Source organism: Bradyrhizobium sp. Kon37, assembly GCF_055807535.1.
In genome coordinates, this window is the sequence record NZ_JBVVOY010000003.1 from 228,778 (window position 1) to 285,417 (window position 56,640).

At 64.5% G+C, this 56,640-nt stretch carries 54 protein-coding genes (1 of these 54 only partly in view); 20 read left to right on the plus strand and 34 right to left on the minus strand.

The window, feature by feature from the left end; genetic code table 11:
• The first annotated feature begins 52 nt into the window (after positions 1–52).
• The gene (locus AC0L3J_RS09015) at positions 53–1,570 is read left to right on the plus strand and encodes an acetyl-CoA acetyltransferase (RefSeq protein WP_456765274.1); all 1,518 of its coding nucleotides are present in this window, start codon (positions 53–55) and stop codon (positions 1,568–1,570) included.
• 102 nt (positions 1,571–1,672) lie between these two features.
• On the opposite strand, the gene AC0L3J_RS09020 is transcribed toward AC0L3J_RS09015, so the two are convergent.
• The 6 genes from AC0L3J_RS09020 to ltnD form a co-directional block, all read right to left on the minus strand.
• Complete coding sequence (locus AC0L3J_RS09020) at positions 1,673–2,875, minus strand: efflux RND transporter periplasmic adaptor subunit (RefSeq protein WP_456765275.1); 1,203 nt, start codon at positions 2,873–2,875, stop codon at positions 1,673–1,675.
• On the minus strand, positions 2,862–6,041 hold the full coding sequence (locus AC0L3J_RS09025) for an efflux RND transporter permease subunit (protein WP_473346797.1): 3,180 nt from the start codon (positions 6,039–6,041) through the stop codon (positions 2,862–2,864). The genes AC0L3J_RS09020 and AC0L3J_RS09025 overlap by 14 nt, the downstream gene beginning before the upstream one ends.
• 245 nt (positions 6,042–6,286) lie before the next feature.
• Positions 6,287–7,978, minus strand: a complete 1,692-nt coding sequence (locus AC0L3J_RS09030) for a methyl-accepting chemotaxis protein (RefSeq protein WP_456765276.1) — start codon at positions 7,976–7,978, stop codon at positions 6,287–6,289.
• Positions 7,979–8,146: 168 nt separating this feature from the next.
• Positions 8,147–9,436: a 3-oxo-tetronate kinase gene (otnK, locus tag AC0L3J_RS09035; RefSeq protein WP_456765277.1), complete on the minus strand. Its 1,290-nt coding sequence runs from the start codon at positions 9,434–9,436 to the stop codon at positions 8,147–8,149.
• Positions 9,433–10,215 carry a 2-oxo-tetronate isomerase gene (gene otnI / locus AC0L3J_RS09040; protein WP_456765278.1) on the minus strand — a complete coding sequence of 261 codons (783 nt, stop codon included), beginning with the start codon at positions 10,213–10,215 and terminating at the stop codon, positions 9,433–9,435. Before otnI ends, otnK begins: the two co-directional genes overlap by 4 nt.
• 14 nt (positions 10,216–10,229) lie before the next feature.
• Complete coding sequence (gene ltnD / locus AC0L3J_RS09045) at positions 10,230–11,147, minus strand: L-threonate dehydrogenase (protein WP_456765279.1); 918 nt, start codon at positions 11,145–11,147, stop codon at positions 10,230–10,232.
• A 103-nt stretch (positions 11,148–11,250) separates the two neighbouring features.
• On the opposite strand from ltnD, the gene otnC reads away from it, so the two are divergent.
• Positions 11,251–11,925 (plus strand): 3-oxo-tetronate 4-phosphate decarboxylase, encoded by a 675-nt coding sequence (otnC, locus tag AC0L3J_RS09050; RefSeq protein ID WP_456765280.1) that lies wholly within the window; start codon positions 11,251–11,253, stop codon positions 11,923–11,925.
• Between the two features lie 128 nt (positions 11,926–12,053).
• Here the strand turns inward: otnC and AC0L3J_RS09055 are convergent, their stop codons facing one another.
• From AC0L3J_RS09055 to AC0L3J_RS09080, 6 genes are all read right to left on the minus strand, one after another.
• Positions 12,054–12,758, minus strand: a complete 705-nt coding sequence (locus tag AC0L3J_RS09055; protein ID WP_456765281.1) for an ABC transporter ATP-binding protein — start codon at positions 12,756–12,758, stop codon at positions 12,054–12,056.
• The gene (locus AC0L3J_RS09060; protein ID WP_007593737.1) at positions 12,742–13,473 is read right to left on the minus strand and encodes an ABC transporter ATP-binding protein; all 732 of its coding nucleotides are present in this window, start codon (positions 13,471–13,473) and stop codon (positions 12,742–12,744) included. Before AC0L3J_RS09060 ends, AC0L3J_RS09055 begins: the two co-directional genes overlap by 17 nt.
• Entirely contained in the window at positions 13,470–14,453 is a 984-nt protein-coding gene (locus tag AC0L3J_RS09065; protein ID WP_456765282.1) for a branched-chain amino acid ABC transporter permease, read from the minus strand. Before AC0L3J_RS09065 ends, AC0L3J_RS09060 begins: the two co-directional genes overlap by 4 nt.
• Positions 14,453–15,331: a branched-chain amino acid ABC transporter permease gene (locus AC0L3J_RS09070; RefSeq protein WP_473346801.1), complete on the minus strand. Its 879-nt coding sequence runs from the start codon at positions 15,329–15,331 to the stop codon at positions 14,453–14,455. The genes AC0L3J_RS09065 and AC0L3J_RS09070 overlap by 1 nt, the downstream gene beginning before the upstream one ends.
• A gap of 166 nt (positions 15,332–15,497) precedes the next feature.
• On the minus strand, positions 15,498–16,742 hold the full coding sequence (locus AC0L3J_RS09075; protein ID WP_456765283.1) for an ABC transporter substrate-binding protein: 1,245 nt from the start codon (positions 16,740–16,742) through the stop codon (positions 15,498–15,500).
• Positions 16,743–16,831: 89 nt separating this feature from the next.
• The gene (locus AC0L3J_RS09080) at positions 16,832–17,647 is read right to left on the minus strand and encodes a putative hydro-lyase (protein ID WP_456765284.1); all 816 of its coding nucleotides are present in this window, start codon (positions 17,645–17,647) and stop codon (positions 16,832–16,834) included.
• 120 nt (positions 17,648–17,767) lie between these two features.
• Here AC0L3J_RS09080 and AC0L3J_RS09085 point away from each other — a divergent pair, with 120 nt between their 5' ends.
• The 4 genes from AC0L3J_RS09085 to AC0L3J_RS09100 are packed head-to-tail and all read left to right on the plus strand — an operon-like array spanning position 17,768 to position 21,979.
• Entirely contained in the window at positions 17,768–18,685 is a 918-nt protein-coding gene (locus tag AC0L3J_RS09085; RefSeq protein ID WP_247288607.1) for a LysR family transcriptional regulator, read from the plus strand.
• Positions 18,686–18,717: 32 nt separating this feature from the next.
• The gene (locus AC0L3J_RS09090; protein WP_456765285.1) at positions 18,718–19,968 is read left to right on the plus strand and encodes a Zn-dependent hydrolase; all 1,251 of its coding nucleotides are present in this window, start codon (positions 18,718–18,720) and stop codon (positions 19,966–19,968) included.
• 14 nt (positions 19,969–19,982) lie between these two features.
• Positions 19,983–20,894, plus strand: a complete 912-nt coding sequence (locus AC0L3J_RS09095) for an NAD(P)-dependent oxidoreductase (protein ID WP_456765286.1) — start codon at positions 19,983–19,985, stop codon at positions 20,892–20,894.
• Between the two features lie 11 nt (positions 20,895–20,905).
• A complete protein-coding gene (locus tag AC0L3J_RS09100; protein ID WP_456765287.1) occupies positions 20,906–21,979 on the plus strand; it encodes a malate/lactate/ureidoglycolate dehydrogenase in 1,074 nt (357 codons plus the stop codon).
• 192 nt (positions 21,980–22,171) lie between these two features.
• On the opposite strand, the gene AC0L3J_RS09105 is transcribed toward AC0L3J_RS09100, so the two are convergent.
• A complete protein-coding gene (locus AC0L3J_RS09105; protein ID WP_456765288.1) occupies positions 22,172–23,245 on the minus strand; it encodes a tartrate dehydrogenase in 1,074 nt (357 codons plus the stop codon).
• Between the two features lie 157 nt (positions 23,246–23,402).
• Here AC0L3J_RS09105 and AC0L3J_RS09110 point away from each other — a divergent pair, with 157 nt between their 5' ends.
• Together AC0L3J_RS09110 and AC0L3J_RS09115 are read left to right on the plus strand one after the other, a co-directional pair.
• A complete protein-coding gene (locus AC0L3J_RS09110) occupies positions 23,403–24,179 on the plus strand; it encodes an SDR family oxidoreductase (RefSeq protein ID WP_456765289.1) in 777 nt (258 codons plus the stop codon).
• A 126-nt stretch (positions 24,180–24,305) separates the two neighbouring features.
• Positions 24,306–25,724 (plus strand): amidase, encoded by a 1,419-nt coding sequence (locus AC0L3J_RS09115; RefSeq protein WP_456765290.1) that lies wholly within the window; start codon positions 24,306–24,308, stop codon positions 25,722–25,724.
• A gap of 175 nt (positions 25,725–25,899) precedes the next feature.
• On the opposite strand, the gene AC0L3J_RS09120 is transcribed toward AC0L3J_RS09115, so the two are convergent.
• Together AC0L3J_RS09120 and AC0L3J_RS09125 are read right to left on the minus strand one after the other, a co-directional pair.
• On the minus strand, positions 25,900–27,006 hold the full coding sequence (locus AC0L3J_RS09120) for an amino acid ABC transporter permease (protein WP_456765291.1): 1,107 nt from the start codon (positions 27,004–27,006) through the stop codon (positions 25,900–25,902).
• A gap of 2 nt (positions 27,007–27,008) precedes the next feature.
• Positions 27,009–28,196 (minus strand): amino acid ABC transporter permease, encoded by a 1,188-nt coding sequence (locus tag AC0L3J_RS09125; RefSeq protein WP_456765292.1) that lies wholly within the window; start codon positions 28,194–28,196, stop codon positions 27,009–27,011.
• Positions 28,197–28,282: 86 nt separating this feature from the next.
• Here AC0L3J_RS09125 and AC0L3J_RS09130 point away from each other — a divergent pair, with 86 nt between their 5' ends.
• The 4 genes from AC0L3J_RS09130 (at position 28,283) to AC0L3J_RS09145 (ending at position 32,340) form a co-directional block, all read left to right on the plus strand.
• Positions 28,283–29,155, plus strand: coding sequence for a MurR/RpiR family transcriptional regulator (locus AC0L3J_RS09130; protein WP_473346802.1), 873 nt, complete (start codon positions 28,283–28,285; stop codon positions 29,153–29,155).
• Between the two features lie 3 nt (positions 29,156–29,158).
• Positions 29,159–30,508 carry an aspartate aminotransferase family protein gene (locus tag AC0L3J_RS09135; RefSeq protein ID WP_456765294.1) on the plus strand — a complete coding sequence of 450 codons (1,350 nt, stop codon included), beginning with the start codon at positions 29,159–29,161 and terminating at the stop codon, positions 30,506–30,508.
• Between the two features lie 12 nt (positions 30,509–30,520).
• Complete coding sequence (locus AC0L3J_RS09140) at positions 30,521–31,534, plus strand: amino acid ABC transporter substrate-binding protein (protein WP_247467233.1); 1,014 nt, start codon at positions 30,521–30,523, stop codon at positions 31,532–31,534.
• 167 nt (positions 31,535–31,701) lie between these two features.
• Positions 31,702–32,340 carry an aspartate/glutamate racemase family protein gene (locus AC0L3J_RS09145; RefSeq protein WP_456765295.1) on the plus strand — a complete coding sequence of 213 codons (639 nt, stop codon included), beginning with the start codon at positions 31,702–31,704 and terminating at the stop codon, positions 32,338–32,340.
• On the opposite strand, the gene AC0L3J_RS09150 is transcribed toward AC0L3J_RS09145, so the two are convergent.
• Complete coding sequence (locus AC0L3J_RS09150) at positions 32,337–32,984, minus strand: TetR/AcrR family transcriptional regulator (RefSeq protein ID WP_456765296.1); 648 nt, start codon at positions 32,982–32,984, stop codon at positions 32,337–32,339. The two genes, AC0L3J_RS09145 and AC0L3J_RS09150, sit on opposite strands and share 4 nt — an antisense overlap.
• A gap of 135 nt (positions 32,985–33,119) precedes the next feature.
• Here AC0L3J_RS09150 and AC0L3J_RS09155 point away from each other — a divergent pair, with 135 nt between their 5' ends.
• The 5 genes from AC0L3J_RS09155 to AC0L3J_RS09175 are packed head-to-tail and all read left to right on the plus strand — an operon-like array spanning position 33,120 to position 37,875.
• Entirely contained in the window at positions 33,120–33,329 is a 210-nt protein-coding gene (locus AC0L3J_RS09155; RefSeq protein ID WP_027516766.1) for a ferredoxin, read from the plus strand.
• A 54-nt stretch (positions 33,330–33,383) separates the two neighbouring features.
• A complete protein-coding gene (locus AC0L3J_RS09160) occupies positions 33,384–34,607 on the plus strand; it encodes a cytochrome P450 (protein WP_456765297.1) in 1,224 nt (407 codons plus the stop codon).
• A gap of 29 nt (positions 34,608–34,636) precedes the next feature.
• Positions 34,637–35,959 (plus strand): MFS transporter, encoded by a 1,323-nt coding sequence (locus AC0L3J_RS09165; RefSeq protein ID WP_456765298.1) that lies wholly within the window; start codon positions 34,637–34,639, stop codon positions 35,957–35,959.
• A gap of 3 nt (positions 35,960–35,962) precedes the next feature.
• Positions 35,963–36,625: a sulfite oxidase-like oxidoreductase gene (locus AC0L3J_RS09170; protein ID WP_456765299.1), complete on the plus strand. Its 663-nt coding sequence runs from the start codon at positions 35,963–35,965 to the stop codon at positions 36,623–36,625.
• A 26-nt stretch (positions 36,626–36,651) separates the two neighbouring features.
• Positions 36,652–37,875: a bifunctional alpha/beta hydrolase/OsmC family protein gene (locus AC0L3J_RS09175; RefSeq protein WP_456769674.1), complete on the plus strand. Its 1,224-nt coding sequence runs from the start codon at positions 36,652–36,654 to the stop codon at positions 37,873–37,875.
• Between the two features lie 10 nt (positions 37,876–37,885).
• Here AC0L3J_RS09175 and pdxR read toward each other — a convergent pair whose 3' ends face one another.
• The gene (gene pdxR / locus AC0L3J_RS09180; RefSeq protein ID WP_473346857.1) at positions 37,886–39,316 is read right to left on the minus strand and encodes a MocR-like pyridoxine biosynthesis transcription factor PdxR; all 1,431 of its coding nucleotides are present in this window, start codon (positions 39,314–39,316) and stop codon (positions 37,886–37,888) included.
• Between the two features lie 100 nt (positions 39,317–39,416).
• Here pdxR and AC0L3J_RS09185 point away from each other — a divergent pair, with 100 nt between their 5' ends.
• On the plus strand, positions 39,417–40,331 hold the full coding sequence (locus tag AC0L3J_RS09185) for a DMT family transporter (RefSeq protein WP_456765300.1): 915 nt from the start codon (positions 39,417–39,419) through the stop codon (positions 40,329–40,331).
• On the opposite strand, the gene AC0L3J_RS09190 is transcribed toward AC0L3J_RS09185, so the two are convergent.
• From AC0L3J_RS09190 to AC0L3J_RS09265, 16 genes are all read right to left on the minus strand, one after another.
• Positions 40,310–41,368: a YeeE/YedE family protein gene (locus AC0L3J_RS09190; protein ID WP_456765301.1), complete on the minus strand. Its 1,059-nt coding sequence runs from the start codon at positions 41,366–41,368 to the stop codon at positions 40,310–40,312. The two genes, AC0L3J_RS09185 and AC0L3J_RS09190, sit on opposite strands and share 22 nt — an antisense overlap.
• A 2-nt stretch (positions 41,369–41,370) precedes the next feature.
• The gene (locus AC0L3J_RS09195) at positions 41,371–42,375 is read right to left on the minus strand and encodes a quinone oxidoreductase family protein (RefSeq protein WP_456765302.1); all 1,005 of its coding nucleotides are present in this window, start codon (positions 42,373–42,375) and stop codon (positions 41,371–41,373) included.
• A gap of 177 nt (positions 42,376–42,552) precedes the next feature.
• Positions 42,553–43,884 carry a phenylacetate--CoA ligase PaaK gene (gene paaK, locus AC0L3J_RS09200; protein WP_456765303.1) on the minus strand — a complete coding sequence of 444 codons (1,332 nt, stop codon included), beginning with the start codon at positions 43,882–43,884 and terminating at the stop codon, positions 42,553–42,555.
• Positions 43,885–43,912: 28 nt separating this feature from the next.
• Positions 43,913–44,362, minus strand: a complete 450-nt coding sequence (paaI, locus tag AC0L3J_RS09205) for a hydroxyphenylacetyl-CoA thioesterase PaaI (RefSeq protein ID WP_456765304.1) — start codon at positions 44,360–44,362, stop codon at positions 43,913–43,915.
• A gap of 55 nt (positions 44,363–44,417) precedes the next feature.
• Complete coding sequence (paaE, locus tag AC0L3J_RS09210; protein WP_473346803.1) at positions 44,418–45,500, minus strand: 1,2-phenylacetyl-CoA epoxidase subunit PaaE; 1,083 nt, start codon at positions 45,498–45,500, stop codon at positions 44,418–44,420.
• Between the two features lie 2 nt (positions 45,501–45,502).
• Entirely contained in the window at positions 45,503–46,006 is a 504-nt protein-coding gene (paaD, locus tag AC0L3J_RS09215; protein WP_456765305.1) for a 1,2-phenylacetyl-CoA epoxidase subunit PaaD, read from the minus strand.
• Positions 46,000–46,776 carry a 1,2-phenylacetyl-CoA epoxidase subunit PaaC gene (paaC, locus tag AC0L3J_RS09220; RefSeq protein WP_456765306.1) on the minus strand — a complete coding sequence of 259 codons (777 nt, stop codon included), beginning with the start codon at positions 46,774–46,776 and terminating at the stop codon, positions 46,000–46,002. Before paaC ends, paaD begins: the two co-directional genes overlap by 7 nt.
• Positions 46,776–47,063 (minus strand): 1,2-phenylacetyl-CoA epoxidase subunit PaaB, encoded by a 288-nt coding sequence (gene paaB / locus AC0L3J_RS09225; RefSeq protein WP_008136594.1) that lies wholly within the window; start codon positions 47,061–47,063, stop codon positions 46,776–46,778. The genes paaC and paaB overlap by 1 nt, the downstream gene beginning before the upstream one ends.
• Before the next feature lie 10 nt (positions 47,064–47,073).
• Positions 47,074–48,066 carry a 1,2-phenylacetyl-CoA epoxidase subunit PaaA gene (gene paaA, locus AC0L3J_RS09230; RefSeq protein WP_456765307.1) on the minus strand — a complete coding sequence of 331 codons (993 nt, stop codon included), beginning with the start codon at positions 48,064–48,066 and terminating at the stop codon, positions 47,074–47,076.
• A gap of 76 nt (positions 48,067–48,142) precedes the next feature.
• Positions 48,143–49,009, minus strand: a complete 867-nt coding sequence (paaX, locus tag AC0L3J_RS09235) for a phenylacetic acid degradation operon negative regulatory protein PaaX (protein WP_456765308.1) — start codon at positions 49,007–49,009, stop codon at positions 48,143–48,145.
• A gap of 216 nt (positions 49,010–49,225) precedes the next feature.
• Positions 49,226–49,996, minus strand: coding sequence for an esterase/lipase family protein (locus tag AC0L3J_RS09240; protein WP_456765309.1), 771 nt, complete (start codon positions 49,994–49,996; stop codon positions 49,226–49,228).
• A gap of 201 nt (positions 49,997–50,197) precedes the next feature.
• On the minus strand, positions 50,198–51,484 hold the full coding sequence (locus AC0L3J_RS09245; protein WP_456765310.1) for a DUF445 domain-containing protein: 1,287 nt from the start codon (positions 51,482–51,484) through the stop codon (positions 50,198–50,200).
• Between the two features lie 199 nt (positions 51,485–51,683).
• Positions 51,684–52,139, minus strand: coding sequence for a phasin (locus tag AC0L3J_RS09250; RefSeq protein ID WP_007607904.1), 456 nt, complete (start codon positions 52,137–52,139; stop codon positions 51,684–51,686).
• Between the two features lie 202 nt (positions 52,140–52,341).
• Positions 52,342–52,935 (minus strand): GNAT family N-acetyltransferase, encoded by a 594-nt coding sequence (locus tag AC0L3J_RS09255; RefSeq protein ID WP_456765311.1) that lies wholly within the window; start codon positions 52,933–52,935, stop codon positions 52,342–52,344.
• Positions 52,932–54,014, minus strand: coding sequence for a PHA/PHB synthase family protein (locus AC0L3J_RS09260; protein WP_456765312.1), 1,083 nt, complete (start codon positions 54,012–54,014; stop codon positions 52,932–52,934). Before AC0L3J_RS09260 ends, AC0L3J_RS09255 begins: the two co-directional genes overlap by 4 nt.
• Complete coding sequence (locus tag AC0L3J_RS09265; protein ID WP_247425902.1) at positions 54,011–54,394, minus strand: hypothetical protein; 384 nt, start codon at positions 54,392–54,394, stop codon at positions 54,011–54,013. The genes AC0L3J_RS09260 and AC0L3J_RS09265 overlap by 4 nt, the downstream gene beginning before the upstream one ends.
• A 170-nt stretch (positions 54,395–54,564) precedes the next feature.
• On the opposite strand from AC0L3J_RS09265, the gene AC0L3J_RS09270 reads away from it, so the two are divergent.
• Positions 54,565–55,479, plus strand: a complete 915-nt coding sequence (locus AC0L3J_RS09270; RefSeq protein WP_473346806.1) for an alpha/beta fold hydrolase — start codon at positions 54,565–54,567, stop codon at positions 55,477–55,479.
• A gap of 142 nt (positions 55,480–55,621) precedes the next feature.
• Positions 55,622–56,086, plus strand: a complete 465-nt coding sequence (locus tag AC0L3J_RS09275) for a nuclear transport factor 2 family protein (protein WP_456765314.1) — start codon at positions 55,622–55,624, stop codon at positions 56,084–56,086.
• A gap of 100 nt (positions 56,087–56,186) precedes the next feature.
• Here AC0L3J_RS09275 and AC0L3J_RS09280 read toward each other — a convergent pair whose 3' ends face one another.
• Positions 56,187–56,640, minus strand: partial view of a spermidine synthase gene (locus AC0L3J_RS09280; protein ID WP_473346807.1) — the 3' portion only. 221 nt of this gene lie beyond the right edge of the window; the window shows 454 of its 675 coding nt (coding positions 222–675); its start codon lies off the right edge, out of view; the stop codon is at positions 56,187–56,189.

The window sequence follows — 56,640 nt, forward strand, 5'->3', positions numbered from 1 at the left end:
TTGCTTCGCTGTGCTCGCAATGACGAAACAACTGACATTGTGAATTGAGGCCATGACCGACAAGAGCAGCATCCCCCCAGACCGAATCCCCGTCATCGTCGGCATCGGCGAGATCGTCGACCGTCCAAAGGAGATTACCGACGGCCTCGAGCCGCTCGATCTGCTCGAACAGGCCTTGCTGCGCGCGGAAGCTGATGCCGGCGCAAAGCTGCTCGGCGAGGTGCAGTCGCTCGACGTCGTCAACTTCCTGAGCTGGCGATATCGCGATCCGGAGCAGCTGCTGGCGCAACGGCTCGGCATCTCGCCGTCGCATTGCTATTACGGCCCGGTCGGCGGCGAGAGCCCGATCCGCTACATCCACGAAGCCGCAAAGCGCATCGCGCGCGGTGAATGCAGTGTTGCCGCAGTTTGCGGCGCGGAGGCACAGTCGACGGCGACCAAGGCGGAGCGCGCCGGCACGAAGCTGCCATGGACGCCGTTCGCCCATGACGTCGAGGAGCCGAAGCGCGGCGCAGCGTTCCAGAAACCCTTGGCCGTGAAGCTCGGCGTGTTCCGGCCGGTCACGGTGTATCCGTTCTATGAAGCGGCATCATCCGCCCATTGGGGCCAGACGCCGCGCGAGGCGATGGCGGAGTCAGGCGTGCTGTGGTCGCGCTATTCGGAAGCCGCCGCGCAAAATCCAAATGCCTGGCTGAAGCGGCGCTATGCGCCCGACGAAATCACGACGCCGACCGCGGACAACCGCCTGATCGCCTGGCCCTACAACAAGCTCATGGTCGCAAACCCCGGCGTCAACATGGGCGGCGCGCTGCTGCTCACCAGCCTCGCCAGGGCGCGTGCGGCCGGCATCGCCGAGGACAAGCTCGTCTACCCGCTCGGCGGCGCCTCGGCCGAGGAGCCGCGCGACTATCTCTTGCGCGACCAGTTTTACGAGAGCCATTCGCAGAATGCCGTCTTGAAGGCCGTGATGGATCTCGCCGGCGGCGACGGCAAGACGTTCGATGCGATCGAGCTCTATAGCTGCTTCCCGTGCGTGCCCAAGATGGCGCGGCGGACGCTGGGCCTGGGTGCCGACGTGCAGCCGACCGTGACAGGCGGCCTCACCTTCTTCGGTGCGCCGCTCAACACCTACATGACCCATGCCGCCTGCGCGATGGTGCGGCGGGTGCGCGACGGCGCAACGCTCGGCCTGCTCTACGGCCAGGGCGGCTTCGTCACCAAGCATCATGCGCTGGTGGTGTCGAAAGTGCCGCCGCGTGAAGCATTGGCACAGGAGACGAGCGTGCAGGCGGCGGCGGACGGCAACAGGCGCGCGGTGCCGGAGTTCGTCACGGATGTCTCGGGCAAAGGCAAGGTCGAGAGCTTTACGGTGCTCTACGGCCGGGCCGGCGATGTCGAGCACGGCGTGGCGATGCTGCGGACGGAAGATGACAGGCGCACACTGGCGCGGATTCCCGCGAGCGATACCGCGACGTTGGCGCATCTGCTGAACATGGACCGCACGCCGGTGGGCTCGCTCGGCGAGATCGCGATGGCTGCGGATGGCGTGCCGGAGTGGCGGGTGGCGTAGTCTCGTAGGGTGGGTTAGCCGAAGGCGTAACCCACCTCTTTTGCTTGCGCGAAGACGAACAGTGGTGGGTTACGCTTCGCTAACCCACCCTACAAACTCGCCCTACCCCTTCGGCGCCTGCTTCTCCGACGCGGTCGCCGGCTTGCCCTTGGCGCCGGTGCCGGTGACGCGGACCTGGTCGCCGTCGGAAAGGCCGTCCGGTGGTGCGGTGATGACGCGATCATCCGCTGCAATTCCCGAGGCAAGCTCGATCTCGCGGCCGAGGTCGCGGGCGATGGTCACGGGCTTGAACAGCACCTTGTCGTCCGGACCGACGGTTGCGACGCGCAGGCCGCTGCCGTTGAAGATCAGCGCGCTGGCGGGAATGCTGAGCGGCGCGGAGTCGCGCTGCAGGCTGAGCTTCACGCTGGCGTAGCCGCCGGGCATCAGCTCGCCTGAGGAATTGTCGAGACCGAGTTGCATGCGCGTCGTGCCGGAGGCGACGTCAACCGCCTGCGAGGAGGCCTCCACCGTCGCCTGGAAGGTCCGGTTCGGATACTCCGGCAGCACGATGGCGGCCTTGGCCCCCATCTTGATCGCGGGCACGTAGTTCTGGGGCACGTTGATGTAGACGCGCAGCTTGGTGATGTCGGAGACCACGAACATCGCCGGGCCCGAGCCGCCGCCTGAATTGATCAGCGCACCGACGTCGGTGTCGCGCGCCGTGACCACGCCGTCAAACGGAGCGGTGATCTTCTTGTAACCGGCCAGCGCCTCGAGCCGCTCGACATTGGCCTGGCCCGAGCGAACCGCCGCGTTCTTGTTGGAGAGATCGGCGGTACGCTCGTCGATCTCCTGCGCGGAGACGAAGTTGGAGGCGACCAGCGTCTTGCGGCGGTTGAGGGTGGCTTCCGACAGCCTGGCGCTGGACTGCTGGCTGGCGAGGTCGGCGCGGGCCTGAAGCAGTTGCTGGTCGAGGTCGGGCGCCTCGATCTCGGCGATCACCTGACCGGCTTTCACCCGCGCACCGATGTCGGCGCTCCAGCTTTTGAGATAGCCGGGAACGCGGGCAAAGATCGGCGCGCGATAATAGGCTTCGAGACGGCCCGGCAAGTCGATGGTCGCATTGAGAGCCTTGGCATTGGGCAGCGTCACCGCGACGCTGGGAATGGCCTGGTCATCGGTCCAGGCCTTCAGCTTGGAGCCCTGCTCCTCGCGGGCACGGATGCCGGTGCCCACGACCAGGCCCGCCGCGATCAGCGCCACCACGCCGAAGATGCCCAGTTTCCGGTGCGACACCGGGGAGCGGGATTCAGTGGGCGACATGCGGGGTCTCCAGGGAGGCGGCGGCTTTGGCGCCTTGCTTCTTGTGTACCATGCTGAACACCACGGGAACAAACATCAGCGTGGCGAAGGTTGCAAAGATCAGGCCGCCGATCACGGCGCGGCCGAGCGGCGCATTCTGCTCGCCGCCCTCGCCGAGCCCAAGGGCCATGGGCGCCATGCCAATGATCATGGCGAGCGCGGTCATCAGCACCGGGCGGAACCGGACGAAGCCGGCTTCCAGCGCCGCGGCGATGGGATCGCCGAGCTCTTCGTAGCGCTCGCGCGCGAACGAGATCACGAGCACGCTGTTGGCGGTGGCAACGCCCATGCACATGATGGCGCCGGTCAGCGCCGGCACCGACAGCGTCGTCTCGGTGGCGAACAGCATCCAGACGATGCCGGCGAGTGCTGCGGGCAGCGCGGTGATGATCACGAACGGATCGGACCAGGACTGGAAGTTCACGACGATCAGGAAATAGATCAGGACGACCGCGCCGAGCAGGCCGAACAGCAGGCCGGTGAAGGCGCTGTTCATGGTCTGCACCTGGCCGAGCAGGACCACGGAAGAGCCCTTCGGCACGTCCTTGGCGGTGTCGGCGATCACCTGGCGGATGTCGGTCGCGACCGCGCCGAGATCCCGGCCCGAGGTCGTGGCGAAGATCTGCACCATCGACTGGATGTCGTATTGCGAGACCACTGCGCTCGAGGTCGAGCGCCTGATGTCGGCGATGCCGCCGAGGATCGGCGACTGCGAATTGCCGGCCGCCGTGATCGGCAGCGTCTGAAGCGCGCTGAGCGAATCCATCTGGTATTGCGGCGTCTGCATCACGATCGAATAGGACACGCCGTTATCCGGATTGAGGTAGTAGGTCGGCGCCACCTGTGAGGAGCCAGCAAGGTTGACCACGAGACTGTTGGTGACGTCGCGCTCGGTCAGGCCGACATATTGCGCGCGGGTGCGGTCGACGTCGATGTTGAAGGTCGGATTGTTCGGCGATTGCTGGATGCGCGCATCGGCGACGCCGGGAATCCTGCGGACCTTGGCCAGCAGATTGTTGGCATAAGCGAAGTTGGCGCTGAGATTGCCACCACGGATCTGCAGGTCGATCGGCGCCGGCGCGCCGAAATTCAGGATCTGGCTGACGATGTCGGCCGGCAGGAAGGCGAAGCTGACGCCGGGAAACAGCCGCGGCAGTTGCTCTCGCAGCACGCGCACATGCTCCTCGGTCGGCTTGTGGCCTTCCTTCAGCTTGATCTGGATGTCGCCATCCTGCGGGCCGATCACGCCGGTGTTGTTGTAGGTCATGTTGATACCGGAGATCGGCATTCCGATGTTGTCGGTCAGCGTTTCGATCTCGCCCGGGATCAGCTTGCGGATCGCCTTCTGCACGTCGGCGAGCTGGTTCGCGGTCTCCTCGACGCGGGTGCCGACCTGAGTGCGGACGTGCATCAGGATGTTGCCGGCATCGACCGCGGGGAAGAAGTTGCGCCCGAGGAACGGCACCAGCGCGAAGGACGCGCCGACCACGCAGAGGAAGCCGATCACGAACACCGGACGGTGCGCGAGCGCGAGTCCGAGGAAATTGTGGTAGCCGCCGCGAATACGCTCGAAGCGAGCCTCGAAACCGCGCTGGAACCAGACCAGGGGATTGCGCGACTTCGGCGGACCGTCCACGTGATGGACATGTGCCTGCAACAGATAGTTGGCCATGGTCGGCACCAGCGTGCGCGACAGCAGAAACGACCAGATCATCGCGAACATCACCGCTTCCGCCATCGGCACGAACAGGAAGCGCGCCACGCCGGTGAGGAAGAACATCGGCACGAACACGATGCAGATGCAGAGCAGCGAGACGAAGGCTGGCGTCACGATCTGGTTGGCGCCGTCGAGGATCGACTGCTCGACCGGCTTGCCCTGCTCCAGATGGTAGTTGATGTTCTCGATCGTGACGGTGGCGTCGTCGACGAGAATGCCGACGGCGAGCGCCAGGCCGCCGAGCGTCATGATGTTCAGCGTCTCGCCGATCGCCGACAGCATGATGATGGCGCCGAGCACGGAGAGCGGGATCGAGACCGCGATGATCACGGTCGAGCGCCAGCTGCCGAGGAACAGCAGGATCATGACGCTGGTGAGCAGCGCCGCGATCACGCCCTCGAACGCGACGCCTTCGATGGCGCCGCGGACGAATACCGACTGATCGCCGATGAAGCCGATCTTGAGCGCGTCCGGCAGCTGGTCCTTGACGTCGATCACCTTCTGCTTGATGCCTGCGATGATGTCGAGCGTCGAGGTCGCGCCCGCCTTCAGCACCATCATCAGCACCGAGCGGTTGCCGTCGACATGGACAATGTTGGTCTGCGGCGGGTTGCCGTCGCGCACAGTCGCGACATCGCGCACATAGACCATCGCGCCGTTGACGGTCTTGATCGGCAGATTGCCGAGCTCCTCGATCTTCAGCGGCGAATTGTTGAGCTGGATGTTGTATTCGAACTGCCCGATCTTCTGGGTGCCGACCGGCGTGATCAGGTTCTGGGCCGCGAGCGCGTTGGCGACGTCCTGGCCGGACAGGCCGCGGGCCTGGAGCGCGGTCGGGTCGAGGTCGATCTGGATCTGGCGCTGCTTGCCGCCGAACGGATACGGGATCGCAGCACCCGGCACGGTGACCAGCGGAGTACGGAGCTGGTTGATGCCGATATCGGCGAGGTTCTGCTCGGTCAGGCCGTCACCCGACAGCGCCACCTGGACGATCGGCACGGTGGAGGCGGAGTAGTTCAGGATCAGAGGCGGCGTCGCGCCCGGCGGCATCTGCTTGATCAGCGTCTGCGAGATCGCGGTGACCTGCGCATTGGCGGTGCGGATGTCGACGTTCGGCTGGAAGAAGATCTTGATGATGCCAAAGCCGTTATAGGAATTGGCGGTGATGTGCTCGATATCGTTGACCGTCGTCGTCAGCGCGCGCTGAAACGGCGTGGTGATGCGACCCGACATCTGGTCGGGCGGCAGGCCGGTGTATTGCCAGACCACCCCGATCACGGGGATGCGGATGTCCGGGAAGATGTCGGTCGGCGTCCGCAGCGCCGCCAGCGGTCCGATGATCAGAAGCAGGAGCGCGAGCACGACAAACGTGTAGGGCCGGCTCAGGGCAATACGGACCAGAGCAATCATTCGTTGGGCAATTCCAGATCAGGGACCGGAAACACCGCCCCCGCGGGTTCCTCGGCTGATTTACCTGAAGACCGCACAAATGGCCAACGACGCTGCGGCACCTGCGGTAACTTCCCTGCTATCGCACTGCGAAATCGCATTCCAGATATGCAGCTCAGGCCCGAAAGATGACAGAAGCCGCTGTTCCCCGCGTAAAAAAAGCGGCGCCCGCGGACGCCGCTTTCAGGAATTCCGTGCCTGCCAGCCTAGGCCGCGCGGACGTTGGTCAGGAACTTGCTGACTTCGGTCTTGAGCCGGTTCGAGTCGTTCGACAGCATCTGCGCCGCCGACAGCACCTGCGAGGAGGCCGTGCCGGTCTCGGTCGCGCCGCGCTGCACGTCGGTGATGTTGGAGGAGACCTGCTGGGTGCCCTGCGCCGCCTGCTGTACGTTGCGGGCGATCTCCTGGGTCGCCGCGCCCTGCTCTTCCACGGCCGCCGCGATCGCCGATGAGATCTCCGACAGACGCTCGATGGTCGACGAGATCTCCTTGATGGCGCCGACCGAGTCGTTGGTCGCCGCCTGGATGCCGGAAATCTGCTGGCCGATCTCACCGGTCGCCTTCGCGGTCTGCTCGGCGAGCGCCTTCACCTCGGAGGCGACGACCGCAAAGCCGCGGCCGGCTTCGCCGGCGCGTGCGGCTTCGATGGTCGCGTTCAGCGCCAGAAGGTTGGTCTGGCCGGCGATGGTGTTGATGAGCTCGACGACGTCGCCGATGCGCGAGGCTGCCTTGGAGAGCTCGCTGACGCGTTCGGTGGTGGTGCGCGCCTGGCCGACGGCGTCGCCCGCCATCCGCGCAGATTCCTGCACCTGACGGCTGATCTCGCCGACCGATGAGGCCATCTCCTCGGTGGCCGAGGCCACCGACTGCACGTTGGTCGAGGCCTCCTCCGACGCTCCGGCAACCGTGGTCGCCAGCCGCTGGGAGCGGTCGGCGGTCGAGGTCAGCGTCGAGGCGGAGGCCTCCAACTGGGTCGAGGCCGACGACACGGTCTGGACGATCTCGCCGATCATCGTTTCGAATTCGCGGGTGATGTTGTCGACGCGGCGGCCGCGCTCGATCTTGGCTTCGGCATCGGCGGCGGCAGCCTCGTCGGCGGCCTTCTTGGCGATCAGCGCGTCCTTGAAGATCTGGAGCACGTCGGCCATGGCGCCGATCTCGGTCTTCTCACCACGGTGCGGAACCTCGGCGGAAAGGTCGCCCTTGCCGAGTGCCTGCATCGGCTGGGTAATCGAGTTGATGCCGTTCGAGACGTCCTGCACCAGGTAGAAGCCAACGCCGGAGCCGACAAGGACGGCGGCGCCGAGAATGATCGCGACCAGCATGAAGGCATAATAGTAGCTGTTGGCGGCATCCTGCGCGGCCTGGTCGCCACCCTTGGTGTTGAGCTCGATGTCCTTGCGCAGAACCTCGTCGGCCTGAAGCCCGATCTTGTTGACCGTCTTGGTGTTCAGCTCATGCGCCTCGTGCGGGACCTTGCCGGCCTCCTTGCGCGACAGCGCCATGACCTCCTGGGTGCCCTTCTTGTAATCGTCCCAGAACCTGGACCATTCACCGTAGAGTGCCCGTTCTTCAGGCGAGGTAATCATGTCCTCGTAAGTTTTGCGGAATTTGGTGTTGGCCTCGATCACGGTCGCAAGCGTCTTCTCTGCCGCGAGCTTCTCGTCCAGCGTTTCCGACAGCATGTGCTCTCGGATGACGTTGCGGTAAGTGATGACGCCGGCACGCAGGTCGCCGAGCACGCGCACGCTGGGCATCCAGCTCGTGGTGATGTCGACGGTGTTGGCATTCATCGACCGCATCTTCACGACGGCGAGCAGGCCCATGCCGGCCATCGCGACCAGCAGGAACGCCACGACACTGATGATCTTGGCGCGGATGGAAATGGTGGCGAGCATATGGAGTCTCTTTGTGCTGGCGCGGCGGCGCGTCCGGAAATCTACGAATCAACCTAAGGGAGCAGCACCGACATCCAACACCAGAGCACCTGAGCAGACGTTAACGACGACTCCGTACGAGTACGGAAGCCTGAAATAAGTGAACACGACGCTAAAAATGCCCTGCGCTCAGCGCATGAGCCTAAGCGCATCGGAGAAAAACTCGGGCCCGCCGAAATTTCCGGACTTCAAGGCAAGCAACATGTCGCTTTTCTCAGCACCGACCGCGCGCAGCACCGGGACGCCCGCCGCAATCTCTACTCCGACGAGAAATCCGGGGATCTTCAGGCGGTCGACCACGGCACCGGATGTCTCCCCGCCGGCAATGACCAGGCGCTTGACGCCGGCCCGCACCAGACCCTCGGCGATGTCGGCCATCGCCTGCTCGATGGCGTGACCGGCCGCGTCGCGACCATGGCGCGCCTGGAGCTCGGCGACCTGATCGGGCGTCGAGCTCGATGCGATCAGGACCGGACCGTCCGCCAGTCGCGGCTTCGCCCAGGCCAGTGCGCGCTGCGCCTCGTCCTCGCCCGTAGTAACACGGTCCGGATCGAGATGCAGCACCGGCATGACACGCTCGGCATTGGCAATCTGCTGAAGCGTCGCATGCGAGCAGCTTCCGGCCAGGCACGCCGCCGGTCCGCCGACCGCTGCCCCCGCCTCGCTGCTTGCCGCGCTCGATGTGACCTTGCCTGTCGAGACCAGCGCCCGCGCTAGCCCAAGGCCCATGCCGGAGGCGCCGACCGACAACCGATGCTGGGCAGCGACGAGGCCGATGGTCTCGAGGTTGCGGTCGAACACGGCGTCGATGATCGCCGCGCCAATGCCCTTGCCCGCGAGTTCGGCCAGCCGCGCCCGCACGGCATCCGCGCCGCGCGTGACGGTGGCAAGGTCGACGAGGCCGATTTGCGTCTTGCTCTGGCGCGCCAGCACCCGCACCAGGTTGGAATCGTGCATCGGGTTGAGCGGATGGTCCTTCAGCGGGCTCTCGTTCAGCGGCACGGCACCGACGAACAGATTGCCCTGGTAGACGGTGCGGCCGGTCTCCGGAAACGCCGGCGTCACCAGCACGGCCGCCTCGCCACAATCGGCGCGAAGCGCGTCCATCACCGGGCCGATATTGCCGGCATCGGTGGAATCGAAGGTGGAGCAGATCTTGAACAGCACGTGGCTAGCGCCGCGGCCGCGCAGCCATGTCTCGGCCGCGCGCGAGCGCGACACGGCGAGGCCGGACTCGATCGAGCGGCTCTTCAAGGACACCACGACCGCATCAACCTCGGGCAGCGCGAGATCGTCCGCGGGCACGCCGATGGTCTGCACGGTGCGCAGGCCCGCGCGCGTCAGCGTATTGGCGAGGTCGGAGGCGCCGGTATAGTCGTCGGCGATGCAGCCAAGAGATATTTTCGCTGCAAGTGTCACGGCTTCACTCCCGCATAAGGCTTGAACCAGGCAAGGCCGTCGGTGGTCTTGCCGCGCGGATTATATTCGCAGCCGACGAAACCGGCATAACCGAGCCGGTCGAGTTCGTCGAACAGGAACGGATAGTTCAGCTCCTCGCCGTCGGGCTCGTTGCGCGAGGGAATGCTGGCGATCTGGATGTGGCCGATCACCGGCATCATATCGCGCAGCCGCATCGTGACGTCGCCATGGATGATCTGGCAGTGATAGATGTCGAACTGGAGTTTCAGGTTCGGAAGCCGCAGCTCCTGGATCAGGTCGCGCGCGAAGCCGAAATCGTTGAGGAAATAGCCGGGCACGTTGCGCGCATTGATCGGCTCGAGCACGATGTCGATGCCGTGCGGCGCAAAGAACTCGGCGGCCCACGCCACCGATTTGTAGAACGCCTCGATGGCAACCCGCTCGCCGCGGTTGGCGATGCCCGCCATCAAATGCAGCCGCTTGACGCCGGTCGCCTTGGCGTAGGGCAGCGCGGTCTCCAGGCTCGCCTTGAGCTCGGGGAATCGCGACGGGAGTGCCGCAAAGCCCTTCTCGCCGGCATTCCAGTCGCCCGGCGGCAGGTTGAACAGCGCCTGAGTCAAGCCGTTGCGCTTGAGCCGCTCGCCGACCGCCTCGGCCGAATGCTCGTAGGGAAAGAGAAACTCGACTGCGGTGAAGCCGGCTGCGGCAGCGGCGTCGAAGCGGTCGAGGAACGGCACCTCGGTGAACATCATCGAGAGATTGGCGGCAAAACGGGGCATCGGAATCCTCTTGTCTATTTGTCGCCGGGCAGCTTGACGCCGGTGACCTGCGCATACATCCGCGCCACCGACGCATCGTCGTCGCGGCCCATGCCGGCGGCTGACGTCATCAAGAACATCTGGAGCGCCGCGGCGGAGACCGGAACCGGGAATCTGGCACTGCGTGCCATGTCCTGGATGATGCCGAGGTCCTTGACGAAGATCTCGACCGCACTGCGCGGCGTGTAATCGCCGTCAAGCACATGCGGCATGCGGTTCTCGAACATCCAGGAGTTGCCGGCGGACGCCGTGATCACCTCGTAGACCTTGCGGATGTCGAGACCCTGCTTGGCCGCGAACGCGATTGCCTCGCTGGCGGCGGCGATATGCACGCCGGCGAGCAACTGATTGATCATCTTGAAGGCGGCGCCCTGGCCTGCGGCATCGCCAAGCTCGTACAGCTTTGCGGCCATAGCATCGAGCGCGGGCCGCGCTTTCTCGAACGCAACTGGACTGCCGGACGCGAGGATCGTCAGCTCGCCCTGCGCTGCGCGCTGCGCCCCGCCGGAGATCGGCGCATCCAGATAGTGCCGGCCGGTCGCCTCCAACTGCTTGGCGAGACGCCGCGCCACGTCGGGATCCATGGTCGCCGACGACAGGAAGACGCTGTCCTTGGCCATGGTTTCGGCGACGCCATCCTTGCCGAACAGGATCGTCTCGGTCTGCGCGGCATTGACGACGACGCTGACGACGATGTCGGCGCCCTTGGCAGCTTCAGCCGGCGTCTTGGCGCCCGCGCCGCCCTCGGTCACGAACCGCGCGACCGCATCAGCCGAGACGTCGCAGCCGGTGACGACATGACCGGCGCGCTTCAGCGAGGTCGCCATGCCAAACCCCATCGAGCCGAGCCCGATGACGGCGATGCGCTGATTCTGTGACGTGGAGGCGGACATGCAACTGATCCTTGCGACGTTTCCCGGAGGGCCACCCTTTGCGGCAGCTTGGCAACCGAATAACACGGCTTGGCCGCGCTGCCAAAGCGTGAGACAAACGGACATGACGGCCATGAGCAACGAGACATTGCTGCGCGAAGACATTTGCCGCTTCGGACGGTCGCTGTTCGAGCGTGGGCTGACGCCCGGCTCCTCCGGCAATATCAGCGTCAGGCTGGACGGTGGCGGCTGGCTGGTGACGCCGACCAATGCCTCGCTCGGCTTTCTCGATCCCGCAAAACTGTCGCGGCTGGACGATCAGGGCCGACTGGTTTCGGGCGATGCGCCGACCAAGGAAGTTCCGCTGCACAATGCGCTCTACGCCACGCGCGGGAGCGCAAGGGCGATCGTGCATCTGCATTCCACCCATTCGGTTGCGCTGTCGATGCTGCCGGAGATCGACCCGCGCGCCGCGCTGCCGCCGATGACGGCCTATTATCTGATGAAATGCGGCGCCACCGCGCTCGTGCCTTATTACCGCCCTGGCGATCCCGCGGTCGCCGATGCGATCAGGGGACTGGCGGGAAAATACTCATCCGTGCTGCTCGCCAATCACGGCCCGGTCGTCGCGGGCGACACGCTGCAAGCAGCGGTGTTCGCGACCGAGGAGTTGGAGGAGACGGCGAAGCTGTATCTCCTGCTGCGCGGGATGAACCCGCGGTATTTGTCGCCGGAGCAGGTGACGGATCTGGTGAAGGTGTTTGGGGTATCGGTGCCGGAGCACGGGCACGAGCATTGAGTCTGGCTCCAACCTCGTCATTGCCGCTACAGCCCCCGCGATCGTAGCCCGCATGAGCGAAGCGACATGCGGGACCACTTGCCCCGGATATTGCTTCGCTCATCCGGGCTACGGTAGTGTGCTTGCAGCTACAGCCCCAGATAGGCCTTGCGCACGTCCGGATTGCCCTTGATCTCGCTTGCCGCGCCCTGCATCAGCACGCGGCCGGTTTGCAGGATGTAGGCGCGGTCTGCGATTTCCAGGCACTCCGCCATGCGCTGCTCGACGATCAAGACGGTCATGCCGGCGTCGCGGATGCGCTTCACAGCCTGGAAGATCTCGTCGACCAGCTTCGGCATGATGCCCTGCGAGGGCTCGTCCAGCATCAACAGCCGCGGGCGCGTCATCAGCGCGCGGCCGATCGCGAGCATCTGCTGCTCGCCGCCGCTTAGCGTCTCGGCGCGCTGCTCCAGGCGCTCGGAGAGACGCGGAAACAGCTTGAACACAAGATCGAGCGGACTCTCGCGATCGGCCTCGCCGCGGTAGAGATAGCTGCCGAGGCGCAGATTGTCGCGCACGGAGAGGCGCGGAAACAAGCGACGGTTCTCCGGCACATAGGCGATGCCGGTGGCTGTGATGTGGTGCTGCGCCATGCCGTCGAGGCGCTTGCCATCGAACGTCACCGTGCCCGAACGCGGGCGCTCGGCGCCGGCGATGGATTTCAGCAGCGTTGACTTGCCCGCGCCGTTGGCACCGGCGACGCAGACGATCTCACCCTTCTGGACCTCGATCGAGACCGCGGAGATCGCGACCAGGCCCTGATAGGCGGTCGTGACTTCACGCACCGACAGCATGACGATCTCCCAGATATGCGCTGATCACCTTGGGATCGCGGACGATTTCAGTGGGCTTGCCCTCGACCAGCACCTTGCCGAGGTCGAGCACGATGGCACGATCGACCAGCGGCATCACGATCTCCATGACGTGCTCGACCATCAGGACGGTAATGCCGGCGTCACGCACCTTGCGCACCAGCGCCACACCTGTCTGCGCTTCGGTCGGCGTAAGACCAGTGAGGACTTCGTCGAGCAGCAGCAATTTCGGTTCTGTTGCAAGCGCGCGCGCGACTTCGAGGCGGCGCTTTTCGGCCGGCACGAGGTCGCTCGCGAGCACGTTGGCGCGCGCGGCAAGGCCGGTGAACTCCAGCACCTCATGCGCCTTGCGGCGTGCTTCGCGCATCACGGTGTTGCGCACGAGAGCCCCGACGATGACGTTGTCGATAACGGTCATGGTCTCGAAGCTCTTGACGACCTGGAAGGTGCGCCCGACGCCGCGCTGGCAGCGCTCGGCGGCCGGCATGCTGGTGACATCCTCGCCATCGAACCAGATCGAGCCTTGCGTCGGCGGCAGCACCCCGGCGATGAGATTGAACAGCGTCGACTTGCCGGCCCCGTTCGGCCCGATCAGGCCGACGATCTCGCCGCGGCCGACCGAGATCGAGACGTCGCTGTTGGCGACGAGGCCGCCGAAGCGCTGCCAGACGCCGCGGGTTTCAAGCAGCGGGGTCATCGCGTGGCTCCCTTCCGCTTCGCACGAGAGAACAGGCTCACCAGACCCTGCGGCAGGGCGAGCGAAATCAGCACGATCAGCGTGCCGTAGACGATCAGGTCGACGCCGCGGCCGGAGCCGCCGATATAGGAGCGCGTCAGCTCCGTCATCGGGATCAGGATGGCCGCTCCTAACACGGGCCCCCAGAGGGTGCCGATGCCGCCGAGCACGGCCGGCAACGCCATCAACAGCGAGAACTGGAAGCCCATGACGCTTTCAGGATCGATATAGGCCAGAAACTGCGCATAGAAGGCGCCGCCAATGGCAACAAGGAAGGCGGAGACGGCGGCCGCGCCCATCTTGGAGTTGAACACGACGACGCCGAGGCTCTCGGCCGCTTCCGGATTGTCCTTCACCGCGCGCCACCAGAAGCCCCATTTGGAGTCCTCCAGCCACCAGGTGACGAACCAGGCGAGGCTGCATAGCACCAGTGCGAAGTAGAAGTACGGCAGCTTGCTGCGCATGAACTGGAATTTCATCCAGCTGTCGCCGCGCACCGGAATGGTGATTCCCATCGCGGCCCCCGCCCATTCCCAGTTCTGGAACAGCAGCAGCCCGATCTCGGCGATCACGATGGTCGCGATCACGAAGTAATGGCCGCGCAGACGGAAGAAGGGATAGCCGAGCCCCATCGCGATCGCGGCCGCGACTGCACCGCCGGCGAGCATGCCGAACCATGGCAGCACGCCGAATTTGGTGAACAGCAACTCGGTGGTGTAGGCGCCGATGCCGAAATAGAGCGCATGTCCGAGCGAGATCTGCCCGCAATAGCCGGAGAGAATATTCCAGCTCTGCGACAGCGCCGCATACATTAAGGTCAGGATCAGGATGTTCTGGACGTAGACGTCCTTGATGAACAGCGGCGCGAGCGCCGCCAGAGCGGTCAGCACCGCGGCGATGACGAGGTCGCGGCGGCGCCGCGCGGCAAAATCCTTGTCCATCACATCGATCCGAACAGGCCGCGCGGCCGGATGAAGACGACCAGCAGGTAGACGGCGTAAATGCCGACCGATTTCAGCGACGGCGGCAGCACCAGCGCGGTGGTGGCCTCAACGAGGCCGACGATGATCCCGCCGGCGAAAGCGCCGAACACGCTGCCAAAGCCGCCGAGCGCGACCGTGACATAGGCGATCAACGCAAAGGACGCGCCGACGTCGGGATAGATATAGAAGAAGCTCGCCATGATCGCTCCGGCGAGGCCGACCAGCGCGGCACCAAGCCCCCAGCCGAGCGCGAACACGCGGTTCTTGTCGATGCCGACGAGGGCCACCGCGCCGGGATCCTCACGGGTGGCCTCCAGCGCGCGACCGAAATCGGTGCGGTGGATGAAGAAGTAAAGGCCGGCAAAGGCCAGGATCGAAACCAGCGCACCCATGAGCTGCGGCTCGGGCAGGAAGACGCCGGCGATCGAGATCGTCTTGCCGCCGAGCCAGGACTGCGGAACGCTGCGATAGTCAGGCGTGAAGAAGAATTGCGCGAGGCCGCGCATCACGATGGCGAGGCCAAAGGTGGAGAAGATCTGCACCATGCCGGCATTGGCCTTGGCCCGCATGGCGAAGCGCACGATCAACAAATAGACGACCGCTCCGAATACGAACAGCGCGGCGGCCACCAGCGGCGCCGACAGCAAGGGGTCGATGGCGAAGAACGTGAACAGGAAGAAGCTCACATACATCGCGATCATCAGGAACTCGCCATGGGCGAAGTTCACGACGTCCATCAAGCCGAAGATCAGCGCGAGGCCGACGGCGACCAGTCCGTAGAGCAGGCCCATGAGAAGGCCGCTCGCGAGACTTTGGATAATGGTTTGGGCTGTCACCGGTGGTCCCCCGCTCGAAATATCATCGTTTGCTCCGTCATTGCGAGCGAAGCGAAGCAATCCAGAATCTCGTCGCGGAGACAGTCTGGATTGCTTCGTCGCTTCGCTCCTCGCAATGACGAGGCTCTTGCGACGATCTCGATTTGCTTCCCTGCTCCCGCAGCGCTTACTTCATCGGCCAGATCGCCTCGGCGATGGCGGCCTGTGGCGGGAAGATGGTGACGAACTTGCCGCCGACATATTGCAGCAGCACAGGGTCAGCATCGTTGTTCTGGCCCATCTCGTCGAACTTGACGCGCTTCCAGGGCATGATGGTCTGCTCGCCCGGGATGTCGGTAGCGGCGAGCGCGTCGCGGATCTTCTCGCCGTCGGTCGACTTGGCGCGGCTGATGGCGTCTGCGAGGATGATCAGACCCATGAACTGACGCGAGGTGAGATCGTTGAAATCCTTGCCCGAACGCGTCTTGAACATCTCGTTGATCTTGCCGACCATCGGGCGCTTCTGCGCGAGATCGAGCGAGAAGGTGCCGCGCGAGATCACGCCTTCGAGCTTGTCGCCGACGGCGTCATAGAGTGCCTTCTCGGAGAAGCCGGCGTCCTGCGCCACGATCGCGTTCGGCTTGTAACCGAGCTCGCCCATGGTCTTCACCAGCAGGATGCCATCGGTGGTGTAGCTCGAGGGCATCAGCACGTCGGCGTTCGCGCTCTTGAGCTGCTGCACCTCGGCCGAGAGCGAGGGCGAGTTGGCGCGATACTTGATGTCCGCGACGATCTTGTAGCCGCGCTCGCCGGCGATCTTGGCCTGGGCATTGGCGGAATCGGTGCCGAAGATGGTGTCTTCGTGGAACAGCGACAGCGTCTCGATCTTGGTGCCCTTCTTCTTCAAGGCATCGAAGAAGTCGAACATCGCGGCCGAGTACATCTCGTCGTGCGGGGAGGCGCGGAAGTAATATTTGAGGCCGCGGCGGTGCAGGCTGGGTGAGGAATTGTCGGCGGAGACGAACGGGATCTGGTAGCGCTCGCAGATCTGGCTGACGGTGACGGCGACCGCGCTCTGATAGGTGCCGATGATGGCGCAGACCTTCTCCTGCGTGATCAGGCGCTCGGCCTCGGCGCGGCCCTTCTGCGGATCGGCCTGGTGGTCGGCGAAGACGAGGCGCACTTTTGCCCCGCCGAGACCCGGCAGGCCTTCGCCCTTGGCCAGCGGCAGGTCGAAATCCGTGGCCTTGTTGATGACCTCGAGCGCGGTCTCATAGGCCTTCTGCGCATCGACGCCCTGCTGCGCGCTGCCGCCGGAGAACGGATAGATCACGCCGATCACGACTTCCGAAGTCTGTGCGCGGGCGGCCAGCGGTACCAGCGCGGCCGTAGCGGTGGCTCCCAACAATACGTCGCGGCGAGTGATCGTCATGGCAAAGTCCCCTGTTACTGAATTTCGGCTGATCGAATGAAGCGATTGATGGATGCGGTAAAGCTCGAAGAAGCAGCAAACGCTGCCCACTAAATCACGGCCATGGTCCTGTTCTTGAGATCCGTCACCAGCATCAGACCCGGCGAATGCGTGATCGCGAACGGCAGCTTTGCAGCATTGATGACCGATTGCGGCGTCACGCCGCAGGCCCAGAACACCGGGATCTCGTCGTCGGCGACCGGCACCGGATCGCCGTAGTCGGGCTTGGCGATGTCCTTGATACCGATCAGGTGCGGATGGCCGAGATGCACGGGTGCGCCGTGCACGGCCGGATAGCGCGAGGTGATCTGCACCGCGCGGATCGCATCCGCCGGCTTGAACGGACGCATCGACACCACCATGGGGCCGGCGAAAGGACCGGACGCGCCGCAGGCGATGTTGGTGCGATACATCGGCACGCGCACATTGTGTTCGATGTGGCGGATCGGCATGCCCTCGTCGAGCAGCGCCTCCTCGAACGAGAACGAGCAGCCGAGCACGAAGGTCACGAGATCGTCGCGCCAATGCTTTGTCACATCGGTCGGCTCGTCCACGACCTCGCCGTCGCGCCAGACGCGGTAGCGCGGCACGTCGGTGCGGATGTCGAGATCGGCGCCCAACGCCGGGATGTGCGGACTGCCGACATCGGACATGCCGATGATCGGGCACGGCTTGGGATTGAGTTGGCAGAAGCGGTGGAAGGCGCCGGCATATTCGGCCGGCAGGATCGCCAGATTGCCCTGGACGAAGCCCGGGGCGACGCCGGCAGTGGAGGCGACCAGCCCTTCGCGGTAGGCGAGCCGCGCCTTGCGGCTCGGGAGCGTGTCGGGTGTTTCAGTTTGCTGCACTGCCACCAAAACAGTCATGGGATCGACCTGCCTATAAACTCGACAAAGACAAGCCAACACCACGCGTGCTATAAAGTCTAATCTTCCTTTCTAATCAATATCGATAAATTTCATTTATCGGACAGGAAAATCCTTCCAATGCTGGACTTCAGATCGATCGAGACGTTTCTGTGGGTTGTGAAGCTCGGCAGCTTTCGCGGCGCCGCAGCACGCCTCAACACGACCCAGCCGGCGATCTCCCAGCGCATCGCCCAGCTCGAGCGCGAGATGGGGGTGAAGCTCCTGAACCGCGACCACCGCGTGGCCTCGCCGACGCCGAGCGGCCGGCAGATGATGGTCTACGCGGAGAAGCTGATCGGCCTGCGCGCTGCGATGATCGCCGAGATCGGCGATCGCTCCGCAATGCGCGGCGTGATGCGGCTCGGCGTCGCCGAGACCATCGTGCACACCTGGCTGCCGCGGCTGGTGAAGAGCATGAACCAAGTCTACCCGAACCTGTCGCTGGAGATCGAGGTCGACATCACGCCGAACCTGACCGCGCGCCTGCTCGCACAGGAGATCGAGCTTGCTTTCGTCGTCGGTCCGCTCTCGGCCTCCGGGGTGCACAATCGCGTTCTCGCCGACTATCCGATCGGCTTTCTCGCCAGCCCCTCGCTGGGCCTCGGCCATGGACCGGTCACGCGGGCCGAGCTCGCGCGGTTTCCGATCATTACATTTCCGCGGAAGACGCGGCCCTACGAGGTCGTGCGCGAAGTGTTCGACCGGCCGGAGCTGCCGCCGATCCGGCTGCATGCCTCCGCCTCGCTTGCGACCGTGATTCACATGGCGGTCGAGGGCCTCGGCATCGCCGTGATCCCCGACGCCATCGTCGAGAGCGAGCTCGCAGACGGGCGGCTGCAACTGCTCGACACCGATCTCAAAATCGCGCCGCTGACATTCACCGCCAGCTGGCTCGCCTCGCCCGACGTCGTGGCGGTGGAGCGGGTCGCAGAGCTTGCATGTCAGATTGCGCAGGGCAGCCTTACAGTTGACGCGCCCGCGCCGGCGCGTCATTGAAACAGGCGCCGGACAATTGAGAGACTGACCGCATGAGCCGAGCCGCCACCAATTTGCAAATCGATTCCGCCCGCCTCTGGGGCTCCATCCACGAGACCGCGCAGTTCGGCGCGACGGCCAAGGGCGGCGTGCGGCGGCTGACGCTGAGCGCGGAGGACAAGCAGGTGCGCGACTGGTTCCGCAAGGCCTGCGAGGACGCCGGCTTGGAGGTGCACACCGATGCGCTCGGTTCGCAGTTCGGCCTGCGCAAGGGACGCGACATGTCGAAGCCGCCTGTCGGCATCGGCTCGCATCTCGACACGCAACCCACCGGCGGCAAGTATGACGGCATTCTGGGAACGCTCGGCGCACTGGAAGTGATCCGCACGTTGAACGACGCCGGCATTGAGACCGAGGCGCCGATCTGCGTCGTCAACTGGACCAACGAAGAGGGCTCGCGCTTCGCTCCCGCGATGATGGCCTCCGCCGCCTATGTCGGCGACTTCACCACGGACGACATCCTGTCGCGCAAGGACGCCGATGGCGCCACCGTCGGCCAGGCGCTCGATAGCATCGGGTATCGCGGCGACAAGCCGGTCGGCTTCCAGAAGCTCGGCTGCTTCGTCGAATTGCACATCGAGCAGGGCCCGATCCTGGAAGCCGAAGGCAAGACCATCGGCGTGGTCGATTCCGGCCAGGGCGTGCTCTGGTACGACGGCAAGATTTCCGGCTTCGAGAGCCATGCCGGGTCGACGCCAATGCCGCTGCGGCGCGATGCGCTGGCGACGCTGTCCGAGATCGTGCTGGCGATGGAAGCCATCGCGAGCAAGCACGGGCCGAAGGCAGTCGGCACCATCGGCGAGGCCGTGATCGCAAACCCCTCGCGCAACGTCATTCCCGGCGAGATCGCCTTCACGATGGATTGCCGCAGCGCCGATGGCGCGATCATGGATGCGCTCGATCGCGACCTGCGCACCGCGATTGCCGAGATCGCCGCACGCCGCAAGGTCGAGGTGAAGATCGACCTGGTCTGGCGCAAGCCGCCGACGCATTTCGATCCCAAGTTGATTGCGGCGGTCGAGAACGCGGCGAAGACGCTCGGCTACTCCTCTCGCCGCATCACCTCCGGCGCCGGCCACGACGCCTGCAATCTCAATACGATCATGCCCGCCGCAATGGTGTTCGTGCCCTGCAAGGACGGCATCAGCCACAACGAGCTGGAAGACGCCACGCAGCCCGATTGTGCCGCGGGCACCAATGTCCTCATGCACACGGTGCTGGCGATCGCCGGCGTCGCATCCTGACCGGAGAGAGAGTCATGCGCGGAGTTTTCGTCGACGCCAACGAAGCCCTGGCCGTGATCATGGAGCGGCTGGAGCTATCAGGCGATCCCAAGGTGCGGATCCACAGGGATCCCGACATCAAGCCCGAGCAATATCCTGAAATCCTCGACGGCGCCGAGATCGCGATCGTCGACCACACAGCGCTGCCGACCGAAGTCGCGAGGAAGTGCACAGGCCTGAAGCATGTCGTGTTCCTCGGCACCGGTGCACGCAGTTACATGAACCCGGAGGAGCTCGCTGAGCTCGGCATCTCGGTGCACCTGATCAAGGGCTATGGCGACACGGCGGTCGCGGAATGCGCGATCGCGCTGATGTGGGCTTCGAGCCGCGTCATCGCGATGATGGACCGCGAGATGCGCGGCGGAAACTGGCTGCGCGAGGACGGCATGCAGCTCACCGGCAAGACGCTCGGCCTGATCGGCTTCGGCGGTATTGCCGCGGAGGTCGCGCGCATTGCATCGGGCAGCGGCATGAAGGTGATCGCCTGGAACCGCTCGCCGAAGAGCTATCCGGGCGTGGAATTCGTCGATCTCGATTCGGTGTTGGCGAGAGCAGACGTCGTATCGCTGCATCTGCTGCTCAACGACGAGACGCGCGGCATGATCACCCGCGAGATGATCGCGAAGATGAAGCCGGGCGTCATCCTCATCAACACCGCCCGCGCCGCCGTGGTCGATGAGGCCGCCATGATCGATGCGCTGAAGTCAGGCCACATCCGCCATGCCGGCCTCGACGTCTTCAACATCGAGCCCCTGCCCGGCGATCATCCGCTGACAAAACTGCCGAACGTGACGTTGTCGGCGCATTCGGCATTCCGGACCCCGGAGGCGAGCGAGAACCTCATTCATGCGGCGTGGGAGCACTGCCGCAGAATCGTAAAGGGATAAGAGCACCAACAATGGCCGACTATCGCACCATCAAGGCACAGCCGCTCATCGAAGCCATCAGTGCCATCGTCAAGGCCGGCGGCTCCACGGACCGCGAGGCCGAGCTCGTATCCACCAATCTGGTCGAGGCCAATCTCAAGGGACACGACTCCCACGGCGTCGGCATGATCCCGCGCTATGTCCAGAGCGTCACCACGGGCGGCCTCGCCGTGAACCAGCACGTCAAGATCGTGCTCGACACCGGTCCGCTGCTCACCCTCGACGGCCTCACCGGCTACGGCCAGGTGATCGGCCATGAAGCGATGGAACTGGCGGCAGAGCGCGCCAAGCGCAATGGCGTGTGTCTCGTCGGCCTCTCCAACTCGCACCATATCGGACGGATCGGCCACTGGGCCGAGCAATGCATCGACCACGGGCTGGTGTCGATCCACTTCGTCAACGTGATCTCGCGTCCGATTGTTGCGCCCTGGGGCGGCAGCGATGGGCGCCATGGCACCAACCCGTTCTGCGTCGGCATCCCGCGCGCGGGTAAGGACCCCATCGTGCTCGACTTCGCCACCAGCAGGATCGCGCAGGGCAAGACCCGCGTCGCCCACAACAAGGGCGTCGAGCTCGAGCCCGGCACGATCATCGACAACGAGGGCAAGCCGACCACCAACCCGCGCTACACCGTGATTCCGCCGCACGGCGCCATCCTGCCGTTCGGCGAGCACAAGGGTTCAGGGCTCGCGCTGGTGTGCGAAATCCTCGGCGGCGCGCTCTCCGGCGGGCAGGTGGTCAAGGGCCCGTCCGATGGCAAGTACAACGTCCTCAACGGCATGCTCTCGATCATCATCGATCCGACCAAGCTCGGCACCGCGGAGAATCTCGCGCGCGAAGTCGAGAGCTTCGTCGCCTGGCACACCGGCTCACCTCCGGCCGCCGGCGTCGATAAGGTGAAGATCGCCGGCGAGCCCGAGCGCGAGACGAAGCAGAAGCGCCTGGCTGAAGGCATTCCGGTCGATCCGACCACCTGGCACGAGATCTTGGAGGCCGGGAAGAAATTCGGGCTGGATCAGGCGGCGATCGAGAAGATCGCGGGGTAGTGAGGCGGAGCACGGTGCTCTTCCCTTCTCCCCTTGTGGGAGAAGGTGGCGCGAGCGCCGGATGAGGGGTTCTGTCCGCGAAGAGAAATGCACAATTGAGAGGTCTGTCTCCGCGGAGACAACCCCTCACCCGTCTTCGATGCTTCGCATCGAAACCACCCTCCCCCACAAGGGGGGAGGGAAAGCAGTGCTCTAATCCACCATATCCGCAACCGCCTTGCCGCAAGCCGTGGTGTCAGCGTTGCCGCCGAGATCCTTGGTGCGGAGCGTGCGCTCCGCCAGCGTGCGCTCGATCGCATCGACGATCGACTTGCCGGCTTCCTTTTCGCCGAGATGTTCGAGCATCATCGCGCCGGACCAGATTGCGCCGATCGGATTGGCGATGCCCTGCCCCGCGATGTCGGGCGCCGAGCCGTGCACCGGCTCGAACACCGACGGGAAATTGCCCTCGGGGTTGATGTTGCCCGACGGCGCGATGCCGATGGTGCCGGTGCAGGCCGGGCCGAGGTCGGACAGGATGTCGCCGAACAAGTTGGAGCCGACCACGACGTCGAACCAGTCCGGATGCAGCACGAAGTTCGCGGTCAGGATGTCGATGTGGTACTTGTCCCACTTCACACTTGGATACTTCTTCGCCATCGCCTCCACGCGCTCGTCCCAATAGGGCATGGTGATGGAGATGCCGTTCGACTTGGTGGCCGAGGTCAGGTGCTTCTTCGGCCGCGACTGCGCGAGTTCGAACGCGAACTTCAGGATGCGATCGACGCCGATGCGGGTCATCACCGTCTGCTGCGTCACGAACTCACGGTCGGTGTCCGGGAACATGCGGCCGCCGACGGAGGAATATTCGCCTTCGGTGTTCTCGCGCACCACCCAGAAATCGATGTCGCCGGGCTTGCGGTTTGCCAGCGGGGACGGAACGCCCGGCATCAGCCGTACCGGGCGCAGATTCACATACTGATCGAACTCGCGGCGGAACTTGATCAACGAGCCCCAGAGCGAGACGTGATCCGGAATCTTGGCCGGCCAGCCGACCGCGCCGAAATAGATCGCATCGTGCTTGCCGATCTTTTCCTTCCAATCGTCCGGCATCATCTGCCCGTGCTTCTCGTAATAGTCCCAGGACGAGAAGTCGAAATGATCGAAATGAAGGGACACCCCGTGCTTCTTCGCCGCGGTCTCCAGAACGCGCAGACCCTCCGGCATCACTTCCTTGCCGATGCCGTCGCCAGGAATGACCGCGATCCGGTATTGTTTCTTGCTCATCGAGAACGTCCTTGATTGCTCCGGCAGCCGCCGCCTTTTTGACCGCACTGCAATGGACCAAACGCGGCGGCAGTGCAACGCTGCACTGCAATGTTGACCATGGCGCGGCCGACCGCCTACTGATTTTATTCCCGTTCCTCTCCTGCGAGTAACTCCCATGGATCTGCATCTGCGTGGCAAGCGCGTCCTGATCACGGGCGCGTCCAAGGGCATCGGCGCAGCTGCCGCCGAGGCCTTTGCCGAGGAAGGCTGCCATCTCCTCCTCGCCGCCCGCAACGGCGATCAGCTCAAGGCTTTGGCCGAGCGGTTGCGCTCGGCGCACCAGATTGATGCCGCCACGAGCATCGTCGATTTGCGTAAGAGCGAGGATTTGACGCGGCTCGCCAAGGAAGCCGCCGACATCGACGTGCTCGTCAACAATGCCGGCGACATTCCCGGCGGCTCCATCGACAAGATCGACGAGGCGACCTGGCGGCACGCCTGGGAATTGAAAGTGTTCGGCTACATCAACCTCACGCGGCAGATCTATGCGCAGATGAAGGCGAAGGGCGGCGGCGTGATCGTCAACGACATCGGCGCCGCCGGCGAGAAATTCGACGCCAACTACATTTGCGGCAGTGCCGGCAATGCGGCGCTGATGGCCTTCACCCGCGCGCTCGGGGGCAAGAGCCTCGCCGACAACATCCGCGTGGTCGGCATCAATCCCGGCCCTGTGGGCACCGACCGCCACGTCACCTTGCTGAAGACCCGGGCAAAGCACCAGTTCGGCGACGAGAGCCGCTACAGGGAGTTCCAGAAGAGCTTGCCTTTAGGCAGGCCTGCGCATGCGCGCGAGATCGGCGACCTCATGGCGTTCCTGGCGTCGGATCGCGCCGGCTATACGTCAGGGGTGATCTATACGGTGGATGGCGGAATCAGCGCGGGATGGGGTTAGGTCTGTCCACGTCATTGCAAGCGAAGCGATGCAATCCAGAAATGTGTCTGCGGCAAAAGTCTGGATTGCTTCGTCGCTTCGCTCCTCGCAATGACGGAGCCTAGAACAAGCACAGGAGTAAAATAGTTGTCTCAAGACCTGATCCGCGAAACCGCTTGCACCGTCGTCGACAAGCTGCGGTCCGGCGATGTCTCGCCGCTGGAGCTCTTGGATGTGTTGGAGAAGCGCATCAGCGAAGTCGATGGCAAGGTCAACGCGCTGCCGACGCTGTGCTTCGATCGCGCGCGGGATAGCGCAAAGGCGCTGATGCGGAAGCCGGCGGGTGCGCGCGGATTGCTCGCCGGTCTGCCGGTGCCAATCAAGGACCTGACCGATGTTGCTGGCGTGCTGAACACCCAGGGCTCACCGATCTTCAAGGACAACATCCCGGCGACGTCCGACATCCTGGTCGAAAATCTCGAGGCCAACGGCGCGGTCGTCTACGCCAAATCCAACACGCCGGAGTTCGGCGCCGGCGCCAACACCTTCAACGAGGTGTTCGGCGCAACTCTCAATCCCTGGGATACGTCCAAGTCGGCAGCCGGCTCGTCAGGCGGCGCGGCCGTTGCGCTCGCCACCGGCATGGCCTGGCTCGCGCAAGGCTCCGACATGGGCGGCAGTCTGCGCAGTCCGGCAGCTTTCTGCGGCGTCGTGGGCATGCGCCCGAGCATCGGCCGGGTCGCGCATACACCAAAATCAGCCATCGATCGTAATCTCGGCGTCGTCGGTCCGATGGCACGCAACGTCGAGGATCTCGCGCTGCTGCTCGACGCCATGAGTGGCGACTATGCAGCCGATCCATTGTCGCTTCCCGCGCCTGCGACCTCATTCCTGTCAGCGGCACAATCAGGCAAGAAACCGAAGCGCATCGCCTACTCGCCCGATCTCGGCATCACGCCGGTCGATCCCGAAGTCAAAGCGATCACACGCAAGGCGGCTGAGCGCTTCGCCGAAGCCGGCGCCATCGTCGAGGAGGCGCACCCGGACTGGCGCGAGGCGCACGAGTGCTTCCACACGTTGCGCGCCTTCGATTTTGCGATCAGCAAGGCCAATCTGTTGCGCACCAAGCGCGACCTGCTCAAGCCCGAAGTGATCTGGAACATCGAAGAAGGCCTCAAGCTCACGATCGAGCAGATCGAACGCGCCGAGGCGCAGCGCGTCGGCATGACCGCGCGTGCGGTCGAGTTCTTCAAGAGCTACGATCTGCTGCTGGTACCGACCACGATCGTGCCTCCCTTCCCGATCGAGCATCGCTATGTCGCCGAATGCGCCGGCACGACGTTCGACAATTACGTCGAGTGGCTCGGCATCGTCTATGCGATCACGCTCGCCTGCTGTCCCGCGCTGTCGCTGCCGTGCGGCTTCACCGCATCGGGACTGCCGGTCGGCCTGCAGGTCGTCGGGGCTCCACGCGCGGATGCGCATGTGATCGCCGGCGCCAAGGTGCTGGAGGATATTTTGGGCCTGCGCGGCACGACGCCGATTGATCCGCGCGTGAAGAGCTAGAACGAACAAGGCGCGGCGGGCTCGGTAGACTCCCTCGCCCCGCTTTTGCGGGGAGAGGGTTGGGGTGAGGGGCTGCTTCCGTGAAGACGGTGGCAGTTCAACTCGCGGAGATTTCCCCTCGCCCGATCGCTTCGCGATCGACCTCTCCCCGCAAGCGGGGCGAGGTGAAGAAGCATCACCTTCCGTCCGTCGCCTCCAGACTCCGGCTATACCGCGACATCGCGAAGCAGAAGACAAAATAGATACCGGCGATGAAGATGTAGACTTCGACGGAGAATTGCTGCCACGCCGGATCGATGATCGCGGTCTTGGCCGTCGTCAGCAGGTCGAAGATACCAATGATCAGGACGAGGCTGGTGTCCTTGAAGAAGGCGATGAAGGTGTTGACCAGCGGCGGGATGACGTGGCGGATCGCCTGCGGCAGGACGATCAGCCGGTTCTTGCGCCAGTAGGACAGACCAAGTGCGTCGGCCGCCTCGTATTGTCCCCGGGGCACGGCCTGGAGGCCACCGCGAATGACTTCGGCAAGATAGGCACCCGCGAAAAGGATGATCGCGACCTGCGCGCGCAGGAGCTTGTCGATGTTGAATCCGTTCGGCATGAACAGCGGAAACATCACGCTCGCCATGAACAGCAGACTGACCAGCGGCACGCCACGGATCAGCTCGACATAAAGCACGCTGAGCGAGCGGATCGCCGGCAGTTTTGAGCGCCGGCCAAGCGCGACCAGGACGCCGAGCGGGAAGCCGAAAGCCAGACCGAAGGTCGCCAGGATCAGCGTCACTGGCAAACCGCCCCAGCGGTCCTGCGAGACGAACGACAAGCCCAATATGCCGCCCCACATCAGCACGCTGATCAGCGCGAGCGCTCCGATCCAGAGATAGGCCAGTTCGCGCCGCCACAAGGCACGGCGGCTGGAGAGATAGAACAGGGCGATGAACAGCAGCACCGCCAACGCCGGCCGCCACTGCTCGTCGAACGGATAGGTGCCGAACAGGATGAAGCGGTATTTTTCGGGGATGATCGCCCAGCATGCACCGACGCCGCGCACCGCGCGGCATGCGCTGGAATCGTTCGCCGGGGTGAGCCAGACCGCATTGGCGATGCCCCATTGCGCGAAGCTGAAGAGGCCCTTTGCGAGCACTGCCAGCAACACCACCGAGAGGATGCCGTTCGGGATCGACGAGAACAAATTGGTGCGCAGCCAGCGCAGCACCGGATTGCCGATCTGCGGGCGGCGGGCGGAGCGCGGTACTTCCGGAATGTCGGCGATCGCCGTCATGGTCAGCGCTCCACCAGCGCGATGCGCGAATTGTACCAATTCATGAAAAAGCTGATGCCGAGGCTGATGGTCAGAAACACCGCCATGATCAAGGCAATGGCCTCGATCGCCTGACCGGTTTGGTTCAGCGTCGTGTTGGCGATCGAGACCACGTCCTGATAGCCGATCGCCACCGCGAGCGAGGAGTTCTTGGTCAGGTTGAGGTACTGGCTCGTCATTGGCGGCACGATGACACGTAGCGCCTGTGGCAGGATGATCTGCCGCAGCATGAAGCTGCGGCGCAGTCCGAGCGCATTGGCGGCATCCCACTGCCCGCGCGGCACCGACTGGATGCCGCTGCGCACGATTTCGGCGATGAAGGCCGAGGTGTAGGTGACGAGCGCGATCAGCAGCGCGAAATATTCCGGCGCGAGCGTCAGCCCGCCGACGAAGTTGAAGCCGCGCAACTCCGGCCATTCGATCGTCCAGGATACGCCGAGCAGCACGGACACTGCCGCAGGCAGCCCAACGAGCAACCCGAGTCCAAACGGCCAGGCCGGCCGCGGCTTGCCGTCGCGCATTTGCTGCGCGATGAGCCGCCGCTGGATGACATAGAACACGACAAGCCCGAGCACCGCCGTGCCGAGCACCCAAAGCTGCGGCGTCCCGATCGGAATCGCCGGCAGGATCAATCCGCGATTGGACAGGAACACGCCCTCGATCGGCCGCCATGCCGCGCGCGCGGCCGGCAGCGCCTGCATCAGCACGTACCAGAACAGGAGCTGGAGCAGCAGCGGGATGTCGCGGAGCATTTCGACATACACCGCGGCTAGCCGCGACAGCAGCCAGTTGGCCGACAGCCGCGAGATGCCGATCACCGTGCCCAGGATGGTTGCAAGCACGATTCCGATCACGGCGACGCGCAGGGTGTTGGCGATGCCGACGACGAAGGCCCAGAGATATGAGTCTCTCGGATTGTAGGTGAGCAGGCTGTCGGCGATGGGCATGCCGGCCTCCCGGCCGAGGAAGGCAAAACCGGTCGTGATGCGGCGCGTGGAGAGATTGGTGACCGTGTTGGACCAGAGGAAGACGATGACCGCGACTGCGATCCCGACCACCAGGGCCTGCCAGAACAGGCCTTTCAGCTCGCGTTGTCCGAAAGCGCCCAAGAAGCGGCGGCGCGGCGGCGGTCTCGGAGCGTCTGACGTCACAGCACAAAAATCCTTCTCAAGACGGCGATTTCCGGCAGCGTACGTCAACTGTTGCACCAAACTCTACTTCGTGCAACAAATGTTTCATGGCCGAGCCCGCCAAATCCTCGCCGCTGAGCGAACTGCGCATTGCATTGCCATCGCTTCCGATGCGATTGCAGGAGGTCGGGCGTTTCGTCGCGGCCAACGATTACGACGCCACCACGCGTTCGATGCGCGATCTCGCAGCCGTTGCCGGCGCCGATCCCGCCGCCTTCACGCGGCTTGCCAAGGCGATCGGCTATTCCGGCTGGGACGAATTGCGCGCGGCACTGACGGAGGCGCGGCGGCCCTCGCAGATAGCGCCCTTCTCCGGCCGCGCCAGGAGCCGCCGTCACGGCCCGAACGCCGATGTCGCCCTCGTCACCGAAAAGCTCGAGGCCGAGGCCGCCGGACTTCCGCGCATCCAGGCCCTGCCGATTGCGGAGGCGGCACTCGCGCTCCACGATGCCAAGCGAGTATGGATCACCGGCTACCGAAGCTGCCGCAGCGTCGCGGAGCTGCTCAACTACGAGCTCCGGCTGTTTCGTCCCGAACAGGTGCAACTCGTCGGCGCGTCCGGCCCCGATGATCTCGACATGGGCGCGTTCCGGCCTGGCGAGGCCGTCATCGTCATAGGCTTCATGCCCTACACCCATGCGAGCGTCCGCGTCGCGCAGGCCGCGTATCGTGCCGGCGCGGCCCTGATCGCGATCGCCGATAGCCCTTCGGCACCGATGGCCGAAGGCGCCGACCACGTGCTGCTGTTCGAGGCGGCCTCCTCTCCCGGCTTTTTCCCCAGTCTCACCGGCGCCATTGCGATCGCGCAATCGCTCGCCGCAGTGACGTTTTCGCTCGGCGGCACGGCCGCCAAGAAGCGCCTGGAGAATACCGAGGCGCGGCTGGCCGCGGCCTCAACTTACGTTTCAGAGAAAGGTTGACCCATGCCCGCTCGCACCAGCCGCGTGCTGCATCGCTCGCTGCGCGAAACGCCGCCGAAGGCGATCGGCGGCGAAGGCGTCTATCTCTTCGCCGAGGACGGGCGCCGCATCATCGACGCCTCCGGCGGAGCTGCGGTCTCCTGTCTCGGCCACCAGCATCCGCGCGTGATCGCAGCGATCACGAAGCAGGCTTCGACCCTCGCTTATGCCCACACATCCTTCTTCTCGTCCGAGCCGGCGGAGGCGCTGGCGGAGAGGCTGGTCGGTCATGAGCCCGGCGGCCTCGCCTACGCCTATTTCGTCAGCGGCGGGTCGGAGGCGATCGAGGCCAGCATCAAGCTCGCGCGGCAATATTTCATCGAGCGCGGCGAGCCGCAGCGGCAGCACTTCATTGCGCGGCGGCAGAGCTATCACGGCAATACGCTCGGCGCACTGGCCGCCGGCGGCAATGCCTGGCGCCGCGCGCCCTACGCGCCGCTGCTCTCCGACGCCTTCAGCCATGTGACCCCGGCCTTCGCTTATCACGAGAAGCACGAGAGTGAATCCGACGCGCAATTCGTCGTCCGGCTCGCGGCCGAGCTCGAAGCCGAGTTTCAGCGCCTCGGTCCCAATACGGTCGCGGCGTTTCTCGCAGAGCCCGTCGTCGGCGCCACCGCAGGTGCCGTGACGGCGCCGGACGGCTACTTCAAGGCGGTGCGCGAGATCTGCGACCGCCACGGCGCGCTGCTCATTCTCGACGAGGTCATGAGCGGCATGGGCCGCACCGGCACCACGCACGCCTGGGAGCAGGAAGGGATCGCGCCCGACATCCAGGCGATCGCCAAGGGTCTCGGCGGCGGCTACCAGCCGATCGGTGCAATGCTGGCAAGCGGCAGGATCATCGACACAATCCGCTCAGGTTCGGGCGCCTTCCTGCACGGCCACACTTATCTCGCGCATCCCCTCGCTTGTGCTGCTGCGCTCGCGGTGCAGGACGTGATCCGCGAGGACGGCCTGCTCGACCGGGTCAAGGAGCGCGGCAAGCAGCTCGAGCAGCGGCTCACGGAGCGCTTCGGCAATCACCGCCATGTCGGCGACATCAGGGGCCGCGGCCTGTTCTGGGCGATCGAGCTCGTCGCCGATCGCGCCAGCCGGAGCTCGTTCGATCCCGCCCTGAAGCTGAACCAGAAGATCAAGGCGGAGGCCCTCGCCAACGGCCTCGGCTGCTATCCCGGCGGCGGCACCGTGGATGGCGTCCGTGGCGACCACGTGCTGCTGGCGCCACCCTATATCACCTCCGCGGAGGAGATCGATCTGATCGTCGACAAGCTCGGCACGGCTGTCGACAACGTATTGCGTCGTGTCAATCACTGAGGGGAGAATAGCATGATGAGGAAAGTGGTTATCGTAGCCGGCGTGCTCGCGGCATCGACTGTGGTCGCGTCGGCGGCAACGCTCGATACGGTGAAGAGCCGCGGCACGCTGATATGCGGCGTCAGCGCCGGTTTTGCCGGCTTCTCCGCGCCGGATTCGCAAGGCAACTACAAGGGTCTCGACGTCGATTATTGCCGCGCGCTCGCCGCCGGCGTGCTCGGCGATGCCAGCAAGGTGCGTTACGTCTCGCTGACTGCGCAGAACCGCTTCACCGCGCTGCAGTCCGGCGAGATCGACGTGCTCTACCGCAACTCGACGCAGACCTATCTGCGCGGTGTCACGCTGGGCCTGCGGCAGGGACCGGTCAACTTCTACGACGGCCAGGGCTTTGTCGTGAAGAAGGACCTCGGCGTGAAGGAGATCAGGGATCTCAAGGGCGCCACCGTCTGTGTCGCGCAGGGGACCACGCATGAGGTCACGCTCGGCGATTACGGCCGCGCCAACGGCATCGACTGGAAGCCGCTGGTGTTCGACCGCGTCGACACCATGTACCAGACCTTCTTCGGCGGGCGTTGCGATGCCATGACCCAGGACGCTTCCGCGCTCGCCGGCGCCGTGACGACCGCGGCGCCGAACGCGGCCGACTACGTCGTGCTGCCGCAGACCATCAGCAAGGAGCCGCTCGGCCCCTTCACCCGCAATGGCGACGAGGTCTGGAGCGACATCATCACCTGGCTGCATTACGGCTTGATCGAGGCCGAAGAGCTCGGCGTCACACAAGGTAATGTAGACGAGATGGCGAAGTCGCAGACGCCCGCGATCCAGCGCCTGCTCGGTGCCTCCGGCGATCTCGGCTCGCGGCTCGGGCTCGACAACAAATGGCTGGTCACGGCCATCAAGGCCACCGGCAATTACGGCGAGATCTACGAGCGCAATGTCGGCAAGGCGAGCCCGCTCAAGCTCGAGCGCGGCCTCAACGGCCTCTGGAGCAAGGGCGGCTTGATGTACGCGGTGCCCTTCAAGTAAAAGGCGCCTCACCTCTCCCCGCTTGCGGGGAGAGGTCGGATTGCACAGCAATCCGGGTGAGGGGGACTCTCCGCGAGTTCAACTCTCACCGCCAACGTGGATAGAGCCCCTCACCCCACCCCTCTCCCCGTAAGAACGGGAGAGAGGGAGAAGAAACGCCGAACCCAATGCGCATCGCCCTGATCCACGCCCTCAAGCATTCCGTCGCCCCGATCGAAGCTGCGTTCGCGAAGGCGTGGCCGGAACCGCGGCTGATGAACCTGCTCGACGACAGCCTGTCGGCGGATCTGGCGCGTGACGGCAAGCTCAACGATGCCATGACCGAGCGCTTTCTTGCGCTCGGCTGCTACGCCGCGGCGACCGGCGCGGATGCGATCCTGTTCACCTGCTCGGCGTTCGGTCCCTGCATCGAGGCGGTTGCGCGCGCGCATGCGCCGATGCCGGTGCTGAAGCCGAACGAAGCCATGATCGAACGGGCGGTGACGATGGGCCGGCGCATCGGCCTGCTCTCGACCTTCGCGCCGACGCTGGCCTCGATGCCGCCGGAGTTTCCTTCCTCCGTCCAGGTCGTGCCGAAACTAGCCGAAGGCGCGCTTGCCGCGCTGGACCGCGGCGACCGCGCTACGCATGACCGGCTGATCGTGGAAGCCTCACGCGATTTGCGCGATTGCGACGTCATCGCGCTCGCGCAGTTCAGCATCGCAGCAACGGCGCCCGTCGTGGGAGAAGCTACCGGCCGCCCCGTCGTGACCACGCCTGACAGCGCCGTCGAGAAGCTGAGGAAGCTGTTGGCGGCAAAGGCTTAAGCGCCGGCCCTTTTCCGGTGCCGCGCGCCCTTGATCGCCGCCGCAAGCGCCGCCTTGGTTTCGCTGACAAAGTCCTCGACCAGGTCTTCGCGCGTGGCATGGGCCGCCTCGCCGGTGAACAGTCCCTGCTCAGCCAGCATCACCACGCCGTGCACCGCCGCCCAGATCTTGAGCGCCTGCCGCTCGCGCAAGTAATCAACTGCCGGAGCTTCCAGCGCCTCGATCACGAGCGCAAAGGTTTCGCGGGTCGCTTCATGCAGCTCGCTGCCTTTCGCCGCACACGACACCGTGCGCGAGGCGAACATCAAGCGATAGACACCGTTGCGACGTAAGCCGAAATCCAGCGTTGCCTGCGCCAGCAGCGACAGCTTCGACCGCTTCGACGGCCTTGCCATCGCCGCCCGCAAGATCCCGCTGAGCTGCCGAAACGCCTCCGCCGTCACCGCCGCAAGCAGCGCCTCGCGATCGGCAAAATGCCGGTAGGGCGCCGGCTGCGAGACGCCGAGGTGCTTTGCCAGCGCCTTGATACTGATCGCCTCCGTCCCGCCTTGCTCGGCTTCGCGCAGCGCGGCCTTGATCAAGGCGTCGCGGAGATCGCCATGGTGGTAGGTATTCTCGGGCTTGCGGGAAAGTTGTGAACGCATGTTGCGCGGAGCCTATAAGTTTGCGCTTGACAGGGGAAGCCCGCCGCGAATGTAATATCCTATAACTTGAATAAGAACTCAGATGGGAGCGCGCGCCGCCTTCGGGCCGGAGCGCATACGACCGAGGAAGCCGCCATGACAGAGCGACTGAGGGTTCGCGTCGATCCGGACAAATGCCAAGGGCACGCACGCTGCAAGGCGCTGGCGCCGGAGCTGTTCGAGCTGGACGAATACGGCAACGCCCACGAAGCAGGCGACGGCACCGTCCCATCCGGCCTCGAAGACAAGGCCTGGCTTGCCAAATCCAATTGTCCGGAAATCGCGATCGACGTGATCGAGGAGTAGCGCAGCCGCTGCCCCGCGAGCCTTCCGCGAACACGAGCCCCAAGGGATTTCGAGATGTCCGACGTCAGCCAGCCCGCCGCCCATCCGCCCGTGACCGACTGGGTCCACGATTTCGACCACACCGATCCGCAATGGACGGAAGATCCTTTCCCGATCTGGGACGAGCTGCGCGCCGCAAGCCCGGTCGTGCATACCGACCGCTTCCTCGGCTGCTACCTGCCGACGACCTATGAAGCGGTGCGCCAGATCGCCAACGACAGCGAGCATTTCTCCTCGCGTCGCATCATCGTCCGCGACGTTCGGCCGGAGATCACCAGCAGAAACTCCGCCCCGCCGATCACGTCCGATCCGCCGGTGCACAAGCCAGCCAAGCAATTGCTGCTGCCGCCGTTCACGCCGGACGCGATGAAGAAGCTGGAGCCGCGGGTACGCGCGATCTGCAACGAGTTGATCGACGGTTTTATCACTGAAGGCCGACTGGACGCGGCAGAGCGCTACACCAAGCACATTCCGGTTCGCGCGATCGCCCACATGCTCGGCATCCCCGAGACAGACAGCGATCTCTTCATCCGCTGGATCCACATGATCCTGGAACTTGGCATCAAGGACGAAAACACGCTGCTTCAGGCGGTGCAGGAGATGACCGTCTATTTCAGCGGCCATATCGAGGCGCGCAAGAGCAAGCCGACCGACGACCTCATTTCCTATCTGATGAATGCAAGGGACAAGGACGGCAATCCACTCGAGGATTCGCACGTGCTGGGCTCGCTGCGCCTGCTCCTGATTGCCGGCATCGACACCACCTGGAGCGCGATCGGCTCCTCGCTCTGGCACCTCGCCCGGACGCCCGCCGACCGCGAGCGCCTGGTCGCCGAGCCCGGGCTGATCCCGACCGCGGTGGAAGAGCTGCTGCGCGCCTATTCGCCGGTGACGATGGCGCGCGAAGTGGTCAAGGAGACCACGATCTCAGGCTGCCCGGTCAAGCCGGGCAACATGGTGCTGCTGTCCTTCCCGGCCGCCAACCGTGACCCGAAAATGTTTCCGGATGCTGACAAGGTCGTGATTGACCGCCGCGAGAACCGCCACGCCGCCTTCGGCCTCGGCATCCACCGCTGCGTCGGCTCGAACCTTGCGCGCATGGAGATGCAGGTTGCGCTGGAGGAATGGCTGAAGCGAATTCCGGACTTCGCCCTCGATCCGGCAGGCACGGTGACCTGGTCCCAGGGAACCGTCAGAGGCCCCCGCCAGTTGCCATTTTTGCTTGGAAAGGCGATGTAGACCTCTCCAAACACACGGAGAGGCCGGACGTGACTGAACAAATAACCCGACCGGCCTCCGACCACATTGACGTCGCCGACGCCAAGCGCCGGATCAAGGCGATCTTCATCGGCTCGATCGGCAATCTCGTCGAGTGGTACGACTTCTACGCCTACACCGCGTTTGCGCTCTATTTCGCTCCCGCCTTCTTTCCCGGCAACGATCCCGTCGTGCAGCAATTGAATGTCGCCGTCGTCTTCGCGGCGACCTTCCTGATGCGGCCGCTGGGCGGCTGGCTGTTCGGCTATATCGCCGATCATTACGGGCGGCGCATCTCGCTGACGCTGTCGGTCGTCTTCATGTGCTTCGGCTCGCTGATCATCGCGTTGACGCCGACCTACTCCACGATCGGCTTCGCCGCGCCGGTGATCCTGGCGCTCGCCCGCGTCATCGAAGGCTTGAGTCTCGGCGGCGAATACGGCGCCAGCGCCACCTATCTCAGCGAGGTCGCCGACCCCAAGCACCGCGGCTTCTATTCGAGCTTCCAATACGTCACCCTGATCGGCGGCCAGCTCACCGCGATCATCGTGCTGCTGCTTCTGCAAAAGATCTTCCTCACGCCGGAGGAACTGAGAGCCTGGGGCTGGCGCATCCCGTTTGCGATCGGTGCGGCGCTCGCGATCTTTGCTGCGGTGATGCGGCGCGGCTTGCACGAGACCGAGGCCTTCGAAGAAGCCAGAAAGGTGGTGAAGCCGACCGGCTCGCTCACCAATTTGCTGCGCTATCCCCGCGAGTTGCTCCTGGTGGTCGGCCTGACCGCGGGCGGCACTGCGGCGTTCTACACTTTCACCACCTATATGCAGACCTTCGTCAAGCTTTCGGTGGGGTTGACCGAGGACCAGACCACGTTCGTGATCTTCGGCACGCTGATCTTCGCGACCATCCTGCAGCCGATCTATGGCGCCATCTCCGACAAGATCGGCCGCAAGCCGCTGCTGATCTTCTTCGGCGTCGCCGGCACGCTCGCAACCGTGCCGCTCCTGATGACGCTGAAGGAGACCAAGTCGCCCTTCATCGCGTTCATCCTGATCTGCTGCGCCTGGCTGTTCGTCGCCGGATACACCTCGATCAACGCCGTGGTGAAGGCCGAGCTGTTCCCGACCAATGTCCGCGCCCTCGGCGTCGGTCTGCCCTATGCGATCACCGTCTCGCTGTTCGGCGGCACGGCGCCGGCGATCGCTCTCTATTTCAAGAGCATCGGGCATGAGGAGTGGTTCTACTACTATCTCGCCGGCATCATCTGCCTGTCACTGATCATCTATTCCACCATGCGCGACACCAAGCACGCCTCCGCGATGCACCGACACGAGTAGCCGATGGCCGAAGACAACGAGCGCCCCGACAGCAAGCTGACGCGCACCAAGGAGAAATGGGCGCGCGAAGGCCGCTTTTTGACCGGCAAGGTCACGCGCCCGGAAGATCAGCGCCTGCCGCCCGGCCAGCATCTGACAAAAGACTGGCCGGTGCTCGATCTCGGCGTCGTGCCGCCGATTTCGCGCGAGCGCTGGCGGCTCGACGTCTACGGCGCGATCGAGAACCCCGTGTTCTGGACCTTTGCCGAGTTCGCCGCCCAGAAACAGGCGCAGTTCATCTCCGACATCCACTGCGTCACCACCTGGTCGCGCTACGACAATGAGTGGGAGGGGCTCGCTACGCGCGAGCTGCTCGCGGCCTGCCAGCCGCGCGAGGACGCGCGCTTCGTCGTGCTGCATTCCCATGACGGCTACACCACCAACCTCGCGCTGGACGACTTTGCCGCCGAGGATGCATTGCTCGCCCATAGCTGGTCCGGTGAGCCATTGTCGGACGAACATGGCGGCCCGGTGCGGCTGGTGGTGCCACATCTGTATTTCTGGAAGAGCGCCAAATGGCTCCAGGCCATCGAGTTCCTGACCGAGGACGCGCCGGGCTTCTGGGAAGTCCGCGGCTACCATAACCGCGGCGATCCCTGGGCCGAGCAGCGCTATTCGGGCGATTAGGTTTAAGCAAGGACGGGGGGATGCCCATGCCGACGGAACGCTTTCAATTCACCGGCGAAGGCGGCCATCAGCTTTCGGCCGCGCTCGAACTGCCGGACGGCGAGCCTGCCGCCTTCGCGCTGTTCGCGCATTGCTTCACCTGCGGCAAGGACACTCTGGCCGCCAAACGCATCTCGGTCGCGCTCGCCGCCAAGGGCATCGCGGTGCTGCGCTTCGACTTCACCGGGCTCGGCTCCAGTGAAGGGGATTTTGCCAATTCGACGTTTTCCTCCAATGTCGCCGATCTCGTGCGCGCCGCCGATCATTTGCGTAGCGTTCGCAAGGCGCCGTCGATCCTGATCGGTCACAGCCTCGGCGGCGCTGCGATCCTTGCGGCAGCAGGACAAATCCCGGAAGCCAAGGCGGTTGTGACCATTGCGGCACCATCCGATCCCGCGCACGTCACCGGTCTGTTCAAAGAGCATCTCGACGACATTCGCACGCAAGGTGAGGTTGAAGTCTCGCTTGCGGGACGCCCGTTCCGGATCAAGCGCGAATTCCTCGACGACATCGCCGAGCACGAGCTGATGAAAGACGTCACCGGCCTGCACAAGGCGTTGTTGGTGATGCATTCTCCGGTCGACGATACCGTCGGCATCGACAATGCGACGAAGCTCTTCGTCGCAGCCCGGCATCCCAAGAGCTTCGTCTCGCTCGATCACGCGGATCATCTGCTGACCAAGCCGGCCGATGCGCTCTACGCAGCCGACATGATCGCCGCCTGGGCAAGCCGGTACATCGACACAGCCAAACCCGCGAAGGCAATGGATCTCCCCGAGGCACAGCGCCGGGTCGTGGTGCAGGAGACCCGCAAGAGCAAGTTCAACCAGACCATCTCCGTCGGTCCGCATCACCTGACCGCGGACGAGCCGGTCGCCGCCGGCGGCGAGGATGCCGGCCCTGGTCCCTACGATCTCCTGCTCGCTGGCCTCGGGGCCTGTACCTCCATGACCATGCGCCTCTATGCCGACCGCAAGTCGCTGCCGCTCGACCGTGTCACCGTCTCGCTGAAGCATTCCAAGATCTATGCAAAAGACTGCGCGGAATGCGAGACGCGCGATGGCATGCTCGACCAGATCGAGCGCGACATCGCGATGGACGGCGCGCTCGATCCCGAGCAGCGCAAGAAATTGATGGAGATCGCCGACAAATGCCCGGTGCACCGGACGCTGACCTCGGAAATCCGGATCGTGACCAGGGCTGTGGCCTAGGACGCTGGCGCTAGAAGCACGACGCCATCGTTCGCAACGCCGCGGTGATCTCGCTCTCGCGCCAGGCCGCGAAGCCGAGCAGCAGGCCGTGATCGCGCGGCCTGCCCACTGCCAAGCCGGACAGGGCGCGCGTTTCGACGCCCGCTTCGACCAGCCGCTTGACCGCCGCCTGGTCGGCGCGACCGCGCTTGAGACGCGCGACGAGCTGAATGCCGCCCGGGGGCACTTCGGCAGAGAGTACCTCGCCGAGATGACGCTCGAGTCCGTCGACGAGGTGATCGCGACGAGCGTGATAGATCCGGCGCATCCGGCGCAGGTGCGCCAGGAAATGCCCGTCGGCAATGAACTCGGCCAGCGCTTCCTGGACGTGGCTCGGGGCGATCAGCCCGATGTGCCGCTGTGCGATCTCCAAGGTGTTGACCAGCGCCGGCGGAACGACGAGGTAACCGAGCCGGATGTCCGAGGTCATGGCCTTGGAGAACGTGCCGACATAGAACACGCGGCCATGGGCATCGAGTCCCTGCAAGGCCGGCACCGGCCGGCTATCATAGTGGAATTCGCCGTCGTAATCGTCCTCCACGATCCAGGTCTTGCCGGGCCTGCTCAGGCCAAGAAATTCCGTGCGGCGCGAGAGCGACATCAGGCGACCGGTCGGGTGCTGGTGCGACGGCGTCATGAAGATCAATGTCGGGGTCGCTATCCCCGGAATCCGCTGCATGCCCTGCTCGTCCAACCTGATCCCGGTCACGCGCGCACCGGACGCGCGGAAGGCGGCTGCGGCGCCGGGGTAGCCGGGATCCTCGACCCAGACGTCGTCGCCGGGCGTGATGAGGGCGGCCGCAATCAAGGTCAGCGCCGCCTGTGCGCTCGGCAGAATCAGGATCTGATCCGCCGTCGTGCGCACGCCCCTGCTGGCCGCGAGATAATGCGCCAGCGCCTCGCGCAGGCGCGTCCGGTTGACCGGTCCGAGCTCGCGCTTCGCCGCGCGCACGGCGCTGCGGCGCAGGCAACGCGCCCAGACCTCGTTCGGAAACTCCCGGAAATCGCCGTGCCCGGGACGCAAGGGTCTCAGTCGCGCCTGATAAGACATCGGCCAGTCGGTCTGCGTGAGGTTCGAAGCCCAAGGCGAAAGCCGCGGCCTGCCAAGGCGCATGCGAGATGCAACGGCGCCCGCCTCTGCAATGCGCTCGCCGCCCTCGACCGTGACCATCGGACGGCGGCCGTGCGAGGCCTCGAGATATCCCTCGGCGGCGAGCTGCTCGAACGCATAGCTGACGGTGTTGCGCGAGACGCCGAGATCGCTCGCAAGCCGGCGGCTCGACGGCAGCGTGCGGCCTTTGCTGAGGCGGCCCGTCGCGATCAAGCTTCGGAGCTGGCTCGTCAGCTGAGCCACCAGTCCGTCGTCGTCGGCCCGGTTCAGGTCGATCAGGGCGGAAATCATGCTGTCCGGAACTGGCACCTTAATCCTTTCCGATCTGGCACTTTTTCAGGTGCCAAACAGGATGCTATTCGCCTGATAGAACTGCTTCAAGGATTTTGCGATGAACTCCCTCTCACCCCGCGCGGCCGTCGGCCTGTTTCTCATCGTCGTGCTGGCCTGGGGCGTGAACTGGTCGGTGACGAAGCAGCTCGTCCAGTTCCTCCCACCCCTGTGGACGTCGGCAATCCGCAGCTGGATCGCGCTGGCCGGATTGTTCGCGATCCTCGGACTGAGCAACAATCTGGTGATCCCGGAGCGGCGCGACGTTCCGGTAATCCTCAGCGTCGCACTGCTGCACATGACGGTGTTCTCGGTGCTGGTTGCGACTGGTGTGCGCTTCCTGCCCGCGAGCAAGGCCATCGTGCTGGGCTACACCACGCCGCTCTGGGTCGCGATCGCCGCGCCGCTGCTCGGGAAGGACACGCTGACCGCGCCAAAGCTGGCCGGCGCCTTGCTCGGGCTGATCGGCCTTGCCGTGATCCTGAATCCGGCATCGATCGACTGGACCAACACCAACGTCGTGCTCGGCGCAGGCATGGTGATCCTGGCCGCGATCTCATGGGCGGCGAATATCATCTATATTCGGGCCCATCGCTGGATCGCATCGCCACTTCAGCTCCTAATCTGGCAAGTGCTCGTTGCCACGATCGTGCTGTCAGCGGCTGCGATGATCGTGGAGGGGCTGCCGCACGCGGAATGGTCATGGAAACTCGTCCTGCTGTTCCTGTACTCCGGTCTGATCGGGACGGCGCTGGCTTATTGGGCCATGTCGATGGTCAACAAGAGCATCTCGGCTCTGACGACGGCGCTCGGAACCACTGGAACGCCGCTCGTCGGGATCGCCTGCGCTGCGATCCTGCTGGGCGAGCCTATTGATACTAGTCTTGCCGTTGCGGCCGGACTGATCATCGCTGGCATTGGCTTTGCAACGCTCGGCGATCGTATGCTGCGCCGTCAGGCTACCGCGAACGGCTGAACGCGCAGGACCCCGCGCAAGCCCGCCGTCGTGCCGAGCAGGATGCCGGCGACGGCGACGAAGGAGCCCAGCGCGAGCGTTGACACGCCTGTGAGCCCTTGCCCGATCGAACAGCCGAACGCCATCACGCCGCCGATGCCCATCAGCGCGGCGCCACCCGCCGATCGCAGCATGTGGCGTGGCGAGGAATAGCCTTCGAGATGGAAACGGCCCGTAGCAAGCGCGGTGACCAGACTGCCAACGAAGACGCCGCCAACTGTCGCGATGCCGAAATTCAGCGTCAGGCCGGTCGAGAGCATGGCGTATTGCAGGCTGTCCGCGATCGGCGCGATGAAGGTGAGCGAGGTCACTGGGACGGGGTTGAAATCGTCCGCGCCGAGATAGCCAGTGACGAGCCAGCCGCCGGCGACGAGGAGACCGACGATGACACCGGCTGCGATCTGGCCGGGCGAACGCCGGAACGCCGGGTGCGCGAAAGCAAACAGGATCAGCGCAACGACGACGACAGCAGCAGCCATCGCGCGCGAAACCGCTTCTGCTGGACCGAACGTCGCCAACAGTGACGGCAGCGAATTCAAATTGACCGTGGTTTGCGAGGCCTGGACCAGCGCGATGCGCGCCGGCGCGATCAGGCCCTTGAGCGTCATCTGCGCGGCGATCGCGAGCACGACCACCACGACGAAGGAGCGGAGATTGCCGCGACCGAGCAGCACCAGCGCGCGCGAACCGCAGCCGTTCGACAGCACCATGCCGTAGCCGAACAGAAGTCCGCCGAGAAACAGCACCGGCACCGAAAAGGACTGTTGCAGGTAGATCGATTTGCCGAGATCTACCATGCCGTTGCCGGCGAGGAATTGGCTCGCGGCGGTCGCAACCGCGATCGCCAACGCGTAGGTGCGTACCAGCCGCCCATCCCCCTTCGCCAGCCAGCCGCGCATGCTGCTCATCAGGCAGAAGCCGCTGAGCAGGCCGACGGCGCCGTAAACCAGGCCAATGACGAGACCCGCGAGGATGACGAGTTGGGTGGACGATTCCATGATCAAGGCTTCAGGATCACGCGATCCCGCGACGAGCCTGCAACGGCGACATAGGCCTCCTTCGCGCGTTCGAGCGGATAGACGGCGTTCGCCTTGATCGCGAACGGTTTCAGGTGCCCGCTCGCGAAGCCCGGGCCGAGGTCACGCAGCACAGCGCCTGTCGCGATCGACGAGAGGCCGAGCGTGTCGATGCCGACATAGGTGTGTTGCCCGCGGTAGAATTCGAGGATGTTGAACTGCACGATGCGGTCGATCGCGGCGATTAGGATCTGGCGGCCGCGAAGCGCGAGCGACTTGTGCGCCGCCTGGAAATAGGGATCGCCGACCGTGTTGAAGACGATGTCGGCACCTTTACTCCCGGTCAACTCGCGCACGCGTGTGGCGACGTCGGTCGCGGAAGCGTCGATCACCTCGATGGCCGCGTTGGTATGGCCCTCATAAGCTTCCGCTTTGCGCACCACGCCGATGACACGCGCGCCCTGCCAGGTCGCGATCTGCACCGCCGCTTGACCGACCTTGCCGTTGACGCCGAATACCAGCACCGTTTCCCCGGGCTTTGGAATGCCGGCGCGGCGAAAGCCCTCCATGGCGGTGACGAAGGGCACGCCGATGCCGGCGGCCTCCTCCCAGGATACGGTTTTCGGCTTGTCGACAACCGCGTCAGATTCAACGACGAGATGGCTGGCGTGGGTGCCGTCGCGACGGATGCCGAGATCGCCGGAGGAGCCGAACACTTCGCGGCCGATCATACCGGCCGGCCCGTCAATCACTACACCCGCGTAATCGCGACCCGGCGTGCGCGGGAAGACGGCATAGGGCATCAGCCCGGTCGCGGCCTTGACATCGGACGGATTGACGGCGGCGGCCTTCACCTCGATCAGCAGATCGTTAGGGCCGCGAACAAGCGCGTGAGGCTCAACCACCGGCGCAACCGCAGCCGCGTTCTCGGCCTTCGCGGTGAGGCGCACACAGCGCGCATCGACGGCTTTGGGATCGGCTATTGACATGGAAAGACCCGCGATTTCTCGCCGGCCTTGTCGCCCTTGGAGAGACCCAAGTCAACCTGCCTCCCCTCATCCCGAGGAGCCGCGCCAGCAGCGTCTCAAAGGATGAAGGCCCGCGTTGCAGCATCCTGGCCTGCATGGTTCGAGACGGCGCTACGCGCCCCCTCACCATGAGGGGACCTAATCCTTGGGCCGCTTGTCGTAGAGGCGCTTGGCCTTGCCGAGCGAGCGTTCCAGCGTGGCCGGCGCAACCACGCTCACCCTGGAGCTGATGCCGATGGTGTTCTTGATGTGCGTCGAGATCCGGCTCGCATGGTCGAGAAGGCCCCGGCCGTCCCAGCTCTCCGGCCGCGCCTCGGCAATGATGGTCAACTCGTCCATGCGGCCTTCGCGGGTCAGTTCCAGAATGAAATGCCCTCCGCACCAGTCGGTGGCGAGCAGAACCTCCTCGATCTGGGTCGGGAACAGGTTGACGCCGCGCAGGATGATCATGTCGTCCGAGCGCCCCGTCACTTTCTCCATCCGTCGCATGCCGGGCCGCGCCGTGCCCGGCAGAAGCCGCGTCAGGTCGCGGGTGCGATAGCGGATCACCGGAAAGGCTTCCTTGGTGAGCGAGGTAAACACCAGTTCGCCCTTCTCCCCGTCAGGCAGCACCGCACCGGTGTCGGGGTCGATCACTTCAGGATAGAAATGGTCTTCCCATATGTGCAGGCCGTCCTTGCTCTCGATACATTCCTGCGCAACGCCGGGCCCGATCACCTCGGAAAGACCGTAGATGTCGGTCGCATCCATGTCGAAGGCGTCCTCGATCTCGCCGCGCATCGCATTGGTCCAGGGCTCCGCGCCGAAGATGCCGACCTTGAGCGAGCATTGACGCGGATCGAGCTTCTGGCGCTTGAACTCGTCGAGGATCGCCAGCATGTAGCTCGGCGTCACCGTGATGATGTCGGGCCGGAAGTCGTTGATGAGCTGCACCTGCCGCTCGGTCATGCCCCCGGAGATCGGCACCACGGTGCAGCCGAGTTTTTCGGCGCCATAGTGCACCCCTAACCCGCCGGTGAAGAGACCGTAGCCATAGGCATTGTGGATGATCATGCCAGTTCGACCGCCGGCGGCGCGGATCGAGCGCGCCATCACGTCCGACCATGTGTCGATGTCGCGTTGTGTATAGCCGACCACGATCGGCTTGCCCGTCGTGCCGGAGGACGCGTGCACGCGCACCAACTTTTCACGGGGCACGGCAAACATGTTGAAGGGATAATTGTCGCGCAGGTCCGTCTTCACGGTGAACGGAAATTTCGCAAGGTCCGAGAGCTCTCGAAAGTCGGACGGGTGCACGCCGGCCGCGTCGAAGGCGTTGCGATAGTGCGCGACGTTGTCGTAGGCGTGCTTCAACGACCAGGCCAGCCGCTCCGTCTGGAGCGCCTTGATCTCGTCGCGCGATGCGCGCTCATGCGCATCCATTTCGGCGCGATAGGTGTTACCACCTTCCTTGAGCCTCGTCAGAGCCATCCTCGTTTCCCCGCATCATTGCTTTTCTTTATTGATCCTGCGCCGGCAGCCAATTGCCGGGAATGACCCGCGAATGCCCGCGAAATTCGGCGATGACTGTATCGCCGGCGGTGACGCGCACGTCATAGATGCCGGAGCGGCCGCCGCGCGTGATCTCGCGCGCTCTTGCGACGAGGCGATCGCCGAGCTTGCCCGGCTTGATGAAGGTGATCTGGCCCTGCGCCGCCACGACGCGGTCGTTGTGCGAGTTGCACGCGAAAGCGAAAGCGGAATCTGCCAACGTGAAGATGAAACCGCCATGGGCGATGCGCTGACCGTTGACCATGTCCGGCCGCACGTTCATCGCCAGCGTCGCATAGCCCGGTCCGATCTCGACAATCTCCATGCCGAGTCCCTTGGAGGCATCGTCCTCCGCCCACATCGCATCGGCGCAGGCGCGGGCAACATCCTCGGGCGACAAGGCGGCTTTGACGTTCACGCGCTTCTCCCGTCCGATTGTTTGGACACGATGTTCTGCTGCCTGGCTAAAACTGTCAAACGTGGTCGTAGTCGACCACGACCCGCTCCGACGATGGCTTGGCCTGACAGGTCAGGACAAAGCCAGCCTTCAGCTCCCAAGGTTCCAGCGAGTAGTTGATGTCCATCGGCGCCTCGCCTTCCACCAGTTTTGCACGGCAGGTCGAGCACATGCCGCCCTTGCAGGCGAACGGCAGATCGACGCCGGCGCGTAGCGCGGCATCCAGGATGGCCTCGTCCTCGGCAACCGGCACGTCGCGGCGCTTGCCGTCGATGATCAGCGACGCGATCGCTTTCGGCGGCGCGTCCGGCGCAACCATCTTCTTCGGCCGCGGCTTGCCACCGAACTCGGAGACGAAGCGCTCGACATGGATACGCTCTTCCGCGATGCCGAGCCCTCGGCAAGTCGCCTCGATGTCCTCGCTCATACCGGACGGACCGCAGATGAAGACGTGATCGACGCTTTCCGCCGGCACCAGCGAACGCAACAATACCTTCACCTTGTCGCCGTCGAGCCGGCCGTGCAGGATCGGAATGTCCTGCTCCTCGCCCGAGATTACGTGGAAGATCGAGAGCCGATCGATGAAGCGATCCTTGAGCTCTTCGAGCGCCTCGAGGAACATGATGTTGTCGGTGGTGCGATTGCCGTAGAACAGGAAGAACTGGCTGTCCGGCTCGCGCGCAAGCGTGCCCTTGACGATCGACAGGATCGGCGTGATGCCGGAGCCGGCGGCAAAGCCGACATGGATACGCCCGGCGCCGGCCGGCGGGATCACACCAAAGCGTCCCGTGGGCGTCATCACGTCCAGCGCGTCGCCGCACTTCAAATCGTCCGCTGCCCAGCTCGAAAACGCGCCACCATCAACCCTCTTGACGGCGATGCGTATCTCACCGTCGTCGGGCCCGGAGCAGATCGAATAGGAGCGGCGCACTTCCTCACCATCCAGCATGGTGCGGAGCGTGAGGTATTGGCCGGGCGTGAAGGCGTAGTCGGTCGCAAGCTCCGCCGGGATGGCGAATGTCAGCGATACGGCGTCCGACGCCTCGCGGCGGAGGTCGTTGACGGCCAGGCGATGGAAGCGTGGTGCGGCTGCTGACATGGTCAATGACACTTGAAATAATCAAAGGGTTCGCGGCAGGCCCTGCAGCGCCAGAGCGCCTTGCAGGAGGTGGAGCCGAATTCGGACAGCAACTCGGTATTCGCCGAGCCGCATTGCGGGCACGCAACGGCTTGTTCGCCGAACAGCGCGCGGCGTGAATTCGAAGCCTGCGGCGGCGCGATGCCGTAGGCGCGCAGCTTGCGGCGGCCCTCTTCGCTCATCCAGTCCGTGGTCCAGGCCGGCGACAGCACGGTGCGGACCTTTGGACTGCGGAAACCGGCGCGCTCCAGCGCGACCTCGATTTCCAGCGCGATCATGTTCATGGCCGGGCAGCCCGAATAGGTCGGGGTAATCGCGACCTCGACCTGATCGCCGTCGAGTACGACATCACGCAGCACGCCGAGATCGGCGATGGTCAAAACCGGGATTTCGGGATCGACCACGCTCGCCGCGGCATCCCAGGCCCGTTGGCGCAGTTCGCTATGGGGCTCCAGCACCGTCACCATGTCTGCCCCGGGAAAGTGCGCTGCATCGATTGCAGCTCTGCGAGAAGCTGGCCGAGGTGCTCGCTGTGCCGACCCATGCGGCCGCCCTGCTGCATCCAGTCGTTCTGCGGCAGCTTGAGCGTGGCTTCGCCGATCACATCCGAGAGTGTCGTCAGCCAGCGACCCCGCAAGGTCCCTGGGTCTACGGCGATACCGGCATGGATCAAGGCGCGCTCGCCGTCGTCGACGGCAAACATCTCGCCGGTGAACGCCCAGAGATGATCGATCGCAGCCTGGGCACGGGCATGGCTCTCGTCGGTGCCGTCGCCGAGTCGGATGATCCACTCCGAGGAATGCCGCAAATGATAGGCACTCTCCTTCTCCGACTTCGCGGCAATCGCAGCGAGCGTCGTATCGCGCGAGATCATCATGGCGCGCCAGTAGAGATCGGCGAAGGCGGAATAGAAGAACTGCCGTACCAGCGTCTGGGCAAAGTCGCCGTTCGGCTGCTCGAGGAGCAGCAGATTGCGATACTGCCTGACATCGCGAAGGTAGGCGAGCTTGTCCTCGTCGTTGTCCTTGCCTTCGGCCTTGGCTGCGTAGGTGTAGAGCTCGCGGGCCTGGCCGATGAGGTCGAGCGCGATGTTGGAGAGCGCCATATCCTCTTCGAGCATCGGCGCGTGCCCGCACCATTCCGACAGCCTGTGGCCGAGGATCAGCGCATCGTCGGCGCGGCGCAACGCGTAGAGCACCAGCGGCGTTTCGGAGACCTGGGTGTTGGCGCTCGCCATCACATGTGCCCCACTTCTTCAGGCACCTCGTAAAACGTCGGGTGCCGGTAGATCTTCGATTCCGCTGGCTCGAACATCATGCCCTTCTCGGCGGGATCGCTTGCGGTGATCGCCGTCGACGGCACGACCCAGATCGAAAGACCCTCGCCGCGACGCGTGTAGATATCGCGGGCAGCCTGCAGGGCCATCGTGGCGTCGCTCGCATGCAGCGAGCCGACATGCTTGTGCGCGAGCCCGTTGCGGCTGCGAATGAAGACTTCCCACAGCGGCGTGTTCGGCGTGGCCATCGTGATCTCCCTACTCTGCCGCTTGTGCAGTTCGACGCTGCGCCCGCTTCGCGGCATAGCTAGCTGCCGCCTCGCGTACCCAGGCGCCCTCGTCGTGCGCCTTGCGGCGCGCAGCCATCCGGTCACGGTTGCACGGGCCATTGCCGGCGAGCACCTGTTTGAACTCGGTCCAGTCGATCTCGCTGTAGCGCCAGTGCCCATCCGCATCCTGAATCATGCCGGGATCGGGAATCGTGAGGCCGAGATATTGCGCCTGCGGCACGGTGGCATCGACGAATTTCTGCCGCAGCTCGTCATTGGAGAAGCGCTTGATCTTCCATCTCGTCGAGGTGTCGCTGTGCTGGCTGGTGGCATCCGGCGGGCCGAACATCATCAGCACCGGCCACCACCATCTGTTCAGGGCATCCTGCGCCATCGCCTTCTGCTCGTCCGAGCCGCGGCACAGCGTCAGCATGATCTCATAGCCCTGGCGCTGGTGGAACGACTCCTCCTTGCAGACGCGGATCATCGCGCGGGCATAGGGGCCGTAGGAGCAGCGGCACAGCGGGATCTGGTTCATGATCGCGGCGCCGTCGACCAGCCAGCCGATGGTGCCGATGTCGGCCCAGGTCAGCGTCGGATAGTTGAAGATCGAGGAATATTTTGCCTTGCCCGCGAGCATGGCGTCGACCAGCTCTTCGCGCGAGGTGCCGAGTGTCTCGGCCGCGGCATAGAGATAAAGCCCGTGGCCGCACTCGTCCTGCACCTTCGCGAGCAGCGCGGCCTTGCGGCGCAACGACGGTGCGCGCGTGATCCAGTTGCCTTCGGGCAGCATGCCGACGATTTCGGAATGAGCGTGCTGGGAGATCTGGCGGGTCAGCGTCTTGCGATAGGCCGCCGGCATCCAGTCGTTCGGCTCGATGCGCTCCTCGGCATCGATGCGGGCCTGAAACTGCGCCGCCTTAGCTGCGTCCTCGAGGCTGCGGTCATCCGCCTCGGTCGTGTTCAGCGCCTGGGTATACATGCGCATCCTCCCATTTTATTGAGAGGCAATATATAACAAGAATTATATCATGCAAGATATTTCTGTAACATAATAATCAAGTCTGGAATCTCCGTTCCAGGAGTTTTCGCGCCGGCGGCAATGACCCCTTTTCATTTGTTCCGTGGCCATCAAGCCATTGTTCCGATGGGGCAAGCAGCGCGCGATAGATGTCGCCGCACAACGCGCGGGCGGCCTTGCCTGGCCAGTTCGCCGGAAGCAGGCTTTCGGGCAGCAGCGGATCGCGCAGCACAACGCGGCGATAATGGTGGATCAGGAGGATGCGCGCCGTGAAGGCGTCAGCCTCGGACAGCTCCGTGCCGCGCGCGATCGCGGTGCGCAGCGGCTCGAACGTCTTCATGAACTTCAGATAGGCGTCCGCGGTGCGATCCAGCGGCCAGCTCGCACTGAGCAGCCGGCGACCGCTGTCATCCTCGGCCGAGACCTCCAGACGGATAGCGCCCGCGGCCTCGTCCGGCACTGGCACGCCTGACGGCGCGACCCACACGCCCGGCAGCGGGCTGCCGAAGCCGGCATTGCGGAGCGCCTCGCGCGAGGCGTCGCGATCCTCACCATTGCCGATCAGAAGCAGTTCGAAGCGGCCGGTCCAGTCGGATGGCGGCGGATCGTAGATATGGCGTGTCGCGGCCTCGAAGATCTGGCGGCCCTTGTCGGCCAGGCGATAAAAGCTGTTGCGGCCGACCTTCTCGCGCGTCAGCCAGCCATCGGCGGCAAGCCGCGACATCGCGGTACGCACCACGCCGCTGTCGATGTCCAGACTTTCGAAGAATTCCAGCAGGGTGCCTAGCCATACCGAGCCGCCACGCGGCACGATGGCATCGCCGAACACCGTGATGACGATGGAGCCGGTGCGCGACGGCTCGCGCTTGAGCTGCTCGATGATGCGGGATAACGGATGCGCCATGTGCGAGGCATAGCGCGTTTGGTGCCGGCGCGACAATGGACGGGTGCGACGGTCTTGCTTCTCCCTCTCCCCGTCCTTACGGGGAGAGGGTTGGGGTGAGGGGCTGCTTCCTCAGAAACGGTGGGAGTTGGACTCGCGGAGAGTCCCCCTCACCCGGATCGCATGTCCGATGCGATCCGACCTCTCCCCGCAAGCGGGGCGAGGTGAAGAAGAGCCCTACCGATGCGGATCGGGATAGACCACGCTGCGCCAGCCGCTGCGGTCGAAGGGCCGCCAGCTGCCTTCCTTCTGCGCAAGGCGATCAGCCACCGCGAAGACAGCGGCGGGATGATGGCCCATGCCGCAATGGCTGCTCTCGATCTCGATGCTCTCGGTCTGCGCGCCCGACTTCTCCATGCAGCCCTGCCAGGCGCAGACGCCGTCAGTGCGGCTGAAGATCGCCGTGGTCGGCACCGGCGGCGGAACGGCGAGATCGCCGCCGAACTGCGGATCGACCTCGTCGGACTTCCGCCCGCTCGCCCATTCATAGACGCGCCAGGCATTGGTCGAATGCGGATCGCCGGCAAAGGGGCTGCCGAGCGTGATCACCTGGCGTACGCGGTCGGGCATCATCTTGGCGAGCTGGCGCGCATAGAGACCGCCGAGGCTCCAGCCGACCAGGCTGATCCTGCGGCTGTGCCTGTCGCTGAGCTCCTGAACCAGATCCACCATCGCGTGCTGCACACCATCGCGCAGGCCGTAATTGCGGCCCTGGCGCCAGCCGCTCACCGCGTAGCCCTTGCCCGACAGAAACGTGCGCAACGCGCGCGTGGATGAGTCTGAGGCCACGAGGCCCGGCAGTACCAGCACCGGATGTCCATCACCGCGCGGCGCGAGGCTGAGCAGCGGCAGCGCGCCAAGGAATGCGCCGAACTCGTGGATCGCTCGCCCTTCCAGGAACATCAGGGTGCGGGACGGCGGGCTCAGCGTCTGGGCAGTAGCAGTCATCAATGGTCCCCTTGGGAGAATTGCTGAAAAGGCCACCGGTTGTTTGCCGGCAAATGGGTATGGGATTCCAACACGCCGGCTTCTTGATCGTTCCGCAACGCAACATGAATCAGCTAGGCAGCGGGTTCCCGACATTCAAGCGGGAGACACACCGGGCCACAATAGGCCGGGGCGCTAATGCTGGCGTCCGTGACGCAAAAGTCACAACAATCGAAGCAGGAATTCTACGGAGTAAAGCGCAAGGCCCGCGAGCCCGCCGATCAGCGAACCGTTGAATCGGATGTATTGCAGGTCGCGGCCAATGTTGATTTCGATCAGCGAAATCAGCTGCGCCATGTCCCACGATTTGACCTGGTCGGAAATGAAGGTCGAAACGCCGCTCTTCTGGTCCGCGACGAAACTGCGCAGCACCGCGACCAGGCCCTTGTTGATCTCGCCGCGCAGCTCGGCATCGCCGGCAAGCGCTTCGCCGGCCGCGACACACATACCGGCGAGATGATGCTGCAGCACCTGCGTCTCGCCGCTTGCGCTACGCTCGATGAAGGACCGCGTGTTGGCCCACACGGTGCGGGCGAGATCGGCGAGCTCGGGACGCGCGAGCAGATCGCGTTTCAAACCGTCGATGCGGTCGATATAGGCCTGGTCGGTGCCGAGCCGGTCGACGAAGCTCAGCACCATGCGATCGAACTCGCCGCGGAACGGATGTTTGGGATCGCTGCGCACTTCATTGAAGAACGCGGTGGCGGAGGCCACGATCTTGTTCACCAGAAACTTGTCGGCGCGATAGAGCCTGAGCAGGGTCGGCAATTCCGCCCGCACCTTCTCACGGATCATCGCCATCGTCTCGGTCTGGTTCAGCGTCTCGTGCATCACGCGCAGGAGATCGTCGAACAGGATCTGGTGACGCCCCTCGGCAACGAAGCCGCGCAGCGTGCCGGCCGCGAGCGGCGCGAGGTCGATCGCCTCGAGCTGCGATGACATGCGCCGGATGATGAAGGTCATCAGACCGGAGCTCTCGGTCGCGGAGACGGCCTCCGGCAGCAGGCGCAGCGCAAAGCGCGCAAGGTCGTCACTGCGCTTACGATCACGCAGCCAGTCGGCGACGAAGGAGCCGAAATCGATCTCGTTCAGCTTGGCCTCGACGGGAGCAGCCTCGAGGAAATGCACCTGAATGAATTCGCCGAGCTTGTCGGCGATGCGGGCCTGATTGCTCTGGATGATCGCGGTGTGCGGGATCGGCAGACCCAGCGGCCGCTTGAACAGCGCGACCACCGCATACCAGTCGGCGAGCCCGCCGATGGTCGCGGCTTCCGCGAAGGCCGCGATGAATCCGAACACGGGATGCACCGGCAGCAGCCATTTCGCGACGACGAACAGGACAAGCGTCGAACCCAGCACCATGGTCGCCAGCGCTTTCACGCGGCGCAATTCGGCCGCGCGTTCTGCGTCGCCGGGAGTGTCGAAAGAGAAGGCGCCTGATGGAGTCATCACAGCATCACACTATCCGTCATTGCGAACGAAGCGAAGCAATCCAGAGTCTTTCCAAGGAGGCAGACTGGATTGCCTCGCGGAGCCTGTCATCGGGCCGCGCTTCGCGCGGACCCGTTGGCTCGCAATGACGGCTGCGGCGGAAAAACAAAAGGCCCGCCGAAGCGGGCCTCAAATTCAGTTTCTCGTCTCAGGCAGATCAGGCGGTCTTGTTGTAGACCTTGGCAAAATTGTCCTGAGCGGACTTCGCACCGTTGGCGGCGAGCTTGCCGAAATAGTCGGTGGTCGCCTTGGCGCGCGAGACGAACGCTTCGCCGCGGGAGCGGAGCAGGCCGGACTGGATCTCGACAGCTTCGCTGAACGACTTGGCGGACGCGAGCTTGTCGATGCCCGCGAAGAACGCCTCGGCGTCCTCGTAGATCGCCTGCTGGATGTTGCGGCTGATCTTGCCGGCTTCGGTGACGGACTCGGTCACCGCGTTCTCGACGGCGGCGGTCACGCGCTCGGAGCCAGCGAACACTTCGGCAGCACGGTCCTTAGCGGTATTGGCAGACTTCTTGACGAACTCGCGAGCGGCCTCGGGAACTTCCAGGTTCTGGATGTTCTTGAACGCGTCCTTGAAGCCTTCGAAAGCGGTATTGGTTTCGGTGGTCATTGGGGTCTCTCCATCCTCATTGGTTGAGCTATGGGCTCACCCCGTCCGGTTTTGGCCCGGGGCACGGCTTATATGGCATAGTTAATTGTGCGATGCAATATCGATATTGCAGTGCGATATCACGAAACCGTGAATAGCCTTAATGGGAGGCATTCTGGCGCCTCCCTGACCATCCAGTTCCCGAACACCCGTCCAGCGGTTCTCAATGCTGGACGGCGCCAGGCAGCCCATAGGCCTCCATCTGGGCCTGGACCTGCGCGATGTTGTGCCCGAGCACGACGATATCGTGGGTCTTGCCGTCGATGTCGCGGACATGATCGCGCAACAGTGCCTCGGCCTTGAAGCCGAGGCTCTCGAACAGCGTGATCGCGGCCTGCTGATCGACCGTCATCTGGACCGAGAGCTTCTCGAGGCCAGCGCCGAGCGCGAGTGCGAAGGTCTCCTGCGACAGCGTCCGACCCACCCCCTTTCCGCGCACATCGAGCGAAACCACCATCCGGATCTCGCCGACATGGGGCGACCAGGAGTGCGGGTCACGCACCAGCGTGCCGCAACCGACGACCGTGCCGCCCCTGACCGCGAGCAGGCTCCTGATCGCGCCGCGCTCGATCTCCTTGACCCAGGCGGAGAGCACCTTCGGCTCACTGATGTTGCGCGGCAGGAACAACAGGTCGTGGGTCGGCAGGCCCTTGCCGAAGGCGAGCACCGCGGCTTCGTCCGCCGGCGACATCAGGCGGATCTCGATATCGCCCGCGTCCGTCTTCACATGACGCGGATAGGAACGCTGCTCACTCATGTCGATCTCTTCCCCAGCCAGGAATCCAGTTTCGGCCATAGCCGCTTCACCGCATTGGCGCCGGCGACGAGCGAGACGTGACCGCCTTTCAGCATCACCTCCTCCTTGTCCTCCGATCCGATCTTGGCGATCAGGTGCTTTGCCGCCTCATACGGCACGATGTGGTCGTGTTCCGCCACCGCATGCAGGAACGGCACCTTGATGTCGTCGAGCTTCGCCGCACGGCCGCCGACCGACATGGTGTCGTTGAACAGCTTATTGTCCCACATCAGGTCCTTGGTGATGGTGCGGAAATATTCGCCGGCCAGCGGCAGCGTGTCGGTCGCCCAGCGGTCGAACATCCGGTAGGATTTAACGAACTCGTCGTTCCAGATGTTTTCCCAGAGCTGGATCTGGCTGACGGTGCGCGAGGCCGGGCGCAGCATCTCGAATGACGACAGGATCATCTCGGGCGGCACGTTGCCGACGCTGTCGACGAGGCGATCGACGTCGAAATAGCGACGGTCGGAGAAGTTCGAGAACAGTTTCATCTCGCGAAAGTCGATCGGCGTGGTGAAGCAGATCAAATTCTTCATCGGCCCGTCCCTGTGGATCGAGCCGTAGAGCAGCGACAGCACGCCGCCGAAACAATAGCCGATGACGGAGACGTCCTGTTCGCCGGAATCCTGCTGCACGCGGCGGATGCAATCCGGGATGAAGTCGAGGACATAGTCCTCCATGCGGAGGCTCTTCTCCTCCGGCCGCGGCGCGCTCCAGTCGAGCATGTAGACGTCGTAACCACGCTTCAACAGGAACTCGATGAAACTCTGGCCGGGCACGAGGTCGAGAATGTAACCGCGGTTGGTGGTCGCCATCACGATCAAGATCGGAATTCGGTAGATCTCGTCGGACATCGGACGATAGTGGTAGAGGCTCATCGTGCCGCGCGAATGCAGCACGTCCTTCGGGGTCGAGCCGAGCGTGGGACCGGAGGTCGAAAAATATTCGACGCCCTTGATGCTGCGCTGGATGGCGCGCTGCACCTCGGACTGGATGCGCTCCGGGATCCCTGCGAGGTCTAATCCGGCGGGTGCATTCATGTCTGCTCTCCGCCTTCAGACGGCGGGCGCTTGGTGCGCGGGGGGCGCAATGCAGTGTCGGAGCCCTGAGAAATGCCGGAACTCGCCGCCATCTGGCTCAGCATCGACTTGATCTCACCGATCTGTCCTTCGATGGACTGCAGCCGTTCCGCAAGGCCGGTGACCTGGTCCCGGCTCGGCAGATTCATGGAGACCAGATACTTTTCCATGAGGTCGCCGAGCTGCTTCTGAGCACCTGCAGCAACGCCGCCGGCCCGGTTCACGGCTTGCGAAAACTCGGGCGACGACATGGCCTGATTGGCGAAGGAGTTGAACCCCTTCTCCATCTCGCCAACCATCTTCTGCCACATGGCAATAGGATCGTTGCTCTTGTCGGTCATCGGCGTCCTCCTGAACTCGAGAGCTTCGATGCCCTTCCTTTTTCGCCATACCACACCGTTGCGCGGTGTCGGTCAACCGGCAAGCAGCGGGTCCGGTGTCGCGGACGCGGCTTCATTGCGAGGGGAAACCGTGCGATACAGTATTGATCAAAAGCCGAGGGAACGCAGCCGTGAACGCCTATCATCCGCCGCAAACCGTCCACGCCAACGGCATCGACATCTGTTACGAAACTTTCGGCAATGACAGTGCCGAGCCGCTGCTGCTGATCATGGGGTTAGGCGCCCAGATGATCCACTGGGACGATGCGTTCTGCGAGCAGCTCGCAGCGCAGGGCTTTCGCGTCGTTCGGTTCGACAATCGCGACATCGGCAAGTCGAGCCATCTCACCGGCGGCAAGCGTCTGACGCCGCTCGAATTGTTGAAGCTTCGGTTTCTCAGGATTCCCGTGGCCGCAACCTACAAGCTGATCGACATGGCGAAAGACACGGTCGGGCTGATGGATGCGCTCGGCATCAAGTCGGCGCATCTGGTCGGGGCGTCCATGGGCGGCATGATCGCGCAGGAAGTGACGCTGTCGTTTCCCGAGCGCGTGCGCTCGCTGACCTCGATCATGTCGACGACCGGCAATCCGCGCGTGCCGCCCCCGACACGCGAGGCCGCCGCGATGCTGATGGCGCCGCCGCCGCGCAGCAAGGAGGAGTTCATCGTCCGCTACGGCCAGACCTGGAACGTGTTGCGGGCCGGGTCCTTCCCGGAGGAAGAGGCGCTCGATCCCGGTCGCGCCGAACGCGTGTTCGCGCGCGGGCTCAATCCGGCCGGCGTCGGCCGGCAACTCCGGGCGGTGCTCGCCTCCGGCAGCCGCAAGGAGCGACTGTACGGCGTCAAGACACCGACGCTCGTGATCCATGGCACCGTCGATCCGCTGGTCCGCCCCGAGGGCGGCAAGGATACGGCAGAGTCAATTCCTGGCGCAAAGCTGCTGATGATCGAAGGCATGGGCCACGCGCTGCCGATGCGGTTCTGGCCGGAGATCATCGGCGCCATCGCCCAGCACGCACATGGCGCGGCAGCGCAGGCGGCGTAAACCGACGCAGAAGGTCTCCTCACGGTGACCATGTGAGCTGCCGGTTACTCTCTTAACGCGAGCCGGTGCGAAAGCTATACAGGCTTCCTTCAATCGCCAAGACCCTCAATCGCCAAAGAGGCTGCGGCCTCTCGGAGTTCACATGCATCTCATCGTCCGATCAGCCGCAATCGTCGCCGCTTCAGTCCTCACGCTGTCCCTCGCCGGCGGCGCCGCGATGGCGGGTAGCGCGCAAGAAGAAGCCAATCGCAAAACTGTGCTTGCGTTCTATGAGAAGGGGCTCAACCAGAAGGACGCCGATGCAGCCCTCGCCCATGTCGGCGACCGCTACGTCCAGCACAATCCAAACGCAGCCGATGGTCCGGACGGCTTCCGAAAGTTCATCGGCTTCCTGCGCGAGAAATTCCCGAACTCGCACAGCGAGATCAAGCGCAGCTTCGTGGATGGGGACTACGTCATCCTGCACGTTCACGCGGTTCGCGAGCCCGGCAGCAGGGGCAACGCGATCGTCGACATCTTCAAGCTGGAGCACGGCAAGGTGGTCGAACACTGGGACGTGGTGCAACCAATCCCGGAAAATCCGGCGAACAACAACACGATGTTCTAGCTCGGAGCCGTAGCCCGGATGGAACGCAGCGCAATCGGGGTTCTTGCGCGGATCGCCCGTCCCGGATTTCGCTGCGCTCATCCGGGCTACAAATAGCCGCCTAGCTCTTCCTGGCCAGCCAGATCACGTGGCGCGCGCCACCGCCTCTTCCGGTGGCGCGAATGTTGACTTCGTTGACGTCGAAGCCGGCGCTGCCAAGCCGCTTGGTGAAGGCCGGATTGGGCCCCGAGGACCAAACAGCGAGCACGCCTCCGGGCCGCAGCGCCGTCTTCGCCGCTTTCAGTCCGCTCGCATTGTAGAGCGCATCATTGCCCTTCCGGGTCAGCCCTTCCGGCCCGTTGTCGACGTCGAGGAGGATGGCATCGAATGCCGACCGCTGCGCCCGGATGGTTTCGCCGACGTCGGTTTCCCGGATGCTCACCCTGACGTCATCGAGACTGTCGCCGAACACCTGCGCCATCGGGCCCCGCGCCCAGGCGACGACCGCCGGCACGAGCTCGCAAACCACGATCTTCGCCTTGCCTCCCAGCACGGTAAGCGCCGCACGCAGCGTA

Coding starts and splice junctions, on each gene's coding strand:
- AC0L3J_RS09140 (WP_247467233.1), top strand. CDS start 30,521: ATGATGAGGAAAGTGGTTATCGTAGCCGGCGTGCTCGCGGCATCGACT.
- otnI (WP_456765278.1), bottom strand. CDS start 10,215: ATGCCCCGTTTTGCCGCCAATCTCTCGATGATGTTCACCGAGGTGCCG.
- otnC (WP_456765280.1), top strand. CDS start 11,251: ATGACGGCCATGAGCAACGAGACATTGCTGCGCGAAGACATTTGCCGC.
- AC0L3J_RS09155 (WP_027516766.1), top strand. CDS start 33,120: ATGACAGAGCGACTGAGGGTTCGCGTCGATCCGGACAAATGCCAAGGG.
- AC0L3J_RS09240 (WP_456765309.1), bottom strand. CDS start 49,996: ATGACTGCTACTGCCCAGACGCTGAGCCCGCCGTCCCGCACCCTGATG.
- AC0L3J_RS09120 (WP_456765291.1), bottom strand. CDS start 27,006: ATGACGGCGATCGCCGACATTCCGGAAGTACCGCGCTCCGCCCGCCGC.
- AC0L3J_RS09160 (WP_456765297.1), top strand. CDS start 33,384: ATGTCCGACGTCAGCCAGCCCGCCGCCCATCCGCCCGTGACCGACTGG.
- AC0L3J_RS09170 (WP_456765299.1), top strand. CDS start 35,963: ATGGCCGAAGACAACGAGCGCCCCGACAGCAAGCTGACGCGCACCAAG.
- paaE (WP_473346803.1), bottom strand. CDS start 45,500: ATGTCAGCAGCCGCACCACGCTTCCATCGCCTGGCCGTCAACGACCTC.
- AC0L3J_RS09255 (WP_456765311.1), bottom strand. CDS start 52,935: ATGAGTGAGCAGCGTTCCTATCCGCGTCATGTGAAGACGGACGCGGGC.
- AC0L3J_RS09090 (WP_456765285.1), top strand. CDS start 18,718: ATGAGCCGAGCCGCCACCAATTTGCAAATCGATTCCGCCCGCCTCTGG.
- AC0L3J_RS09055 (WP_456765281.1), bottom strand. CDS start 12,758: ATGCTGTCGGTGCGTGAAGTCACGACCGCCTATCAGGGCCTGGTCGCG.
- AC0L3J_RS09080 (WP_456765284.1), bottom strand. CDS start 17,647: ATGACTGTTTTGGTGGCAGTGCAGCAAACTGAAACACCCGACACGCTC.
- paaC (WP_456765306.1), bottom strand. CDS start 46,776: ATGGCGAGCGCCAACACCCAGGTCTCCGAAACGCCGCTGGTGCTCTAC.
- AC0L3J_RS09100 (WP_456765287.1), top strand. CDS start 20,906: ATGGCCGACTATCGCACCATCAAGGCACAGCCGCTCATCGAAGCCATC.
- AC0L3J_RS09145 (WP_456765295.1), top strand. CDS start 31,702: ATGCGCATCGCCCTGATCCACGCCCTCAAGCATTCCGTCGCCCCGATC.
- AC0L3J_RS09150 (WP_456765296.1), bottom strand. CDS start 32,984: ATGCGTTCACAACTTTCCCGCAAGCCCGAGAATACCTACCACCATGGC.
- AC0L3J_RS09275 (WP_456765314.1), top strand. CDS start 55,622: ATGCATCTCATCGTCCGATCAGCCGCAATCGTCGCCGCTTCAGTCCTC.
- paaX (WP_456765308.1), bottom strand. CDS start 49,009: ATGGCGCATCCGTTATCCCGCATCATCGAGCAGCTCAAGCGCGAGCCG.
- AC0L3J_RS09025 (WP_473346797.1), bottom strand. CDS start 6,041: ATGATTGCTCTGGTCCGTATTGCCCTGAGCCGGCCCTACACGTTTGTC.
- AC0L3J_RS09260 (WP_456765312.1), bottom strand. CDS start 54,014: ATGAATGCACCCGCCGGATTAGACCTCGCAGGGATCCCGGAGCGCATC.
- AC0L3J_RS09105 (WP_456765288.1), bottom strand. CDS start 23,245: ATGAGCAAGAAACAATACCGGATCGCGGTCATTCCTGGCGACGGCATC.
- AC0L3J_RS09245 (WP_456765310.1), bottom strand. CDS start 51,484: ATGACTCCATCAGGCGCCTTCTCTTTCGACACTCCCGGCGACGCAGAA.
- AC0L3J_RS09135 (WP_456765294.1), top strand. CDS start 29,159: ATGCCCGCTCGCACCAGCCGCGTGCTGCATCGCTCGCTGCGCGAAACG.
- pdxR (WP_473346857.1), bottom strand. CDS start 39,316: ATGATTTCCGCCCTGATCGACCTGAACCGGGCCGACGACGACGGACTG.
- AC0L3J_RS09250 (WP_007607904.1), bottom strand. CDS start 52,139: ATGACCACCGAAACCAATACCGCTTTCGAAGGCTTCAAGGACGCGTTC.
- AC0L3J_RS09015 (WP_456765274.1), top strand. CDS start 53: ATGACCGACAAGAGCAGCATCCCCCCAGACCGAATCCCCGTCATCGTC.
- AC0L3J_RS09185 (WP_456765300.1), top strand. CDS start 39,417: ATGAACTCCCTCTCACCCCGCGCGGCCGTCGGCCTGTTTCTCATCGTC.
- AC0L3J_RS09060 (WP_007593737.1), bottom strand. CDS start 13,473: ATGACCCCGCTGCTTGAAACCCGCGGCGTCTGGCAGCGCTTCGGCGGC.
- AC0L3J_RS09130 (WP_473346802.1), top strand. CDS start 28,283: ATGGCCGAGCCCGCCAAATCCTCGCCGCTGAGCGAACTGCGCATTGCA.
- paaK (WP_456765303.1), bottom strand. CDS start 43,884: ATGGCTCTGACGAGGCTCAAGGAAGGTGGTAACACCTATCGCGCCGAA.
- AC0L3J_RS09020 (WP_456765275.1), bottom strand. CDS start 2,875: ATGTCGCCCACTGAATCCCGCTCCCCGGTGTCGCACCGGAAACTGGGC.
- AC0L3J_RS09175 (WP_456769674.1), top strand. CDS start 36,652: ATGCCGACGGAACGCTTTCAATTCACCGGCGAAGGCGGCCATCAGCTT.
- AC0L3J_RS09065 (WP_456765282.1), bottom strand. CDS start 14,453: ATGGACAAGGATTTTGCCGCGCGGCGCCGCCGCGACCTCGTCATCGCC.
- AC0L3J_RS09110 (WP_456765289.1), top strand. CDS start 23,403: ATGGATCTGCATCTGCGTGGCAAGCGCGTCCTGATCACGGGCGCGTCC.
- paaA (WP_456765307.1), bottom strand. CDS start 48,066: ATGTATACCCAGGCGCTGAACACGACCGAGGCGGATGACCGCAGCCTC.
- AC0L3J_RS09075 (WP_456765283.1), bottom strand. CDS start 16,742: ATGACGATCACTCGCCGCGACGTATTGTTGGGAGCCACCGCTACGGCC.
- AC0L3J_RS09095 (WP_456765286.1), top strand. CDS start 19,983: ATGCGCGGAGTTTTCGTCGACGCCAACGAAGCCCTGGCCGTGATCATG.
- AC0L3J_RS09190 (WP_456765301.1), bottom strand. CDS start 41,368: ATGGAATCGTCCACCCAACTCGTCATCCTCGCGGGTCTCGTCATTGGC.
- AC0L3J_RS09030 (WP_456765276.1), bottom strand. CDS start 7,978: ATGCTCGCCACCATTTCCATCCGCGCCAAGATCATCAGTGTCGTGGCG.
- paaD (WP_456765305.1), bottom strand. CDS start 46,006: ATGGTGACGGTGCTGGAGCCCCATAGCGAACTGCGCCAACGGGCCTGG.
- AC0L3J_RS09195 (WP_456765302.1), bottom strand. CDS start 42,375: ATGTCAATAGCCGATCCCAAAGCCGTCGATGCGCGCTGTGTGCGCCTC.
- ltnD (WP_456765279.1), bottom strand. CDS start 11,147: ATGTCCGCCTCCACGTCACAGAATCAGCGCATCGCCGTCATCGGGCTC.
- AC0L3J_RS09085 (WP_247288607.1), top strand. CDS start 17,768: ATGCTGGACTTCAGATCGATCGAGACGTTTCTGTGGGTTGTGAAGCTC.
- AC0L3J_RS09265 (WP_247425902.1), bottom strand. CDS start 54,394: ATGACCGACAAGAGCAACGATCCTATTGCCATGTGGCAGAAGATGGTT.
- paaB (WP_008136594.1), bottom strand. CDS start 47,063: ATGGCCACGCCGAACACGCCGCTGTGGGAAGTCTTCATTCGCAGCCGC.